The organism is Anaerosporobacter sp. (assembly GCF_031551385.1).
Lineage (GTDB): Bacteria > Bacillota > Clostridia > Lachnospirales > Lachnospiraceae > Anaerosporobacter.
On sequence record NZ_JAVBNS010000062.1, the window covers coordinates 1 to 50,984 of the forward strand.

40 protein-coding genes and 1 pseudogene are annotated in these 50,984 nt (G+C 34.5%); 10 read left to right on the top strand and 31 right to left on the bottom strand.

What is annotated here, in order from left to right:
* Window positions 1–143 precede the first annotated feature (143 nt).
* From RMR19_RS06625 to RMR19_RS06685, 13 genes are all read right to left on the bottom strand, one after another.
* Entirely contained in the window at window positions 144–833 is a 690-nt protein-coding gene (locus RMR19_RS06625) for a response regulator transcription factor (RefSeq protein ID WP_310602712.1), read from the bottom strand.
* A 17-nt stretch (window positions 834–850) separates the two neighbouring features.
* Window positions 851–2,371, bottom strand: coding sequence for a DHH family phosphoesterase (locus RMR19_RS06630; RefSeq protein WP_310602713.1), 1,521 nt, complete (start codon window positions 2,369–2,371; stop codon window positions 851–853).
* 124 nt (window positions 2,372–2,495) lie between these two features.
* A complete protein-coding gene (locus tag RMR19_RS06635) occupies window positions 2,496–4,949 on the bottom strand; it encodes a glycogen/starch/alpha-glucan phosphorylase (RefSeq protein WP_310602714.1) in 2,454 nt (817 codons plus the stop codon).
* A 74-nt stretch (window positions 4,950–5,023) separates the two neighbouring features.
* Window positions 5,024–5,467 carry a MerR family transcriptional regulator gene (locus RMR19_RS06640; protein WP_310602715.1) on the bottom strand — a complete coding sequence of 148 codons (444 nt, stop codon included), beginning with the start codon at window positions 5,465–5,467 and terminating at the stop codon, window positions 5,024–5,026.
* 335 nt (window positions 5,468–5,802) lie between these two features.
* Entirely contained in the window at window positions 5,803–6,999 is a 1,197-nt protein-coding gene (gene hydF, locus RMR19_RS06645; RefSeq protein WP_310602716.1) for a [FeFe] hydrogenase H-cluster maturation GTPase HydF, read from the bottom strand.
* Between the two features lie 14 nt (window positions 7,000–7,013).
* Entirely contained in the window at window positions 7,014–8,432 is a 1,419-nt protein-coding gene (hydG, locus tag RMR19_RS06650) for a [FeFe] hydrogenase H-cluster radical SAM maturase HydG (RefSeq protein ID WP_310602717.1), read from the bottom strand.
* 59 nt (window positions 8,433–8,491) lie between these two features.
* Complete coding sequence (gene hydE / locus RMR19_RS06655; RefSeq protein WP_310602718.1) at window positions 8,492–9,526, bottom strand: [FeFe] hydrogenase H-cluster radical SAM maturase HydE; 1,035 nt, start codon at window positions 9,524–9,526, stop codon at window positions 8,492–8,494.
* 13 nt (window positions 9,527–9,539) lie between these two features.
* Window positions 9,540–9,785, bottom strand: a complete 246-nt coding sequence (locus RMR19_RS06660) for a TM1266 family iron-only hydrogenase system putative regulator (protein ID WP_310602719.1) — start codon at window positions 9,783–9,785, stop codon at window positions 9,540–9,542.
* Between the two features lie 247 nt (window positions 9,786–10,032).
* The gene (locus tag RMR19_RS06665) at window positions 10,033–10,824 is read right to left on the bottom strand and encodes a DUF6612 family protein (protein ID WP_310602720.1); all 792 of its coding nucleotides are present in this window, start codon (window positions 10,822–10,824) and stop codon (window positions 10,033–10,035) included.
* Window positions 10,825–11,058: 234 nt separating this feature from the next.
* Window positions 11,059–13,788 carry a hybrid sensor histidine kinase/response regulator gene (locus RMR19_RS06670; protein ID WP_310602721.1) on the bottom strand — a complete coding sequence of 910 codons (2,730 nt, stop codon included), beginning with the start codon at window positions 13,786–13,788 and terminating at the stop codon, window positions 11,059–11,061.
* Between the two features lie 11 nt (window positions 13,789–13,799).
* Entirely contained in the window at window positions 13,800–17,267 is a 3,468-nt protein-coding gene (locus RMR19_RS06675; RefSeq protein WP_310602722.1) for an ATP-binding protein, read from the bottom strand.
* Between the two features lie 392 nt (window positions 17,268–17,659).
* Window positions 17,660–18,178 carry a hypothetical protein gene (locus RMR19_RS06680; RefSeq protein WP_310602723.1) on the bottom strand — a complete coding sequence of 173 codons (519 nt, stop codon included), beginning with the start codon at window positions 18,176–18,178 and terminating at the stop codon, window positions 17,660–17,662.
* Between the two features lie 257 nt (window positions 18,179–18,435).
* Window positions 18,436–19,194, bottom strand: coding sequence for a hypothetical protein (locus tag RMR19_RS06685; RefSeq protein ID WP_310602724.1), 759 nt, complete (start codon window positions 19,192–19,194; stop codon window positions 18,436–18,438).
* Between the two features lie 270 nt (window positions 19,195–19,464).
* Here RMR19_RS06685 and RMR19_RS06690 point away from each other — a divergent pair, with 270 nt between their 5' ends.
* Together RMR19_RS06690 and RMR19_RS06695 are read left to right on the top strand one after the other, a co-directional pair.
* Window positions 19,465–19,968 carry a hypothetical protein gene (locus tag RMR19_RS06690; protein ID WP_310602725.1) on the top strand — a complete coding sequence of 168 codons (504 nt, stop codon included), beginning with the start codon at window positions 19,465–19,467 and terminating at the stop codon, window positions 19,966–19,968.
* Between the two features lie 49 nt (window positions 19,969–20,017).
* The gene (locus tag RMR19_RS06695) at window positions 20,018–20,227 is read left to right on the top strand and encodes a hypothetical protein (RefSeq protein WP_310602726.1); all 210 of its coding nucleotides are present in this window, start codon (window positions 20,018–20,020) and stop codon (window positions 20,225–20,227) included.
* Window positions 20,228–20,441: 214 nt separating this feature from the next.
* On the opposite strand, the gene RMR19_RS06700 is transcribed toward RMR19_RS06695, so the two are convergent.
* The 9 genes from RMR19_RS06700 to RMR19_RS06740 all read right to left on the bottom strand — a co-directional run bounded on the left by RMR19_RS06700 (window position 20,442) and on the right by RMR19_RS06740 (window position 32,903).
* The gene (locus RMR19_RS06700; RefSeq protein WP_310602727.1) at window positions 20,442–20,960 is read right to left on the bottom strand and encodes a hypothetical protein; all 519 of its coding nucleotides are present in this window, start codon (window positions 20,958–20,960) and stop codon (window positions 20,442–20,444) included.
* A gap of 15 nt (window positions 20,961–20,975) precedes the next feature.
* On the bottom strand, window positions 20,976–21,515 hold the full coding sequence (locus tag RMR19_RS06705; RefSeq protein WP_310602728.1) for a hypothetical protein: 540 nt from the start codon (window positions 21,513–21,515) through the stop codon (window positions 20,976–20,978).
* 191 nt (window positions 21,516–21,706) lie between these two features.
* Window positions 21,707–24,541, bottom strand: a complete 2,835-nt coding sequence (locus tag RMR19_RS06710; RefSeq protein ID WP_310602729.1) for a response regulator — start codon at window positions 24,539–24,541, stop codon at window positions 21,707–21,709.
* A gap of 60 nt (window positions 24,542–24,601) precedes the next feature.
* Entirely contained in the window at window positions 24,602–25,678 is a 1,077-nt protein-coding gene (locus RMR19_RS06715; RefSeq protein WP_310602730.1) for a response regulator, read from the bottom strand.
* 102 nt (window positions 25,679–25,780) lie between these two features.
* Window positions 25,781–26,401: a DNA-binding response regulator gene (locus RMR19_RS06720; protein ID WP_310602731.1), complete on the bottom strand. Its 621-nt coding sequence runs from the start codon at window positions 26,399–26,401 to the stop codon at window positions 25,781–25,783.
* Window positions 26,402–26,428: 27 nt separating this feature from the next.
* The gene (locus RMR19_RS06725; RefSeq protein WP_310602732.1) at window positions 26,429–28,588 is read right to left on the bottom strand and encodes an ATP-binding protein; all 2,160 of its coding nucleotides are present in this window, start codon (window positions 28,586–28,588) and stop codon (window positions 26,429–26,431) included.
* A 150-nt stretch (window positions 28,589–28,738) separates the two neighbouring features.
* Entirely contained in the window at window positions 28,739–31,909 is a 3,171-nt protein-coding gene (ileS, locus tag RMR19_RS06730) for an isoleucine--tRNA ligase (RefSeq protein WP_310602733.1), read from the bottom strand.
* Between the two features lie 155 nt (window positions 31,910–32,064).
* On the bottom strand, window positions 32,065–32,205 hold the full coding sequence (locus tag RMR19_RS06735) for a hypothetical protein (RefSeq protein WP_310602734.1): 141 nt from the start codon (window positions 32,203–32,205) through the stop codon (window positions 32,065–32,067).
* Window positions 32,206–32,246: 41 nt separating this feature from the next.
* Complete coding sequence (locus tag RMR19_RS06740) at window positions 32,247–32,903, bottom strand: hypothetical protein (RefSeq protein WP_310602735.1); 657 nt, start codon at window positions 32,901–32,903, stop codon at window positions 32,247–32,249.
* 192 nt (window positions 32,904–33,095) lie between these two features.
* On the opposite strand from RMR19_RS06740, the gene RMR19_RS06745 reads away from it, so the two are divergent.
* Both RMR19_RS06745 and RMR19_RS06750 read left to right on the top strand, forming a co-directional pair.
* Window positions 33,096–34,091: an SPL family radical SAM protein gene (locus RMR19_RS06745; protein ID WP_310602736.1), complete on the top strand. Its 996-nt coding sequence runs from the start codon at window positions 33,096–33,098 to the stop codon at window positions 34,089–34,091.
* A gap of 149 nt (window positions 34,092–34,240) precedes the next feature.
* Entirely contained in the window at window positions 34,241–34,837 is a 597-nt protein-coding gene (locus RMR19_RS06750) for a hypothetical protein (protein ID WP_310602737.1), read from the top strand.
* A 129-nt stretch (window positions 34,838–34,966) separates the two neighbouring features.
* On the opposite strand, the gene RMR19_RS06755 is transcribed toward RMR19_RS06750, so the two are convergent.
* The 4 genes from RMR19_RS06755 to RMR19_RS06770 all read right to left on the bottom strand — a co-directional run bounded on the left by RMR19_RS06755 (window position 34,967) and on the right by RMR19_RS06770 (window position 37,706).
* The gene (locus RMR19_RS06755; protein WP_310602738.1) at window positions 34,967–36,574 is read right to left on the bottom strand and encodes a DUF4153 domain-containing protein; all 1,608 of its coding nucleotides are present in this window, start codon (window positions 36,572–36,574) and stop codon (window positions 34,967–34,969) included.
* A gap of 1 nt (window position 36,575) precedes the next feature.
* Window positions 36,576–36,800 carry a helix-turn-helix domain-containing protein gene (locus RMR19_RS06760; protein WP_310602739.1) on the bottom strand — a complete coding sequence of 75 codons (225 nt, stop codon included), beginning with the start codon at window positions 36,798–36,800 and terminating at the stop codon, window positions 36,576–36,578.
* 121 nt (window positions 36,801–36,921) lie between these two features.
* Complete coding sequence (locus tag RMR19_RS06765; protein ID WP_310602740.1) at window positions 36,922–37,401, bottom strand: DUF2975 domain-containing protein; 480 nt, start codon at window positions 37,399–37,401, stop codon at window positions 36,922–36,924.
* Window positions 37,402–37,517: 116 nt separating this feature from the next.
* Window positions 37,518–37,706, bottom strand: a complete 189-nt coding sequence (locus tag RMR19_RS06770) for a hypothetical protein (RefSeq protein WP_310602741.1) — start codon at window positions 37,704–37,706, stop codon at window positions 37,518–37,520.
* A gap of 43 nt (window positions 37,707–37,749) precedes the next feature.
* Here RMR19_RS06770 and RMR19_RS06775 point away from each other — a divergent pair, with 43 nt between their 5' ends.
* The 5 genes from RMR19_RS06775 (at window position 37,750) to RMR19_RS06795 (ending at window position 43,276) form a co-directional block, all read left to right on the top strand.
* Window positions 37,750–38,466: a response regulator transcription factor gene (locus tag RMR19_RS06775; RefSeq protein ID WP_310602742.1), complete on the top strand. Its 717-nt coding sequence runs from the start codon at window positions 37,750–37,752 to the stop codon at window positions 38,464–38,466.
* A complete protein-coding gene (locus RMR19_RS06780; RefSeq protein WP_310602743.1) occupies window positions 38,447–39,856 on the top strand; it encodes a HAMP domain-containing sensor histidine kinase in 1,410 nt (469 codons plus the stop codon). The genes RMR19_RS06775 and RMR19_RS06780 overlap by 20 nt, the downstream gene beginning before the upstream one ends.
* Window positions 39,857–40,013: 157 nt before the next feature.
* Entirely contained in the window at window positions 40,014–40,748 is a 735-nt protein-coding gene (locus RMR19_RS06785; RefSeq protein ID WP_310602744.1) for a polyphosphate polymerase domain-containing protein, read from the top strand.
* On the top strand, window positions 40,741–41,427 hold the full coding sequence (locus RMR19_RS06790) for a DUF4956 domain-containing protein (RefSeq protein WP_310602745.1): 687 nt from the start codon (window positions 40,741–40,743) through the stop codon (window positions 41,425–41,427). The genes RMR19_RS06785 and RMR19_RS06790 overlap by 8 nt, the downstream gene beginning before the upstream one ends.
* A complete protein-coding gene (locus tag RMR19_RS06795) occupies window positions 41,405–43,276 on the top strand; it encodes a carbohydrate-binding domain-containing protein (protein ID WP_310602746.1) in 1,872 nt (623 codons plus the stop codon). The genes RMR19_RS06790 and RMR19_RS06795 overlap by 23 nt, the downstream gene beginning before the upstream one ends.
* 235 nt (window positions 43,277–43,511) lie before the next feature.
* Here RMR19_RS06795 and RMR19_RS06800 read toward each other — a convergent pair whose 3' ends face one another.
* From RMR19_RS06800 to RMR19_RS06815, 4 genes are all read right to left on the bottom strand, one after another.
* Window positions 43,512–44,195, bottom strand: a complete 684-nt coding sequence (locus tag RMR19_RS06800) for an RloB family protein (RefSeq protein ID WP_310602747.1) — start codon at window positions 44,193–44,195, stop codon at window positions 43,512–43,514.
* Complete coding sequence (locus RMR19_RS06805) at window positions 44,196–45,389, bottom strand: AAA family ATPase (protein WP_310602748.1); 1,194 nt, start codon at window positions 45,387–45,389, stop codon at window positions 44,196–44,198. It abuts the gene before it with no gap.
* Window positions 45,390–45,624: 235 nt separating this feature from the next.
* Window positions 45,625–47,949, bottom strand: coding sequence for a M56 family metallopeptidase (locus RMR19_RS06810; RefSeq protein WP_310602749.1), 2,325 nt, complete (start codon window positions 47,947–47,949; stop codon window positions 45,625–45,627).
* Between the two features lie 3 nt (window positions 47,950–47,952).
* On the bottom strand, window positions 47,953–48,309 hold the full coding sequence (locus tag RMR19_RS06815; protein ID WP_310602750.1) for a BlaI/MecI/CopY family transcriptional regulator: 357 nt from the start codon (window positions 48,307–48,309) through the stop codon (window positions 47,953–47,955).
* Window positions 48,310–48,617: 308 nt separating this feature from the next.
* Between RMR19_RS06815 and RMR19_RS06820 the strand changes: the two genes are divergently transcribed.
* Window positions 48,618–50,276, top strand: a complete 1,659-nt coding sequence (locus tag RMR19_RS06820) for a cellulase family glycosylhydrolase (protein ID WP_310602751.1) — start codon at window positions 48,618–48,620, stop codon at window positions 50,274–50,276.
* 87 nt (window positions 50,277–50,363) lie between these two features.
* On the opposite strand, the pseudogene RMR19_RS06825 reads toward RMR19_RS06820, so the two are convergent.
* Window positions 50,364–50,984 (bottom strand): annotated as a pseudogene (locus RMR19_RS06825) (hypothetical protein); the annotation flags it as partial.

The window sequence follows — 50,984 nt, forward strand, 5'->3', positions numbered from 1 at the left end:
CTCCTACACTCTCTCTGATTTGTAGTATCTCTCTGTCGATGTTTTGATTATCTACCACCTTTCTTTAGTAACTATTTCTCAAATATAAAGAAAGTATTAAGATAATTTTTAAACATCTTAATGTGTAGGTTGTTTTCCTTGCATTACTCTTCTGTTTGCATTTTAAAGCCAATCCCCCATACTGTTTGAATATATTTCCCCTCAGGATTTCCCTTGGCTAACTTAGAACGAATGTTGCAAATATGTACATTTACGGCATTCTCTTCCCCCATAAACTCCTCTTCCCAAACGGATTCATATATGTTATTCTTCGTAAATACCTTCTTCGGACTACTCATTAACAGATGGAGCAAGTTGTACTCAAACTTTGTCAATGGAACCATCGTCCCGCCTACTGTACACGTAAGTTCTGTATCATTCATCTGTATATCTTTAAATGTTATTACGCTGTCTTCCTTTGCCTGAACGATACCACCTTTACGACGTAAAACCACTTCAATCCTCACAAGTAATTCGTCTGTATCAAATGGTTTTGTTATATAATCATCTGCTCCATCTTTTAATAATGCTAATCTTGTATCTTTATCATCCTTTGCTGATACTGTTATTACTGGTATGTCACTCTTTTTTCGAATTGTTTGTAATACTTCTTCCCCACTTAAACCTGGAAGCATTAAATCAAGAAGTACTAAATCATATGCTTCTTTCTCTAACCAAAACAGTGCTTCTGTTCCAGAATATGCGTTATCTGCCTCATATTGATGAGATGTTAATAGCTCCTTTACCATTCCAGCTATATCACTATCATCTTCTACAATTAATATCTTACTCATGCGCACTCCCCTATATATCACTCTTTCACTTCGTCTTCTGATTCAATCTCTACATAAGACAATTGAAAGATTTCCTTATCTATAATAAATAAATCGGTTATATCTTGTTTACTAGTTACTATATAATCTCCGATGTCCCCATACATATAATTATCTGGTTCCCATCTCGTGAATAGTTTTGTTGTTATCTCGATTGGCTTTGCATAGACATCATACTCTTCCTTCATCGTACATGCTTTCGCAAATCCCTCCAGAGATATCGATGTTCCATCATACAGATTTTTGGCAACCGGCATATACTGTGCAGAGTAATGAATCGTTTCCTCAACAGTTTGATATAACTGCAGAAACTTCTCCTCCTCTATAACATGTACTTCTCCATAAATTCCAAGAATTACATAGATTCTACTGTCCACAATAAAATCAATATCCCCCTCCAACGTGCGAATTACTATTGGAGTACCAATTCGAATATGTTCTGCTAACTTAACATAACCAATCGGAACTCTTATCTTTCGGTATTGTTTCATCTTCGTTATATCAATTGCATATTGACTTGCATCAATCACTTCGAAGCTTTCATAATATTGATTCATACGTTCTATAAAGTAAGCTTCCATATTAATATAATTAAAATGTGCTTCAAACAATTTCCGCTGAATAAATGCGCCAGCCTTCTCATTATGCCCTCCGCCAGAGCCTATAATGTCTGTTAGATAACTTGCTAACTCACAAGCCTTCACTTCCTTGATGCAACTACGTACAGATATCTTAACTCCTTCTTGAACCTCATTAAATACAACACAAGTATCAATACTGTCTACTTGCAACAAGAAATCGCTTATTAATCCCAATATATTCGGGTCACAAGGCTTCACTTTAATAACGGCAAATCGATGTTTTTCATTATGAATATATCGTAGTAAGGCTAATCCTGCTATTTCCAGTTCATCAAGGGATATATTCGAATTTCGTAATGCTGTAATTGTTGCCTGCTCATAATGAAGCATATCTCGCATATCTCTGTCTAATGGATGGAAAATCTCAGCAAGTTGCCCTGTATCTGTATATAATCCATAAAACAATGCTGTAGCAATTTTTACATCTTCATTTACATGGAAACCTTCATATTGTAGCAATTGCCACACTAGTGTAGAGCAACAACCTAGGTAGCTTCGTATATCACAATTCTCATATCGATCAACTTTAATTTCTAATTGATGATGGTCAATAATTGCAACTTCCTTTGCTTCATGCCTTGTAACATTCCCTGTTCCGTACTGGCAATCTACGGTAATTAAAAGGTCAACATTTTCTAACGTTTCCACATATTCAATCGGAATACTTAGTTTCTCAATCATAAGAAGCAGATTACTCTTTTGAATTTTATAACGCCCACTGTAGATAAATCGAACATCCTTACCCCTTGACTTAAAATAACAATACAATGCATACCCTGAAGCCAAACTATCTGCATCTGGATTATCATGGCTTTGGATTACAACCGTATCGTGATTTAATAAATTGTTTAAGCGCATTTGATACCCCCTCCTCCTCTGTGCTACAACTCACAAAAGTAAGCTTTTTCAATCGCCTTAATTGTCCAAAAGACTGTCAAATCGCACATCTCTTCATGCAACTTGACAGTCTTACATTAACTAATTACATATCTACTTTTACTTTTTCTAAATGCCAAATTTCTTTTGCATATTCTTCTATTGTACGATCGGAAGTAAATTTTCCTGTATTCGCTACATTCAACATTGCTGATTTCGCCCATCTAGTTTGATCTCTATACGCTTCCTCAACTCGTTTTTGTGCCGCTTCATAAGAACGGAAATCCTTTAATATAAAGTATTGATCTGCTCGTTCTCCACCATTACTGTTTAATAATGAATTGTAGATTTCACGGAACAATTCTGGATTCTCTGGCGAGAAATATCCATTTACTAACTGTGTTAATACATTGCGAATATCTTGGTCTATATTATAGATTTCTTTTGGATTATATCCGCCCTCTTGTTCATACTTAATTACTTCGTCAGAAGATAGACCAAAGATAAATGCATTCTCTTCTCCTACTTCCTCAACGATTTCTACGTTAGCACCATCCATTGTACCAAGTGTCAATGCACCGTTTAACATGAATTTCATGTTACCAGTTCCAGACGCCTCTTTACTTGCTGTTGAAATCTGTTCTGATACATCTGATGCCGCAAAAATCATCTCTGCATTTGATACACGGTAATTCTCAATAAATACTAACTTAATTTTATTTTGAATGGATTTATCGTTATTCACAACATCTCCAACACTATTAATCAATTTAATAATCGCTTTCGCTCTACGATAACCAGCAGACGCCTTAGCACCAAAGATAAATGTTCTTGGATAGAAATCCATCTCTGGGTTTTTCTTTAATTGGTTATACAGATGCATTACATGCAAGATATTAAGTAATTGGCGTTTATACTCATGTAATCTCTTAACCTGTACATCAAAAATCGATCTTGGATCTACTTCAATACCGTTATGCTCTTTAATATATGCAGCAAGTCGTATTTTGTTTTGATACTTAATCTGCATAAATTCTTTTTGGCATTTTAAATCATCAGCATATACTGTCAGTTCTTTTAGATGTGACAGATCAGTAATCCAATCGTCTCCAATCTTGCTTGTTACCCAATCAGCAAGAAGAGGATTTCCATGTAATAAGAATCTTCTTTGTGTAATACCATTTGTTTTATTGTTGAACTTCTCTGGCATCATCTGATAGAAATCTTTTAATTCTTGTTTTTTCAAAATTTCACTATGAAGTCTTGCTACACCATTAACAGAAAAACTTGCTGCAATCGCAAGGTGTGCCATCTTTACCTGACCATCATAAACAATCGCCATCTTCTCAATCTTCTTATAATCGTTTGGATACTTCGCTTGAATCTCTATAATAAATCGGCGATTAATCTCCTCTACAATTTGATAGATACGAGGTAACAATCTTGAGAATAGCTCAAGTGGCCATTTTTCAAGTGCTTCTGACATGATTGTATGATTTGTATAGGCACAAGTCTTTGTTGTAATGCTCCATGCCTCATCCCATGATAGGAAATAGTCATCCATAAGAATTCTCATGAATTCTGCAACAGTAACTGTTGGATGCGTATCATTTAATTGAAAGCATACTTTTTCATAAATCTTATGAATATCATCATGTGTTTCCATGTATTTGATTACTGCTCTTTGAATACTTGCAGACACAAAGAAATATTGTTGTTTCAATCGTAATTCTTTACCTGCATAGTGATTATCATTTGGATAAAGCACTTCACAGATTGTACGTGCAAGGTTTTGTTGCTCTACTGCCTTTTGGTAATCACCTTTATCAAAAGAGTCTAAGTTAAAGTTATCAATCGCTTCTGCATCCCAGATACGCAATGTATTTACTACATTGTTTCCATAGCCAACAACAGGAATATCGTATGGTACAGCAAGTACCGATTGGTAATTTTCTTGTACGAAACGCTCTCTTCCGCTTTCATCTTTATTAACACGAACATAACCACCGAATTTAACTTCTACTGCATATTCTGCTCGCTTCATTTCAAATGGATTTCCGTCTTTTAACCAGTTATCTGGTACTTCCACTTGGAAACCATCTTCGATTTTTTGTTCAAACATACCATACTTGTAGCGAATTCCACAACCGTATGCTGGATATCCAAGAGTTGATAAAGAATCCAGGAAACATGCTGCTAATCGTCCCAAACCACCATTGCCAAGTGCTGCATCTGGCTCTTGATCTTCAATTACATTCAAATCAATTCCAAGTTCATCTAATGCTTCCTTGATAACTTTATTAGCTCTCATATTAATAATGTTATTTCCCAGTGCTCTACCCATTAAGAATTCCATTGATAGATAATAAACTGTCTTCACATCTTTTTCTTCATATTCCTTATGCGTAGCCATCCATTGATCTATTATTAAATCCTTTACGGAATAGGATACTGCCTGAAATAACTGTTGTTTTGACGATTCGCTTATCGATTTACGAAATAATACCTTCGTATAATCTTCAACACTTTTCTTAAATTCCTCTTTGTTAATATTCTGCATACAATTTCCTCCAAGTCTTTATTTATTAATAGATACGCTTCTACTCTACGAGCAAAATCTTATCCTTTGTTCTATTACATATTATCTAAAAATCTCATCTTTCCTGTATTCTCATTCTTTGGTTTACTACCAATCTCATTGTAAGTAATGGTTGTGTTAAACTCCTTAATAAGAGCTGCTGCGCAAGAGTGACAATATCTTCCTGAACGGATACTAGTTCCACAATGCTCACAGCTCAAATAATACGTTGAACCCTCTGGGATCTCTAGTCTTCCTTCTTTCAGATATATTGTTATTGTTTTTTCATCCACTCCTGTTTGCTCCACTACCTCAATAAGCTGAGATACTCCATTTTCATAAATGTAATCCTTAACTTTTTGAAAGTTCTCAGAATCAATCTCTGTGCATGTTGGGCAATATAGATACCCATACCCATAATACGTAAATGCTCTTTTACATCTCTTGCAAGTTTTTAGTGTTCCTTCTTTCACATTCAAACTATATAGCCTTTCATCCATAAAACCCCTCCTCACAGAACTTATATCATTTCTTATTGTGAATCTTGAATCTATTGTTATCTGACTATATTGCAGTTCTGAATAAAGAACCTGCCACCCATATTAATACTATGTGTAATGCTAATTTATAGACTTGTTAACTTATAACTCTGTCTCATAGTATCTATTATACCGTATATTTGTATGGGTCGCAAGCAATCTTCCTTTAATATGTTGTAAAAAATGGAATACGATACGAAAATTAATGCTTTGTTTTCCCTTTTTCAGAATAATGCACACCTCACCAAAAAGCTGTAGCGAAATAGTATGAAACATTTTGCTACAGCTTTTCTTGCCTATACACTTATACTATCTAAAATCCCACTCAAATATGCCAATACCACACCATAATTAGACATTGGTATTTGTTTATCTTTAGCTTGCCCAATTCTTGCTGTAACATACTTGCGATTAAACATACATGCTCCACATTGTATAATTAAATCATACTGTTCAAGGTTTGTTCCAAAATCCATGCCACTTACCATATCAATCGTTAAGCCTTGCCCTATCTTGTTTCGTAACATTCGTGGTAACTTTTCACGCCCGATATCCTCTTTTAAAGGCGCATGTGTACAACATTCTGCGATTAATACTTTCGATTGTTCTGTTAAGTGGGCAATTGCTTTTGCTCCCTCTTTGTAATAATCGATATCGCCTTTGTACGCCGCATACAACATAGAAAACGAAGTTAACTTGCTTTCCTTTGGCTTCTTCTCATAAACTGTTTTAAACACTTGAGAATCCGTAATAATAAGCTTTGGTGGTTCTTTCATACAAGCCAATGCTTCCTCTAACTTATCTGTTGTTATGCTCATTACTAAACATTTCTTATCCAGTAATTCTCTTAGTACTTGAACTTGTGGTAAAATCAATCGTCCCTTTGGTGCTTGAATATCCTGTGGCATTACAAGAAGAACGCAGTCTCCTCCCCCTACTAATGTTCCTGTTATGCTTTCTAGTTCAAAATCATCTGGAACATTCTTAATTAGCGATTCTATTAAGAGAGGAATTCCTTCTTTTGTTTTTGCACTAACTAAAACAGGTTCTGTTTTCGTATTCTTCCTAACTGCTTCCTGTAACTCTACTATATGAGCATTCTCATCGACTTTGCTTATTACTGTTATAACTGGTGTGTTCTTTAATCGTAGCTTCTCATACCATTGTAATTCCTGTTCAATATCTACTTCTGAAAACAATAATACGGCTATGTCTGTCTTCTCCGCAACTCCTTGCGTCTTCTGTACACGAATCTCTCCCAGTTCTCCAATATCATCAAATCCTGCTGTATCAATAATCATGCAAGGGCCAATTCCGCTTATCTCCATTGGTTTGTAAACAGGGTCTGTCGTTGTTCCTGCCACATCTGATACAATAGATACCATCTGTCCCGTAATTGCATTGATGATAGAAGATTTTCCACTATTTCGTTTCCCGTAAAATGCGATGTGTACACGATTTGCCGTTGGTGTGTTATTCAAATTACTATTCATGGAATGTCCCCCTATTAGAAACGGAAATCTCTCTTTCCTTGCTCGATATCATAGATATATTCTGCTGCAATCTTCTTAACCTTATCAGTCGGTATCTTTTCTAAGTCCGTCGCAATCAGCTCATATCCAATTTCTTTTGTAGATTCGCTTGCATAATCTTCTAGGTATTCCTTTAATGTCATCAATGCATTCGGATGGCAGCAATTTTGAATCTGTCCACTCTTACACAAACTCATAAAACGGTCTCCTGTTCTTCCTTCACGGTAGCAAGCAGTACAGAAACTTGGCAAATATCCAATATCCATTAACCAGTGAACTACTTCATCCAATGTTCGTCTATCACTCACATCAAACTGTGCCGAATTATCTTCTTCTGGTTCTTCTTCATAATAACCTCCAACACTTGTACGAGAACCTCCACTAATTTGTGATACTCCAAGATGTAATACCTTCTCACGTACCTCTTTGCTTTCTCTTGTCGAAATAATCATTCCCGTGTACGGAACAGCCAAACGAATACAGGCAACAATCTTTGCAAACATTTCGTCTGTAATACCGTTATCGAAAACATCTGGATCAATATCATCGGCACGTCTTACTCTTGGTACACTAATTGTATGTGGACCAACGCCATGCGCTGCTTCAAGATGCTCTGCATGCATTAATAATCCCGCAAACTCATATCGGTATAGTTCTAAACCAAACAATACACCAATACCTACATCATCGATTCCTGCTTCCATTGCACGATCCATTGCCTCTGTATGATACGTATAGTTATGCTTTGGTCCTGTTGGATGTAGCTTCTCATAGCTTTCTTTATGATATGTCTCTTGGAATAATATATATGTTCCGATTCCTGCATCTTTAAGTTTCGTATAATTCTCAACTGTTGTTGCTGCAATATTTACATTTACACGGCGAATCTCACCGTTTTTGTGTTTAATACTATATATCGTATTAATGCAATCAAGAATATATTCAATTGGATTGTTCACTGGATCTTCACCAGCTTCAATTGCTAATCGCTTATGTCCCATATCTTGTAGTGCAATTACTTCTTTCGCTACCTCTTCCTGTGTCAATTTCTTTCTTGCAATATGTTTATTCTTCAAATGATATGGACAGTATAGACATCCATTTACACAGTAGTTAGAAAGATACAATGGCGCAAACATAACAATTCGATTTCCATAAAAGTCCTTCTTCACTTGTTCTGCCAACTCATAGATTTCTTGTATCTTCTCCGGAATCTCACAGTCTAATAATACTGCTGCCTCTCGATGTGATAATCCTTTTCGCAACTTTGCTTTCGCAATAATTGCGTCGATCACCTCTGCATTCCCTTTGTTTTCCTCTGCATACTTGAGGGTATCCATAATCTCCTCGTGATTAATAAACTCCTCCGCTTTAAGCGATTTTACATTATACATAGTCTTTGTCCTTTCTTCTGGGTTAGGAATGTGATTATACATAGCTTGCCCATTAGTTTTTATTTATAATCTCCTCTATCTACTACCAGACAATATCCTATACTCTCCATACGTTTTTGAAGACACACTCGACATTCTGCCGCCTCATCTCCTGTACAGATTTTATTGTCATATAACATATATTTTTTTCGAACCTCGACTGGTGATAGATTCGGCATTACTACATTTGCTCCAGCTAATATTCCTTGTTCTCGCCCTTTTGGGTGAATCGTTCCTAGTGCGGTTGTTGCTGGCAATAATACATGTGGATTCATAAGCCTAATAATACTTAGTAAGCGAAGCGTCATCTCTAACGTTCCTTGCTCCTTTTCTGCGAATGGAGTATCCTTATGAGGAATAAATGGTCCTATTCCTACCATATGTGGTGCTAACTCTTTAACAAACTCCAAATCATCTATCAAGTTATCCACCGTCTGCCCCGGCGAACCAACCATGAATCCACAACCTACTTGGTATCCTATGTTCTTTAAGTTGATAAGACACTGTTTTCTGTTTTGTAATGTTAATTCCTTTGGATGAAGAATCCCATAATGTTCTTCATTCGCTGTCTCATGTCGTAGCAAGTAACGGTCTGCTCCTGCATCATATAGTCGCTTATAACTTTCATAACTACGCTCTCCTATTGACAGCGTTACTGCACAATCAGGATATTCTTCTTTCATGGAACGCACAAGATCTTCGATATAGTCATCTGTACTATATCCATCTTCTCCGCCTTGCAATACAAACGTCCGAAAACCTAATTCATATCCCTCTTTACAGCAAAGCAAGATATCTTCTTTCGTTAAGCGATATCTGGAAGCTTGTTTGTTTGACCTACGAATTCCACAATAGTAACAGTCATTCTTGCAATAGTTCGTAAATTCAATTAATCCTCTTGTATACACATCATGACCATACACTTGATGCCTTACTTCTCTTGCCTTTTCAGCCAGATACTCTTGTTCTTCTTTCGTAATGTTCGTTAATAACTTTCGTAAATCATCTCTTGATACGACTTGATTCTCTGCTAAATGATTGATTATAGTTTTCATAGTCACCTCTTAATTAAACATTTGAATATGCTGTCTTTGCACTGACACCTGCTAATCGTCCAATTTTTCCTGCCAATGCACTAATAGTATCTTGTGGTGCATCGATTGCTATACTTATAATATTAATCTTTCTTTCTCGATATGGAATCCCCATTCGTCCAATTATATATGCTCCATATTCATGCAACAATTGATTCAGATCCTCAATGGAATCTGCACTTTCTACAATAATTCCTATTACCGCTACTCTTGTATCCATGTTAAATCCCCCTTTTTATGTGTCTGACTTTAATTATTAAAGAGTTTGCATCCATAGCGGAGCGCTTTTTAAATTCATAGGGCGCATTTTCCTATTAATTTAAAAACACCCTTAGTACACATAAGCGCACTAAGGGTGTCAACATTCACTCTAATTCTTTATTTCCGTCTTTTGATTTGGAACGTATCCTCATCGTCAGCACGATCTTATTGATTCTATTTTATCATTTTACATGCATTTGGTCAAATTAGAATATGTTCATTTCTTCTTCATCAACTTCTGTGTATCCATCTAAATCTGGAAGTTCAATATCTCTAACGGCTTTTCCTGGATTGTTATAAGTCATATCCATCTCCATGCTCATCTTCATTGTTTCTTCATCCGCTTCCATTTCAAATGAAAGTACTAGCTTAACATTTGAGAAGTAACCATCTTTATCAATTGTAGTTTCAACAGTTCCTTCAATTCCTTTGAATTCATCGCCTTCCAAGATGCTTCCTAATTCTCCTAGCATTTCTTTTATATACTCATCCATCTTCTCACCGTCAAGTGCAAAAGAAATAATTGTATTTTTACCATCTTTTTTAGCTTTGATGTCTTTCATATAATCAGAAAAATCACTCATTTGTACTGTAGTACCTTGTGTTTTTCCAAGCATTTCCTTGTAGTCTAATGCCGCTTTCACCTTTTCTCCTGCTGCATCCATATAGTAATATCCATCTGTGTAAAACATCTTCATAGACACATCCATACCAAACATAGACACGCTTGCATCACAATAATATTTCATGTTTTCTGCATTTGCATTTTGGACTTTCATATCCATATTCATGCCCAAATTCATAGATATGCCTTCTTGTTCTACTGCAATCTTCATATCTACTGCTGCATCTAAATCGTTTAACCCTGACATTTTCTCTGCTGCTGCTGTATAGATGCTTTCTGGAGATCCATTGTTTGCTGAACCACCTACTTTAGAGCATCCAACTAAACAAAATACCATTAATAAACTTAATAATAATGCTAATCTTTTTTTCATAACTTCCTCCCTATTTGAATAAAACCTTGTTAGTATACCATACTATTATAACTGCTTTTCTATTGTTAATCAATAATACATATATCCCATATTCTCTTTTTTATTACTTATTTCGTCAACATGTTTACTAATTTCTTTATATCTACTATCTAAATTCACGCAAAATTTAAACTTCTAGATAAAGAAAAACAAAAAAGAATTTGCAATATAAGGCTATAAAATTGTCACTTTGAATTATAATATGTTCCTATTGTCTATTAAATATTTACTTAGTTTTTCCATTAAAAGCTCTGGATAAATAGGTTTTGGTAAATGGTCATTCATACCGCATTTCAAACATTCATCAATGTCTTCCTTAAACACATTCGCTGTCATTGCAACAATCGGCACAGCCTGCGCCTCCTTACAACTAAGCTTTCTAATAGCTTCTGTAGCTTCATATCCATTCATAACAGGCATATGAATATCCATAAGAATCAAATCATATTTACTTGGTTGATTTTTAAATTTGTTATATGCAATTTCGCCATTTTCAGCAAATTCCAAATTCACTTTTGTTTGCTCAAGCAGCACTGCAACAATTTCACTGTTGATTTTAATATCTTCAACAATCAAGATTGTATGCCTTTCAAAGTCTGGAATCTCTACTTTATTACTATATTCCCGCTCGCTCTTTTTCTTTGTATCAAGACATTGATATATGCAGTTTACAATGGCAGATGGGAATAATGGCTTAGGTACAAATCCATTCGCACCTGCTTCAATTGCTTCACGCTCAATATCACTCCACAGATAGGACGAAATCATAATAACAACTAAATCGTTCGTTGCAACCTCTTTAATTCGCCTTGTTAGTTCAACACCATTCATTTCTGGCATTTTCCAATCAATAAAAAAGAAGTTATATGGTCTTCCTTCATTCTTAGCTATCTCAAGCATTTTTAGTGCTTCTATTCCATCTTCAGCAATGTCACATGGCAAATTCAATGACTGCATTAAATCTGCAAAATATTCTCTAGTATCTGCTGAATCATCAACCGCCAAGATACGTAAATTTTCTTTCTTAAGCTTTTTAACTATTTTTTCTTGTTTGGTAGTACCCATTTTTACCTGAATTGTGAATGCCATAGTAGTACCCTTATCTAATTCAGATTCAATTCCGATATCTCCACCCATAAGGTTTACTATCTTCTTGGAAATAGCCAGCCCCAGACCTGTCCCCTCGAATTTTCTTGATTTTCCGCCATCTGCTTGCTCAAATGCAGTGAAAAGCTTCTCCTGTTGCTCTTTTGAAATTCCAATTCCATTATCAGAAACTTTAACTTCAAGAGTAATCAAATCATCCTTTTTTTCAATGTTTTTCACATCAAGCTTAATCGTCCCGTTTTCGGGTGTAAACTTAACAGCGTTTGAAAGCAAATTCATAATTACTTGCGATAGACGCTGTTCATCACTGTAAATAAAGGTCGGAATATTGTTATCAATATTTACTATAAGGTCGTGATGCTTCTCATCAGCCCGAAACGTAATCATGTTTGTGGTATTTACAAGCATATCTTCAAGATTAAATTCCACTGTTGCAATTTCAAATTTATTCGCCTCTATCTTCGACATATCCAAGATATCATTGATAACTCCAAGCAAGTGCCTTGAAGCTGTGTCTATTTTATCAAGACAATATTCCTTACGCTCAAGTTTCTGCGAATTCTTTCCAATAGAGGTCATACCAATTATAGCATTCATTGGTGTACGTATTTCATGGCTCATTCTTGCAAGGAACTCGCTCTTGGCAACATTTGCATTCTCAGCAGCTATTTTATCACTACGTTCCTGTAGGTTCTTTTCATATTGTTCTTCCAGCTTTTGAATCATCAAATTGTAGCTTGTTGCCATATCTCCATATTCATCTTTGCTATTTATATCGCTTAATACATATTTGCCTTCAGCAGCACCAGATGCAAAGGAATTCTTGAGTTTAATAATCGGACTTGTGATTTCCTTTGAAAACTTTATAGCCATAAAAATTGCCAAAATTAAAGTTACAAGCAATAGTGTTATGCCTAATGATAATGTTACATTACGCTCCTTAGCAAATTCACTGTAGTCTTGTCGCAAGAAGAGAACCATTCCGCTATCATCCATTACTGAATAATAATACAAATATCTTTTTCCATTCATTATATCATCAATAAGACCGACTTCATCAACCTCACCTGCTCTGTAACGAGTTAACATATTTTGAATTTGAGGAGCTTTTGTATGGGTATCATAAAAAATTTCTTCTGGATGATACAAAATATAATTATCTGCATCAATAATAAAAGCAAGTCCAGTGTTACCAAATGAAATTCTATGTGAGAATCCTGCAAGAGCATCTATCCCCAGATAAACTACCACGACTCCTTGAAATTCTCCATTATTGTCCCAAATACCTGTACTTAGGGCAATGTTTTTCTTTTCATAAACCCCTGGCATAGTTAAAGAATCGTGAACCTTACTTGTGAAAACATATCCCTTTTGATTAACACTTATAATCTCTTTATAATAGTCAAACTCTGACAATGCCTTACCCTTATTCGCCTCTTCATATCCCATAACTACTGTTCCTTTGGCATCTAGCAGAACCAAATCTACAAAAGTAGCGATAGAATCTATATACGTTTTTATATATTCCATTCCTTCATCATAGATTTGCAAGTATTGCTCTGTATTAGGCTCTGTACTACTTAGAGTATTGAAATATGTAATCAGTTGTCCATTGAAATTCGCCAACACTTCCATTTTATGTATATTCACTATTTCATCGAAAGCAGACGAAGAGGTCGTTGCAAGTTCATTAAGACGTTTAATTTGCAATTCTTCTGTTGTTTTAACGGAATTCAACAGACTGAACGAAGCAAATATTAAAGTAGGCACAACTGCAAAGGTAATGAATAATAACATTAGTTTTTTTCTTATTGGCATAACATATTCTCCTATCCAACATATTTATTGATTTTTAATATAATCATAGATATATCAATTGGTTTACTTAAATGATCATTCATTCCTGATTCCAAACATGTATCAATATCCTCTTTAAAAACATTTGCCGTCATAGCAATAATTGGGATGGACTTTGCTTTCTCGAAGCTTAATTCACGAATATTACGACTTGCATCCAACCCATTCATAATTGGCATTTGTACATCCATAAATATTACGTCATATTTTTCGGGATTACTTTCAAACATCTCAATTGCTATTTTACCATTTTCAGCAACATCAATATTTATTTTAGTATCTTTAAGTAGCGATTTTAATATATCAGCATTTATTTTAATATCTTCAGCTAGAAGAAGATGAATTTTTGAATAATCAGGCATTTTATCAAATTTATGTACGCCTTGTGTTTTAGTGCCATATATGACTTTCATAAGAGAATCATATAACGGCGAAGCGAAAATAGGTTTCTGGAAATAATTATTTACACCATATTCAGAAACCTCCTCTCGAACAAAATCCCATGAATTAAACTCGATGATTGGTATCATGATATTTTTATCAATCAAACCTTCAATCGCCTTATAAGTATCAACGGTTTGTGTATTATGTAATGAAAAGTCAAAGTAAATAACATCATATCGATTGTTTTTTTCATTAACATCATTAAAAGAGCTTACAATCGTACATTCAACTCCAAATTTTTCAGAGATTCTCGAAAATTTTGATATTAAAGAATCATCATCGGATAAGACTACTATCTTTTTATTAACAAGCTGTTTTTGAACAATTTCATATACTTCCTTCTCTGCATCATTCGCACGATCAAGATAGATTGTTACAATAAACTTAGATCCTTTATTAGGTTGTGACGAAATAACGATGGAACCACCCATCATTTCTGTAATTGACTTACATATCGCAAGTCCTAACCCTGTTCCACCATATTGCCTTGAAATACTGCCATCAGCCTGTTCAAAAGAATTAAAAGCCCGCTCTTGTTGCTCTATGGTCATACCTATTCCCGTATCTTCTACTATAATTTGAATTTCTGCTTTATCATTCTCACAATTTATTTCATCAACATAGACAGAAATAGTTCCACAGTCTGGCGTAAATTTTACAGCATTTGATAACAAGTTTGTTAAAATTTGAGAAATTCGAGTATCATCGCCATAATAACGGAGTTTTATATTATCACCACTATTTACTATAAATTTCAGGTTCTTTTCTGTTGCTCTTGAAGACATCATTGAACATGATTTTACAATTGTTCGTTCCAGACTAAAAACTGTCTCACTTAACTGGAATTTTCCAGATTCAATTTTTGAAATATCTAAAATATCATTTATAATGGTAAGTAAATGTTCTGATGAAATCTTTATACTGCCTATATACTCTTGATATTTTTCTATTGTTTGCGCTTTTTCGGAAAGCTTAGTCATACCAATAATTGCATTCATAGGAGTTCGAATTTCATGACTCATATTTGACAAAAACTGACTTTTCGCTACATTAGCCTCCTTTGCCGCAGCTATCGCTTCTTTAAGTGCTTGCTCACTTTTGCGCAAAGAATATGCACCCGCAATAATTGATGCAGCCATAACAGCAGGTTTAAATTCATTCTCAGTCCAATCTGCTTGTTCACGATAATTGGTTATCACCAAGTAACCGATGCTTTCACCATCAATTACAATAGGAATGTAGCATTGACTTTTTGCTCCTAGTGAAATAAAAGGGTATTCCTTAAAAAGCTCTTCTGTTGAGTGATAAAATAGGTATGGTTGCTTATCTATTTCCTTGCATAATGACTGTATACTTTCATAGCTGCAATGAAACCCTATAATATCAGTCCAATCATCTTTCTGACTGCTTACATAGGTACATAAAAGAGAATAATCCTTTTGAACTTCAAAAACAGCAACTCTGTCGGTTTCAAAAAATTCCTGAAGTTCACAGATTGCATTGTTCATTAAAAGATTAAAATCATCATACGGCTGTGTGAATGGCAGCGAAATATTTGAAATAAATTTATGTGCCCTAAGCTGTTTTTCTTTGATTTCTTCAAATGCCTGATGCTCTAGTACATCATCTGTTACATCCCAAGTTACACCTAAAATACGTTCGGGATTACCTTTTGTGCCATAATAAATTTTCGCTGTCCAATTTGAGTAGATAAATGTTCCATCAGTAAATTTTGTATACAGGTTTTTATAATCTGATGAATATGTACCATTAAAGTTATTAAAAAGACACTCAAATATCTCTTTACACATTTTCTTATCTATAATAGATGACATATGTTCATCCCAGTGTTTGATTGTTATCGGCGATGGCGGTAGATGCATCATTTTTTCAAATCGATTATCATAATTTATTATTTGATCCGATATAGAAACTTCCCATGAACCTGCATTAGCAAGGTCTAAAGCAATTTCAAGTCTTTCATTTGCAGCCTCATATTTATGCTGAACCGAAATGTCATGCATAGTGACTCCAATACCAATTACAGCCTTATACTGATCAAAAACCGGGAAAAAATCCGCGAAAACTGGTATCACATCTCTTGCATTTGATATTAACATTAGTTCACATGATTGCGATTCTCCTAAAAAGATTTTAGGTATAATAGTATTATGTAAAAGTTCATATGATTTAGATGCAAAACATTTCGAAGTTACAAGATTTGTTTCTGGCTTATCTAACCAAGCAGTGATATTATTTAATGCTGCATTGCAATATACAACATTTAAATCATTATCGAAACTTGCCAACATATCCTTTGTATTATTAAGGATTTCACGCTGCCAGTCTACTATTCTCTTCATCTCAGTTTCATTTGCTATATCAACACCAAACGATGCATAGGCAATAACTTTTCCCATTTCATCAAATACAGGAAAAGAGTTAAAACGAATTGGTATCTCTTTCTTATCTTTGCTAAGTAGCAACACCTCTCCACCTACAGATTCACCTGAAAATACAGTAGGAAACACCATATCAAAAAATCGTTCAACATCCGCCTGAATATAATGCTTTTCGATTGGCAGTCTGTCTCCAATATTAATATCTTCTCCAATAATTGATTTATATAAGTTATTTGCATAAAGCAGTTTTAAGTTTTCATCAATTGCAAAAAAGTATATATCTGCCGACTTGTTAATTGAATCATTAATAAAAAACATAGATTGTAAAGTTTTTGGGTTTTTATTTATAATTTCTTGTTCTACAGAATCAACAGCAGTACAAAGGCGGACTTTTTTTCCACCTTCCCATTCAACTACCCCCTGTTGAACATCAATATATGTATTAAGTTTTGGGCTATAGATACACATGCCTTCATCGAAACCATCAATTTTGCAAAGAGTGTCCATTGATAAGCAATAGCTACATGGAGCATTATAGTCGCACAACACACGAAAGCATTGCTGTCCAACTATATCCCCCATTTTTTGTTTCAATTTTTTATTGATATAAACAATGTTATATGTTTCTGAATCAATAATATATACATAAGCATTTAACTTATCAAACGCATTATACCAGTTAAGCATCGACTTCGCTCACTCCTTCAATCGAGATTTTTCCGAAAATATATGACTCTGTTTCCTTTTATTTTATGTTTATCCAAACCATACACAATTATTTCAATTGTATCATATATTTCTAAAATCATCTATATAAGTCTTGCATGATTTTATTCCCCAATACGGATTATCGACATGTTCCCCATATTCAATAATTGATTCTTCTATTATTTCATATGTATGCCATTACCTCTCAGAAAGTTCAATAAGTTCATCCAATACATACTCATCATCTCTTACTCCATGCCAAGGTCATTATAGTTTATTTACTCACAAAAAACAGTCCATTCAATTTTATTTTTTATACATTCTCTCCCCTCTTCATCAGTGTATAAGTATGGCTCAGTTAACGTATCCCACTCCTCTTTTGAAACATTTTGCTCATTAAATGAATATTCATCAGCATCATCAAAAAAACCATTTTGATTTGTATCACGTTTAGAAAAATTAACTATTCCTACTTCATTCCCCAAAATATCAAGCTTAAAATAATGATATTCATCTCCAGACGGTCCATATAAAATACTAATAAATGCTTCATTATTTAATGCATAGTATTGTGGATTAGGCGATAAATTTTTTAAAATACGTAATTCGTCATCAACATAGGTTAAAAGATAATAATAACGTACAGATTTAATATGAAGATCGGGTATTTTATCTCCATTCGAATCCAATATTGCATATTTTGTTGAATAACGGCAATCCGGTTCTCCTGTCGGTATTGTTATGAAGTCTATATCAATCCCCCCTGCAGTACCCCCTACCACGATTTCACCCGCCAAGAATTTCTCATATATATTGATTGCCTTTTCAGATTCTGTGGTATCTATCTCTATTTCTTGTGTATTAACTGTTTCATTATTAAATACATTGTCTTGGTTTACCCGTTTATTGTTCGGTTTTGCACATGCTGTTAAACTTAGTACCCCTAATAATATGATAAATAATTTTTTAATGCAAACCCTCTCCCCTACTTAGCTTTTAAACACCGTCATCTAGTCATGAACAAAAATACTCTTCTATTCCAATATAAAGATTACTACTCCATTAATTGCAATTCCATAGACTCACTCTCAGCACCATATCCACTTCGATAGTTCACTAATCCTCTTCCCATCTCCCAAGTAAATGTTTCATAATATCCTGATTCCACTTGGTTGTTGTAAGAATGATAGATTCGCATGTCTCCGTCTATTTCTATATATTGATGGAATCCTAACTCTTCCTCATCTAAAAAGTCTTCTAATCCTTCTTCTTGGCAAACAATTACGCTATCATATGGCAATTCTTCCATCACTTCTAAGCTATGACGATTCTCTTCCGTTGCATCCATCTTATAAATCTTATCTTCTTGCACATAAAAATACCCCAAACGCAAGCGATCATCTGGGACACCTTCAATCGCATCAAATACTAATTCATATAAAATACCATTGTCAAGACTCGCTAATTCAATGATATTCAAGTTTGTATTCTGCTCAGTAATACCATAAAACATAAATGTTCCACTGTAATCTTGCTGTGAAATGCCACTCTCAAAAAAGTAGGAATCGTTTGTAATATCTATGCCAAGATCGTCTACCTCTATTTCTTCATCCTCAAAATCCTCATATGTTTCATTTTCCAATTCCGTGGTACCTATCTCTATTTCTTCTGTATCAACCATTTCCTCATCGAATACATTGTCTTGATTTACTTGCTGGTTTACTTCCTTGTTATTCGGCTTTGTACATGCTGTTAAACTTAGTACTCCCAATGCTAGAATACATACTTTCTTTATTTTTTTAATATGAATCATCTTCTTTTTTCCCCCTGTTTTTAGAACTTGTATCTCAAATTCTCTCAGATACTGTTACTATTCTAACACATTTTATGACATTCCAAAATGATTCCTTATTCCCATATCTATCCACTTAAATTGTAATTCCTTAGCACCTTCTCAATCGATTGGTTTAGTTGATTTTTATTCATACATAAAGTTAATCAAATTCAATTCGAAGTAATCAAAAGTAATACATGGCAATATTTTAGTTGATTTTTACAAGTTTGACCTGTATAATATTGTTATATGTCATTAAGAGGATTTGAGCCCATATACGTAGAGAATGAAGAAGAATTAATCGAACTTGTAAGTCAATTAGAGGAAGAATTTAGTGCTTCCGAAATTAGTTCTGAGATGACAAGTAAAAAAGAAAATAACATTAGAAGGTTAGGATCTACGTTGATTAACAGCAATGTTACACTTACTCATCTAGCAACAATTTTCGAATTAAGTAGCATAGGTGGAAAAATAGTTTCCAAGGTTAATTATACATATTCGTACTGGATTGCTCCAGAGGTGTATAATACTACCATAAACTATCATGATGTTTGTGAAACTGGAATGTATGCTTGTCAAGAAATTACTTATTTTAGCAAGAGCGCTACAACAAATGGTCCCACTATTAGTGTAAATGTACGCGGAATTAGTAAGGTATATATTGGACTAAGCGCTGGTGGAGCAGAGGGGAACTTTGTTTTAAAAACATTTGATTTTGACAAAACATACAAAATAAATACAGGATTAAAATAAATTTTGCAACTAAATAAACATCTAATTTATGACATATATGGAGGCGTTAATGAAATTAATGAATTCAAAGATTTTAAGTATTTTAAAAATATTACAAAAAACTCTTATAGTATCTGTTATAATTTATATTTCTTACATGATATTAACACCAATAAAAATTGATTTACTTGCCTTTTTAGGGATTTATTTATATTCTTTTTTTATAGTGTTAATTTATGAATTATTTATTTTTATTATAAAAAAACGTGTAGATAAGTAATATTACTTTATATGCAAAAAGAGGTTGCCAAATTGAGCAACCTCTTTTTGCAACTAAATAAAATCTTCCTACATCCTCTGATGTATCAATTCCTCAAACGTAATGTTGGAATAATAATAGTAATCAAAGTAAAATGATTCTGATGCTTCAAATTGTGCCGTTAAATATCTCATAGTTGATTGTCACCTTTCTTTTTCACTTTTAATTTCCTTCCCTACCTATTTTCCAAACAAATATGCTCCTCTTCTATACATTCAACCTCTTCCCATTCCCCTAACTCCATAAATCGCTCCGCTATCTCCTGTGTAGGCGGATATACATAACAAATCTTTTCATGAGAAACCGTACCTAGCAGTAACTTATCACCTATAAAAAAGCACATATCCTCTGGCAGATTCTTGAGATTCCCCAATGTTCCGTCTTTCATTCGCTCATTTTGAAACAAGTTATCAAAATGTTTTTTTACGATATGTTTCATATTATTATCTGTCGTAAATAATTGAACTTCCAAAGGAGTTGTTTCAGGAACATAATAACAAAACCAATGTGGAGTAAACCGTGTATCGATATAAGACGGACTTAAATCTTCTAAAAACATCTTATACTCAACATCTTTCTTATGAAATGTACGCTTAGTAAAAGAAAAATGCGTTGATAACTCAAAACAAAGATTCATTAACCGATAGAATTTTTTCCCGCCTATATTACTATTCAAACTTAACATTTTCACCATAAAACCCCCTTATCCCTAATCAATCAAAAACCGTATATTCTCTAATTGTATTTTCCGTCTCATTCTGTTCTCTTTTTTAATTTTCACATCATACTTACACTTTGGATATTGAACTCCAACTTGCTCAATTACGGTTTCTTCTATGCTTATTTCTTTCGCTCCCCTTACTATCATTACAACATCATAAATTAAACCCAATATTTCCTCATGTGTCTTATCTCGCAATGTCCCCTCATAGACAACATTTTGATAGGTTTCACTACTGACAATGTTTCTTTTCACATTGTCATCAAAAAACATGAATTCTTCATTTTGTATAAAAATTGCTATTAGATGGTCGTAGAACATTACAGAGAACTCCCCTTTTTCTCCATCAAGGATTACTGATAATATTCTATCCTGCATAGCTTTACGTTTTTTATCTTTTAACATACCATAAGTAGATATACGAATCCGAATATCCCTATACTGCTGCACTGGTTCCACTAGATATTGCATGATTTCTTCGTTTGTAAACGTCAACATATATTCTTTATCTGGATATAAATCTAACATACATTCCCTTCTTCCTTTGTGTTGCTCTTATACTACTTTCTATTATACAACTGCTAGCGTTTTCCTAAAATACGAAACCTGTACTATTTTCTTAATAAAAAATTTCAAGCCAAACAAAAAACTGAGCAAAGATATCATTCCCACATCTCTGCCCAGCCTCAAATCACTTATCTTATCACATTCCCTAACGACTATCCTTCTCCAAAAAACTCTACAAACATTTTCTCTGCTTCTTCATAATGAAATTGCAGAACATTTTCTACAATCGGGAACAATAAATCTTCCAAATCTTTTCCCTCATAACTACATCCTTGCATCTCATCATATAAAGATTGAACTAAATCTTTGTCATACCCCTCTATAGCTTCTCTTAACAACTTCACGTACTCTTTATACTCCGCTATATCTAATTTTCTTATACCATCATTCTGAGGTTTTTCAACTCTTACATTATCTTTATCACTCTTCTGACTCTTTTCCAATACAGTGCCAATCTCTGATAGCACCTCTTTATAAAGTTCCGTCATATCATTATGATATCTGACAATATAATTCCAATTGTCGTTCTTCCCTTCTTGCTCTAATTTCTTTGCTATATTGGAAAGATTACTAGCACCAATACTTAAAGAAACGCTTTTAAGAGCATGAATCTCTATGGTATAGTTCTTAATATCCTTAATCTGATAACAGTGTTCTAACTGAGTTTGCTTTTCTTTTCCACATTCATAGAATATCTTTAGGATACCTTCATAATCACTCACATCGCCATTCATAAATTTCAATCCAAGCGTTGCATCAATTTCTTTAAATGAACCAAACTCTCCTCTCTCTACTCTTTCTTCAACGACATTCGTAATTACTTTATCTGTAGGTAAGTATCTCTGAATCATCCTTTCAAGTTTCTTACTATCGATTGGCTTTGAGAGATAGTCATTAAATCCTTCTGCTAGATAACTTTCTTTCGCACCTGATATTGCATTTGCCGTTAATGCAATTACAGGTATTCCATTACATCGATGCTCCATTTCTCTCATTCTATGAAATGTTTCGATGCCATCAAGTTCAGGCATCATATGATCCATCAAAATCATATCATACGCCTCTAACTGTATCTTATTCAAACACTCCATTCCACTCTGTGCCGTGTCAACACACAGTAATGTTTCTTTCAATAAATTCTTAATGACTTGTAAATTAACCTCATTGTCATCAACAATTAATATTCTACTAGTCGGTGCTTGAAAACTAACTTGATACTGTTTCTTACCATTATCATATCGCTTCTCAAATTTACCCATAGGTTTTTCATCAACAATACGTTGGTTTACTGAAAAAGAGAATCTACTTCCTTCACCATAAACACTTTCTACTTCTAGTTCTGAACCTATTATTTCGAGCATATGCATCACTATCGTCAAGCCAAGTCCCGTTCCTTCAATATTATGATTTCTTTTCTCTTCAATTCGTTCAAATGCAGTAAACAACCTTTCTTTATCTTCTGGTTTAATACCAATTCCCGTGTCTTCTACACTTATAAAAAGTTTCATTTGCGTATCAGATAATCGATCCCAAGACAAAGAGAATTTTACCTTGCCTTTATTCGTATATTTTACCGCATTAGTAAGTAGATTCATAATAATCTGTTTGATTCTTACCTCATCTCCATACAAAAGATAGGGAATATCTTCTGCTACATTAATTTCAAAGTCTATACCTTTATCTTTTGCTCTGTTCTCAATTGTATTAACAAGTTCATTAATCACGGAACTTAACTGATATTCTGATTCAACAATTTCTAATTTATTCGATTCAATTTTCGATAAATCTAACAAATCATTAATAATCGTAAGCAATGTACTTCCCGATGTTTCAATGTTTTGCGCATATTTTTTTACTTCATCTTCTTGGGATTCTCTTATAATCAATTCATTCATACCAATGATTGAATTCATTGGTGTTCGCATTTCATGACTCATCTTCGCAAGAAAGTTACTTTTCGCTTTATTCGCAGCATCAGCCTCTTCCTTTAACGCCATTGCATTTGTAATATCTGTGAATATATAGATACAGCCTTGAGAAATCTGTTTTGTATCGAGTACTTTTTTCTTTAATTCAAAGAAGTCATTATTAATTTTATAAAAATTCTCTTCCTCAATGTGGCTATTCAAGAATTCTTCAAAATCTCTCTTACTTCTAATAGCACCTTGTATCTCTTTTGCCTTCTTATTAAAATAGGAACGCCTTCCAAAACGGTCAAATACCCAGATTGCTTCTGTTGTCTCATCAAGGATTCGATCTTTTTCCACTCCTAATATATCAAAATACTGATAACGATACACAATATAAAATATTGTTGCGCTCATAAATGTGTAATAACATTCGCTATAGTCAAATTGAAGTAGATATCTAAAAAACAGATTACTACCTATTTCAGGTTTTACTATTTCTATCATCTTCAAGCAAAAATGCACAAGAAAAAAAGCAGATTGAACAACACATATTGATAGAACACTACACCATGTCGTAAAATCAAGCTGTTTTTTGTACTTTTTCTTATATCTTATTGCTAATGAAACCATAATACACAGATAAACACACATAGTTCCTATGTGCACATAATAAAAAAATCCAGGAATCTGCCCCCATTCATTTGGACCAGTTATAATAATCTCACGATAAAAAAGATTATGCCTGTCAAATGTAAACGCCATACCAAATAATAAACAATGATAGAGAAACAATATCTGCGCAAATCGATTTGATATCTTACATCTAAAATAACTTACCGTAAACATAAAGCAAAAATATACTAAAAATATTGCCCCCAAATAGGAAAACTTTAAAATCATAATTTTCGCTTCGACAGATTGTGCCATTAAACGCTCAATCGCGGCAAGTTGGTATATTCCTAAACAAACAGCAATGAATAATAGCCATTGTTGTTGTTTTGATGTTTGCAAATAAAATATACGAATCATAGTGAATATTACTAATATAATTCCTACTAGATGAAAAAACACTCCCATTGTCTCACCCTCTCCTGCTCTCTAAGTTTGCATTCTATCGTATCAATTACAAATGTGTAATTAACAGTCTTGTAACGCAAACTTGTTAACAGTTTCAATGATTTTCCATCTAAGCTCTTCACTTAAAAACACCTGTGTTATAAGTGGATCAAAATGTGTTCCCGCTGACATAAATATTATATTAAACGTATCATCTATTCTTACCGGCTCTTTGTAAATTCGTTTTGACACGAGTGCATCAAACACATCCGCTACCGCCATAATTCTAGCCGCAAGAGGAATCTGTTCTCCACTTAGTCCCTCTGGGTAACCTCCACCATTCCATCTTTCATGGTGGTACCTCGCAGTTTGCACTGCAACTTCTATAAACGCCTCTTCCTCAATGTTTCCCATCGTTTCTTTTATCATCTCTCCGCCAACTATAACATGCGATTTAACAAACTCAAACTCCTGCTCTGTTAATGTCCCCGCCTTTTGCAGTATATAGTCAGGTATATTTATTTTACCCATATCATGCAACGGTGCTGCTTTAATCACATTCTGCATATAGCTATCTGTCAGTATATCCGGATATATCCCCATCCTTCTGCATTCTTCTGCTATGATCTTAACATAGGCTTGTGTTCTCTTTGCATGCCCACCCGTATTATTGTCTCGGCTTTTCAGTATATTAACCAAACTATGTCCAACTTCTCTCCTAATAGCTTTAACCTTTGTATTTTCCCTGCTCACTAATATCTCAAGTTTTTTCTTATATTCATTATCCGCCAACACTTTTTGTACACGACTCTTTAATATCTCTGCTACAAATGGTTTCCCTATAAAATCAGCCGCTCCCATCTTCAAACATTCCACTTCCGTCTTTGCGTCTGTATCTGCTGTTAAAAATATTACTGGTATTTGCATCTTAGCTTTTTGCAATGCCCCCATCACTTCATAGCCAGACATGTTTGGCATATTAATATCAAGTAAAATTAAATCTGGTTTTTGTTTTTTTAAAAAGGTAAGTGCTTGTTCCCCTGAGATTAACATAATTACTCGATAATCATTCTTTAGTATTGTCTCTGCCATATATAAATTTACCCTGTCATCATCAACAATTAAGATTGTTTTTTTCACGCTTATTTCTACCTCCATAACTTTTTTACAAAATATATAAACGTTATTTCCCCCAAAACAATCTTATTATAACAAAATTTATACAGCCCAAATAGACACCGAGAGTTACCTCTTTATTTTTTATATGAAATAATCTCTTACTTGATTACGCCTACCTTCTCCTAGCTTTCCAAGCACATTACTAACAACTTTCTTTACATAATTATAGGAATATGCTAACTTCTCTCCAATTTCCTCATTCGTATATCCAAGTGCCAGTAATTGTGCAACTTCAAATTCTGTTTCAGAAAGTATCTTTTTCATCTCCCAAAGCTTCTTTTCCGAGAAAATTCCTTCTTCCTTTTTCTTCGCTTCTTCAAGTCTTTTTCTCTCTCTTTCAAGATAAATCTCTATTCGTGTCAATAGAATTTCTTTATTAAACGGTTTGTGAATATAATCCCACGCACCTAGTTTTAGCCCCTTTATCTCCGCATCTGCGTCTGTCTTTCCTGTAAGAAATATAATTGGTATCTCTTCACAGCCATTGATTTTTTTAATCTGTTCATATGTTTCAAAGCCATCCTGTTCTGGCATTGCAACATCTAACAGAATAATATCCGGAGGATGTTCCCTATGTAAAAAATCAATTGCTGATTTCCCCGATTTCACTGTACTTACTTCATACTTCTCAGAAAGTACTGCTTCTACTAATCCTAGCAACATCATATCATCATCAATAACTAATACCTTGCTCCTATCCATTTTTCCTCTCTCCTTTTTATTGCCCCTCTACTTCGCTAATAGCAAAGTAAGTCCCTGATAAACTCTTTTGTATTCCAGATAAGCTAATTCTTTCATTGCACTAACCAGACTATAATCTTTCCCCTTTAATGCCTGTTCCATCCGCACAGCATCTTCAGCTAACATGGTAGCCCCAACACTTTTTGCCCTAGATTTCAATGTATGCACTTCATAATATAGTTTATCCCAGTCTTCGTTTTCTAAGTGATCCGTCAGATTTTTTATATTTTCATAATAATACTCTACAAAAAGTTCGGCACATTTACAATATAATCTTCTATCATGTTGATATAATTTCAACCCCATATTCAAATCAACTCCATAGACAATCAATTTCTCTTGCCATTCTTTCACTTTCAGTTGCTCCTCTTCTCTCATTTCACTTCTGGTCTCTGTCACCAATTGTTCCTTTGAAAGATGTTCAAGCAGGATATGTTTCAGCCTAGTCATCTGTATTGGTTTTGCCATATAATCTGAAAAACCAGCAGCAAGCAGTTTCTCCCTTACTCCGGATATCACATCAGCTGTAAATGCTATAACAGGAGTTGTAAAGTCCTTATGCCTATTTTTTATATACTGTAATGTTTCCTCCCCGTTCATATCTGGCATCATATAATCCATAAAAATCATATCATATGTATTATCTATTAGTTTTTCTATACACTCTAATCCACTATGAGCTAGCTCTACTTGGATTTCCATATAGTTTAACAATTCTTTTGTAACCATTAGGTTATCATTATTATCATCAACAACGAGAATTTTTGCGCCTGGTATTGCTATGTTCTCAATTTCTGAGATTTCTACACTTTCTTTATTTTGCAATTCCCTTTGTTCCACATGCTTTTCTCCATCTATTCTAGTTTCAAGGGGTATCTTTATGCAAAATCTACTTCCTTCTCCTAGTTGACTCTTTACCGTTATCTCACCATTCATTAGTTCCGTTAGTTTTTTTACAATAGCCAGTCCAATTCCAGCACCTTTATTCTCCACCGTATTGATCTGTACAAAATTTGAAAATATTTTTTCCATGTCTTTTTCATGAATCCCAACTCCGGTATCACTTACAGAAATAATTAATTCGATTCTTCCTTCCTCATGCTTATGATAGTTAACTTGATATACAACCTTCCCCTCATTTGTATACTTAACTGCATTATTAATAAGATTAATTATAATCTGTCTAATTCGCGTTACATCTCCTACTAACACCTTTGGTATTGTCTCTTCTAACTCAGCTTGGAATATCAGCCCCTTTTTCTTCGCTAGTTCTTTACCAATAATCGTTGTCTCTTGAAACAAATCTTCTATATTATAAGCTACACATACAATATCTAGCTTTTCATTCTCAATCTTTGATATATCTAGAATATCATCAACTAATGTTAATAATACATTTCCTGCTTTCTTACTTTTTTTTGCATAGTCAATTATGTACGCTTCCTTACTTCTTAACAACATCATCTCCGTCATTCCAAGCATAACATAGATAGGAGTTCGAATTTCGTGACTCATGTTCGCTAAAAATGCACTCTTTGCTAAATTCGCCTGTACGGCTTCCTGTCTCGTTTTCTCTAGTAATTTCTGTTGTTCTTTATACGCATATAACTGTAACGAAATACTTAAACCTAGAGCTAAACTGGTTATCAAAACTCCAATTATAATATCAATAACAATCTCTTTCTCATCTCCAATCCAGATGATATACTCCGGATGTAGATAAGCAAATATACACAATCCAATATAAATGCCTAATTCTGCTGAGACACATAGTAGCATAGCAACTCCATCAATCATAAACATTGTAAATACAACCGCAAATATAAAAAAAGACGGCATACTACTATAATACCCTCCCCCCGATATAAAAAACGCCCCAAAGCCAATCATGAACACAATAATACAAACTAATATGTAGCTCATCTTATATTTTTTCGTTTTATATGTAATTGCTAATAAAATAATTGCAAAAATTCCTGCACTCATATTTAATATGATTTGAGTTTCCTGTGCGTCAGCAATTATTGAAAAAATAGTCATCAAAAAGCTCAGCCCTATGCCTACCATAGCCAATATATAGAATATCTTTAATCTAAAATCTGTTTTCCCATTAATTAGGCTTTTTATAATCTTTAGGAATTTCATCATATTTGCTCAGCCCCTCCCACTGGTATACAAATTGCTACACATTTCAAACAAGCATGAAACGTATGACCATTTGAACCTTGTATCATAATACTAAAACAAGACTACTCTTAACCTATATACTTAGGTTAAGAATAGCCTTTGTTTATAAAATTACATTATCTTCTCTACGCCAAGAACTGTATTCTCACCGTTGATATCCCATTCTTTTGTAAATCCATGCATACTGCCGATATGGATTTCTCTTGCAAGAACTTCGTCTTTAATTTGCTCTGCATTCTTCTTAATTACTTCTTTGATAACATCGTTTGCATCTTGGTAAACACAGATATGATCCATAACTTCGAATCCAGCATCTTTACGCATTGTTTGAATCTTACTGATGATTTCACGTACATAGCCTTCTTCGATTAATTCTTCATTTAAGTTTGTATCAAGTACAACTGTAATACCATAGTCGGAATTTGATTCATATCCTTCCATTTGAGCTGCGTCAATTAATAAATCATCTTTTTCAAGAACTTCTTCTACGCCTTCGAATACGATTGTAAGTTTTCCTGTTTCATTAAGAGAATCCATAGCTGTATTGCCATCTAAGTTTGCTAATACATCTTTTAATGCATTTAATTGTTTTCCAAATCTCTTACCTAGAGTACGAAGTTGTGGTTTGAAGCTGTATGATGTGAAGTTTCTTACGTCATCTGTAAATGTAACCTTCTTAACATTTAATTCTTCTTCAATGATTTCTTGGAAGAATTCTGATAAAGAAACATCACCTTTTACATACATGTTGCCGATTGGCTGTCTGTTCTTGATATTTGCAGTATTTCTACAAGCACGACCAAGTACAACGATATCAAGTACGGCTTCCATGTTTTTCTCAAGTTCTTTATCAATATGAGCTTCATTGTAAGCTGGGAAGTCACATAAATGGATACTTTCTGATGCTGTCTTATCAATACTTCTTACTAAGTTTTGATAGATATCTTCTGTCATGAAAGGTACCATTGGTGCTGCTGCCTTACAAAGTGTTACTAATGCAGTGTGTAATGTCATGTAAGCATTAATCTTGTCTTGTTCCATTCCTTTTGCCCAGAAACGTTCACGACAACGTCTTACATACCAGTTACTTAACTCATCTACGAACTCTTGTAATGCTCTTGCTGTTTCTGGAATCTTATATGCAGCAAGGTTTTCGTCTACTGTCTTCACTACTGTATTTAATTTCGATAATAACCATTTATCCATTACAGATAGTTTGTCATAATCTAATGTGTATTTTGTTGCGTCAAAGTTATCGATGTTTGCATAAAGCACGAAAAATGCATACGTATTCCATAGTGTTCCCATGAACTTACGTTGTCCTTCCATAACTGCTTTTCCGTGGAATCTATTTGGTAACCATGGAGCACTGTTAACATAGAAGTACCAACGAATTGCATCTGCGCCATATTGGTCTAATGCATCGAAAGGATCAACTGCATTTCCTTTTGATTTTGACATCTTCTGTCCGTTCTCATCTTGAACGTGTCCAAGAACGATAACATTCTTATAAGGTGCTTTATTGAATAGTAATGTTGATTCTGCAAGTAATGAGTAGAACCAACCTCTTGTTTGGTCAACTGCTTCCGAGATGAAATCCGCTGGGAATTGTTGTTCGAACAATTCTTGGTTTTCAAATGGATAGTGATGTTGTGCAAATGGCATTGCCCCTGAATCAAACCAACAGTCGATAACTTCTGGTACACGTTGCATCTCTTTACCACATTTCTCACATGGGAAAGTAACAGCATCAATGAATGGGCGGTGAAGTTCAATATCTTCAGGGCAATTGCTTGATAATTCTTTTAATTCTGCAATGCTTCCGATTGAATGCATATGTCCACATTCACATTCCCATACATTTAAAGGAGTACCCCAGTAACGGTTACGGCTAACGCCCCAATCCTGTACATTCTCTAACCAATCGCCGAAACGACCTTTACCGATGTTTTCTGGAATCCAGTTAATTGTATTGTTGTTACGGATTAAGTCTTCCTTTACAGCAGTCATCTTAATAAACCAAGATTCTCTTGCATAGTAGATTAATGGTGTATCACATCTCCAGCAGAATGGGTAGCTATGTTCAAATTTAAGTGATTTGAATAGTAATCCCTTTTCTCCTAATAGACGGAATACGATTTCATCTGCCTTCTTACAGAATACGCCTGCCATATCGGTACATTCTGGCTTCATTTCACCTTTTTCATCTACTAATTGAACAAATGGAAGGTCATATTTACGGCCAACTTTGGCATCATCTTCACCGAATGCAGGTGCGATATGAACAACACCAGTACCATCTGATAACGTTACATAGGTGTCACATACAACATAGAATGCTTTCTTATTTGTGTCTGCATAATCAAATAGTGGCTCATATTCTTTGTATTCTAAATCAGTTCCTACAAATGTTTCTACGATTTCATATACGCCATCTACTACAGAAAGTAATGCTTCTGCTAAGAAGTAATACTCTGTTTTTACAGCAGTATCTTCTTCGCCTTCTTTAACAACATCGCCTTTTGCATTCACTTGAACTTTTACTTTCACGTATGTTTCGTTCGGATTCACACATAGAGCAACGTTTGATGGTAATGTCCAAGGTGTTGTTGTCCATGCTAAGATATATTCATCTTCTGTGCCTTTTACTTTGAATTTTGCAATTGCTGATTTTTCTTTAACATCCTTGTATCCTTGCGCTACTTCGTGTGAAGATAATGGTGTTCCACATCTTGGGCAGTAAGGAACGATTTTATGTCCTTTATATAATAATTCTTTATCCCAGATTTGTTTTAACGCCCACCATTCTGACTCAATGAAGTTGTTGTCATATGTTACATATGGATTCTCCATATCTGCCCAGAAACCAACTGTACCAGAGAAATCTTCCCACATACCTTTGTATTTCCATACAGATTCTTTACATTTATCAATGAATGGTTCTAAACCGTACTCTTCAATTTGTTCTTTTCCGTCTAAGCCTAATAATTTTTCAACTTCAAGTTCAACTGGTAATCCGTGTGTATCCCAACCAGCTTTTCTAGGAACTTTATAGCCTTTCATTGTCTTATATCTTGGAATCATATCTTTTATAACTCTTGTAAGAACGTGACCGATATGTGGTTTACCATTTGCTGTTGGTGGACCATCATAAAATGTATAGGTCTCTCCTTCTTTTCTTGAGTCGATACTCTTTTCAAAAATCTCGTTGTCTTTCCAAAACTTTTCTACATTTTTCTCTCTCTCAACAAAGTTGAGATTCGCAGATACTTTATCGTACATGTTTTTCCTCCTTTAATAACTAAAAAAACTCCCATCCTTAAACAGGATGAGAGCGTATGCTTTCATGAAACCACCTATTTAACATACTCCGTCTAAGACTTTTATATGTGCTTCGATAACGGCGAAATCCGGCGACAACCTACTCAAGAATCCTTTCAGTCTGCTACTTCGGAGTGATATTCACAATCCGTTACTCCCATTCGGCTTCCACTATCCCGAACTCGCTTTTGGTTTCTCTTGGTTGCTACTGTCTCCATCAACGTATTTTGGTGCTGTATTCTATTATTTTTTATCATAGTATAGGATTTGGAAAATGTCAAGGGGTTTTCGTATTACTTCATCTACTACGATTTATATAAATCGCCCAATCACCATAATAAGTAACAACACATTTACCATCGTTTGCTATACTTAATGTAATCTTATTCACTGTATTTTTCTCTTTCGGTGACAGACTTTCATTTCCTCTTGCTTTTAATTCTTCACAATATGAATAGAATGCCTTTTGTTCTGCTTTATAAACCGAAGCGATTCTATCTTTGCTTTTCCATACAATAACTACTCCGAAATCATCTGTTTTATCCGATTTGGCTTCTCCAAGTTCTTTCTCCATATTTGCTCGTAACGTATCTGCATCAACTATGCCATATTGTAGCACAACCGCTGATAATGCATCTGTTGGATAACTATACTCTTCTTGTGTATCTTCTTTTCCTTCCGTTATTAACAGATTAACAGTAGCCTTCATTCCATACTTCTCATACGTGTCATTTAACTGTATTATCGTATAAACAGAGTTTTCTTTTGCATTAACAACCTTTGCATTTTGTTTTGTTAATTGCATCGTGTTAACGACCTCTTGAAAACTCATACCCCAAGTAAGCTTGTCAAACATAGGTGCGTAACCATACTGCTTATTTTGTTTTTTACAACCAGTGAAAGACAAAATAAACAATAGCACCACACAGCTAAGAATGAGTGGCTTTTTGCTCATATTTATGTTCGTTCCCCCTCTTTTCCTTTTATTTATTCCATAATTAGGATGCTCTTATTATAGCATTATTAACCTATTCAAATCCAGTATGTTCGATATTCTTTTTCCTATCATTTCTGACAGCATAAGAAATGAAATTATTTTATTTCGCACATACTATTATAAAACATCAAAAATACAAAGGAGACTTCTATGCGTCCAACACAAATCTACTACGAACCTACAACCCTCGAATATCCTTTAGGAAAAGAATTGAAAGCAAAATTCTCTGATATTCCTTGGATTCCTATTATGAATCACAATAACATTGAAGAATTACGCACGAAGGAAAATTCCGAATTTCCAGAGTTAAAGCAGTTATTAATTATTGGTACACGCAAGACACATAAATATGTTGAAAACCATAAGGTTTCGGATTTTCTCGTTCCCTTTACCTCGTCAGGTTGTACTGCTATGTGCCTCTACTGCTATCTTGTTTGCAACTATAATAAATGCTCTTACCTCCGTCTTTTTGTTAATCGCGAGCAAATGATGGAACGTTTAATCCGAAATAGTAATCGAAGCACAAAGGAACTTACCTATGAAATCGGAAGTAATAGTGACTTAATCTTAGAAAATACTATCACTAATAATTTACCTTGGATAATTGAGAATTTTATGAAAAGTCAAAAGGGTAAACTTACTTTTCCGAGTAAATTTAGCATGGTTGAACCTTTATTAACGCTAAATCATCAAGGTAGAGTAATATTTCGTATGTCTGTTAATCCAGAAAGTATCATTCGTGAAATCGAGCTAGGTACTTCCTCCTTAGAGCATCGAGTTGAAGCAATCAATAAAATGGCAGATGCGGATTACAACGTTGGTATCCTAATTGCTCCTGTTATTCTTGTTGATAACTGGAAAGAACTCTATTCTGAATTATTCGATTATTTAGAAGCAAAACTTTCCGAGAAGATGAAAAAACAAATGTTTATTGAGGTTATTTTTATGACGTATAGCTTCGTCCATAGAAAAATTAATGCTGATGCATTTCCGGATTCAAGGGAATTATATGATGCAGAAAAAATGACTGGACGTGGCATGGGAAAATACTGCTACCGTAACAATTTGAGACAAGACGGCGAGATTTTCATCCATGATGAATTAGAACGTCGCTTTGGAATTGGGAAGATTCTATATATTTGCTAATGATTTTCTTTTCTCTGACCGATATCTTTTATGAAAAGATTTACCAACTGTAATTAATTCTATTTTATTGCACTTGGTTTCACGGACGAGTAAAGACAGAATGGATTTTGTCCTTTTCAAATTAAAAATAATTTGAAAGGAGCATGAATATGGTTACAAACCCATTAAATGGTGTGCTTGCTTATTCTTCTAACGCTTTATCTAAGAAGAACACAAGTAGCTCATCAAACTTCGCACTATTTACAGAGAAGGAACAAAAGTCTTTCTTTTCTACTGACGAGGCAGATACCTATTCTTCAACTTCTAGTACGTACAAGAATGTTACCACTGCATCTGATATGTACACGAAACAACTGTACAACAACATCATTAATATAAGTAATCAATCTCCCTATGGAGCTATGGCTGATAATTCTGGCAATATTACTTACAATGGTGTTACTTATCAATATTCTTCTTCAGATAATACTCTATGTCTTGGTGATATGAGATATAAAGAAGATGTCCTAGACATTCCGTTGTCTGGTGGCGATACATTACGTGTGAATCGTAATAATATGGATCAATTAGCTAGATCAATTGGCATGTTTACCCCTGCTGATCAAAAACGCATTATGGAAGCAATTTATACAGATGCCAAGTGCCGTAGCAAAGAAGCTGAAATTGAAGAAAACGAAAATAAGGTTTTAGATTCCTTATTTAAGTCGAATTCTGAAGACGATAAGACCTCCAAAGAATTCGATTAACACTCTATAAACCTTACAAATACCAAATAATAATTAACACAGCATCCCAAATAAAAGGGACTGTCGCAAAATAAGATTTTTTCTACAATAGTATTGTAGTTAAAGCTTATTTCTGCAACAGTCTCTTTCCTATTTCAACTCATTATTTTTATCAACTGCACATTGATATGCAATATATTTACTGATATTAAAACCTCGAATGGAACTCTTATATTCATTTTCAATTGTGTAAAAATACCTTTCATAGCTAGCATCCACATAATTGTACCTATCAGCCTTAGATCTCTTTAGCACACGCTCTTCTGGTAACTCTGCAATCGCTGGTGTTGCATCTTTAGACAAACATGTTAGATACATAAGATCATCTGATGTTATATATTCATTCGCACTAATATTGTACTTCGCAATAATATAATCCATTCGGCAAAAACTTAATAACATATATGCAATTAATGCTGTTTGAAATAACCGTTTTCCAATCTTATATTGTGAATGATAGATATAATACATCATCTGCCCTACAGCAACGATAAGTACAATAAGAAACCATAACACAAGAAAACGTAATCTTGTCAAATCATATGCCTGCACATACAAAATCATTCGATATGCTGACGAGATAATCATCACTACCGTACATACACTTAACACAAATAAGATATGATTTAACTTCTTGTTTTGTGTACATCTTATCTTAATTACTAACACTAACCCAACATTAATGACTGCTACCCACAGCAACTGTATGAATCCTTGTCTAGCGTACTCTGCATACGTAATACCTTCTGGCAATTTAAACCATCCTCCGAATAGATAAAAGATCTGAATCCCACAGAATAGAATATAGGTCGTCGCAATAATACTTGTCATAATAATAATGGAATCTGGCTTCCATAAGTGATATGTTTTCTCTTCTGTCTCCATATGACGAACATAGCAAGAACATACTAAACCATAGAATAAAATCGCTGGTATGAATATAAAACACACTGCCTTTATGATTTCTCCAGTATCATCAATACGAATCGATTGAAATGGTGAACTTAATAGTTTATGAAACACAGGATCTGCCTGTGAAAGCAATGGTAAAACAATTACCAAAAATACTGCTGCCAATGTGATTCCTAACATTATAGTTTTTCTTTTCCCTGAGTCATCTTTCTTAATTCGCATCTTTCCCTTTGCATGTTTAAAAAAGAACTTTGAATATGAAAATGCGCCTGTAACACATCGAAACATTGCCTTTATTAACCTAGGTGTCCCCATATCTTTATCCGCCAGATAAACTCTGCACAACATAATTAAATATAAGATAATGATTCCAAGTGTATTAAACACTATGATGGAATCGTTCGTTGTCAACACAGTTGATATCGCCAGTAAGAACGAGCATATGACCTCTCCTAAATAACGTTTATCAAGCAAAATTCCTTGTTTCTTCATCACACTCCATGTAACTTCGTATAATGCTAATAAAAACAATGGGTATACAAGCCCCTCGATATTTTCATAAAAATCAAAGAAGCAAAAATAGAATAATACCCCTAGTATAATTGCCCCTATCAGATATTCTCTAGCATTTCTTGCTATCGGTTGAAGCTTTTCCTCTAGCTCCCTTTGTTTCTCTCTATGTTGTAATTCTTCCTGTTCCCAAATACTATTCCTATCTATTGGAGTGCCAGCCTTCTCTGGTTGAATTTTATCATCTTGCAATTGATTCTCTGATTGATTTTCCATACTAAACTCCCAACTCCTCTCCATCTGCTACATACTCCAACAAATCTCCTGGTTGACATTGCAACACTTCACAAATCTTATTTAATGTATCCAAACGTATTGCTTTCGCTTTCTGATTTTTTAGAATAGATATATTTGCCATTGTAATTCCTACTCGCTCTGACAACTCCGTTACACTCATTTTCCGTTTCGCAAGCATAACATCAATATTAATAACAATTGCCATGAATTTTCCTCCTGCTTTTCCAACCTGTTGCATTTCACAAGCATTGATCGCCCGATTGATACACGGATTGCTACGCATTTCATGCAAGCATGAAACGTATGACCTTTTGACCCTTGTATCGTTATATTGTCAAGTCATTCTCTTCCTTCATCTTGCTTGCCTTCTGAACGAGATGCCCTAATGCTGCCGCGATAACTGCAATTGCAATTCCTATAATAACGACCATTATGCCTATTATAAAAACACTAAAATGCATAATTTGAACTACACTAAACGCTACCATACCCAAAAAACATAAAAAACTATCTGCCATCGCTAGTTTACTAATCATCGCCAACGCTTTCGCATTCTTCATTGAGAAGGAATTGTCTTTCCTTATCTCATTGCAAATCCCCCAGAAAATCAGTAGCACAATGTAGCAAGGAACTCCCAGTAACCAGATAAACAACAACCACGGCATATACCACCCTGAAAACTCTGGATTCATACATACAATATTCCTACCATACGAAGGTATCAGAAAAAACAATAAAAACGTAAGAATACATGTTACCAAAACTGTTATGCACTTTAGCCACTTTGATAGATTTTGCTGATTCATAACCAACCTCCCGATTCATCTCTTTTTCCTTTATTATACTACTATGCATTTGAATGTCAATATGTTTTTATCGATTTACGATAAATTTTTGATGTTTTGTACAAAGTGAAAAGTTCTTAGGTAGACTGCTGCGCTACCAGTTCCATCCTTCTTTCAATGTTCACTTTTTTACTTTCAATGTTCGCTTTTGAATCTCCAATGTTCACTTTTGAATCTTCAATGTTCGCTTTTTTGAAATTTTCAAACGCTTTGCTTACATTACGTATAATTTGCGTATAAATTACCGCTGCTTTTGGTGGATTCAAATACTAACATATGATAAAATCAAATTATGGAGGCGATAATTTGATGGAAGAAAAAAAACGTATTTATATAGCCGATGATGACAATGATATCCGCGAAGCAATTCGAACCTTTTTAGCAAACGAAGGTTATCTTGTTACAGCATTTCCCACTGGCGACAGCCTTTGGGAACAATTTAAAAAAGAAGATTGTGATTTAGTTATTCTGGATGTGATGATGCCTGGTTCCAATGGCTTTACCATCTGTGCAGAACTTAGAAAAATTAGTACCGTACCAATTATCATGCTAACTGCCAGAGATTCCGATTTGGATTATGCTACTGGTTTAAGCCTTGGGAGCGATGACTATTTTACTAAACCATTTTCTGCTATGTCACTGGTAATGCGGGTCAAAGCAATATTCCGCCGAATTGAGTTCGAAAAGCAAAACAGCAATAACGCTGACGATAGCCGAGAACTTGCTTACGGCGATATCATAATGCGGATTAAAAGTAAAACTGTTACGGCTAATGGTCACGAACTATTGCTGACACCCAACGAATATGACTTACTTAAGTACCTGATTGAGCGAAGTGATCAAGCAGTATCCCGAGATGAACTGTTAGAAAGCATCTGGGGCTATCATACGGAGATTGAGACCAGAGCAACAGATGATACCGTCCGTCGCCTAAGAAAAAAAATGGAACATAGCAATGTAATTATTGAAGCAGTGTGGGGATTTGGATTTAGGTTAAAGGTGCAAAATGAAAAAAAGAACCAATAAAATAATAAGAATAAAGTGGCATATAAAGCCCAGAATTTTTATCATGTTGTTACTGTTAATGGTAATAATTTTCGCTAGTGTTTTTTTAGTTTTCAATCTGTTTATCAATGCTTATATAGATGCTAATGTAGAATCACAGCTAAATGAACTAACGATGCACTACAGAACAACGGATAGGGAGTCAGTTCCCGATGAGTTTTCAACACATGATAAAGACCCCTTTCTTCCAGATGTATCCCAGCAATCCAAAAATAAAATTGGTATACAGGGAGAAGTTCTCGTGTTGGATGAAGAATACAATCTGATTCGCTTTCATAACAACCAAGCTGAGGAGGAACTTGAATACTTTACTGAGCAGCTAAAGAAAATGGAAATTCCTCTTGACGCTGCATCCTATTTTCCGGTAAAAACACAAAATGCGGAATATTATGTAGCAATAACCGCAAGTGCAAAAGAGCCTGATACTTATTTAGTATTTTATGTTGATGTAACCGCTATCAACAGTCTGGTAGATACCTTCAATCTGGTATTGGCGGTGATTGTGGCGGCAGCAATGCTGATTTGTTTTCTAATAGCCAATATAATTGCTAATTCGGTCACTACACCAATCCGAAAACTATCCGCCTTTGCTGCTGAAATCGGAAATGGATACTTTCAAAAAAAAGAGTTTTCTTTTACGGATATGGAATTGGAAGAACTAGCAGAGGCAATGAATCAATCAGCAGAAACGCTGGATAAATATGACAACGAACAACGAACCTTTTTTCAAAACGCATCGCATGAACTGCGCTCACCACTAATGTCTATCCGCTGTTATGCGGAAGGAATCGAATGTGGCGTAATGGATGCGAATCAAGCCAGTAAAACTATCTTACTTCAGACCGACCGATTAAGCGAACTGGTAGAGGACTTGTTGTATATTTCTCGTATTGATAATATTACCAGTCTCCTTGAGAAACAGGAAAATGACCTACGAGAAACCCTTTCCTTATGTGCCAGCAGTATGAAACTTGTAGCTGATAAAAATGAGTTGCAACTGAAGTTTGATTTTGATGATGAGCCAGTTTTATTTACTTATAATGAAAAACATTTGTACCGAGCAATAATAAATCTAATTTCTAACGCCCTGCGTTATGCAAAAAGTTCAATTACCTTATCCTGCCATCGCCTGACGGAAGGTATTGAGATTGTGGTACGTGATGATGGGGCTGGAATTAGTGCCGAAGATATGCCCCACATCTTTGAACGTTTCTATAAAGGACCAAACGGTAAGCATGGAATTGGTCTGTCCATTGTTCAATCGGTAATCGAGCGGCATGGCGGAGAAATAACCGTTTCCTGTGAGAACGGCACTGCATTTATTATTCATTTTACAGAAGAAAAAGAATAACCAAAACCGTTTCCCATTTGCTGATACAGTAAATGGGAAACGGTTTTTTGTTTTTATAGATTGCGTAAATTTTACGTATAATTTACATTCCTTTTTCGGAGAAGTACAAAGAATAACGTGTTATGCTATATACAGATAACAGACAAGGAGGTATATGATGGCAATCGAAGTTTTTAACCGTTATGAAAATAAATATATCCTAAATGAAGAGCTTTTTGCAAAGGTACAACAAGAGATTACAAATTACATGGAACCAGATGCCTATAATAAACTTCATGGTAGCTATACCATTTCCAACATTTATTATGATACAGAGGACAATCGACTAATTCGAAACTCTCTGTCAAAACCTAAGTATAAAGAAAAACTGAGACTACGAGCATACGGAGTACCAGAAAAGGAATCCCAAGTATATCTTGAAATCAAGAAGAAATTTCGAGGTCTGGTGAATAAACGCCGTAGTGCCCTACAACTAAATGAGGCCTACCGTTTTATAGAAACCGGGATTACCCCCACTGCTCGCGAAGGCCAAAACCAGCAAGTTCTACGTGAAATTTCTTATATTTTACAAACCAATGAACTTTTACCTGCCTTATATCTTGCCTATGACCGCTGTGCCTATTTTGGAAAAAGTGATGGGGATTTACGGATATCCTTTGACCAAAACATTCGAACCAGACGCTATGATCTGCAATTGGACAAAGGTGATTACGGCGAAGCACTGTTGCCTGCAGGACAATGGCTAATGGAAGTCAAATCCGCAGAGAGCATCCCCATTTGGCTGTGCCGACTACTGTCGAAACACCGAATTTATCCTATCAGTTTTTCAAAGTACGGAACAGAATATAAACAATTATTACAAAGAGAACGCAAGGAGGAGCAATATGTTTGATTCAATTTTTGAAATTACCGCAACCGAAGGAACTTTGACCTTAACTGGTCTGCTGTTAGCCTTAGGAGTTGCTTTACTATTAGGATTTATGGTCAGTTTAACGTATCGAAAAGCGAATGCTGGCAAAAATCCATCACCTAGTTTTTCCCTGACCTTAATTTTACTTCCGGTAGTGGTAACCGTAATTATCCTTTTGGTAGGTAACAGCGTAGCCAGAGCCTTTTCGCTAGCTGGAGCTTTTTCTATTATCCGCTTTCGCAGTGCTCCAGGGGATTCCAAAGATATCACTTATGTCCTTTTTACAATGGCAGTGGGTTTGTCCTCTGGAATGGGATATATACTGTATGCCGTAATTATTACCGTAATATTATGTTTGGTAATGCTTGGTCTGGAAGCTATTAAGTTCGGACAATCCAAAGGAACTGATAAGCTATTGAAAATCACGGTGCCAGAGGATTTGGACTATCAAGATGCATTTGAAGAGATTATGCAGAAATATACACTTTCAGCAAAACTTCAAAAAGTAAAAACAACGGAATTGGGCAGTCTTTATGAATTAGTATATTCCGTAGTAACGAAAGCGGACATAAAGGAAAAAGATTTTATTGATGAATTACGCTGTCGGAACGGTAACTTAAGTATTACTCTAGTTCTAGATGCGTATAGAGACGAATTTTAAGCAGTTTCAGAAAGGAATGGTACATACTATGACACGTAAAAAAATAATTGGGGTAATTTTATCCCTATGTTTAACCGTCAGCTTGCTAAGTGGCTGTGGGACTGGAGGAAAAAGCAACCAGTCCACAGTGACAACAGATACAAGTAATACAATAGGTACAGGTAGCACAGTGAATACCGATGATACAACAAGTACGGCTGACACAGGAAATACAAATAATACAGGAAGTACAGTTGATACCATAAATACAGTATATACCGTAGATACCGATGCGGCTGATTTGAAGGATACTTGGGACGAAAGTACTGCAACAACAATAACTTTGCAGGAAACTACTATTACAGTAGATGGTACTGGAGCTACTGCCGTAGGATCTGTGTTAACCATTGACAAGGCAGGAACTTATGTAGTTAGTGGAACTCTACAGGATGGTCAGATTGTGATAAGTGCCACAAAGGATGATGAAATACAGTTGGTGTTGAATGGCGTAGATATTACCAACTTATCTGGTGCTCCTATTTATGCCTCTCAATGTGATAAGCTAATTGTAACATTAGCCGCTGGAAGTGTTAACAGCTTAACAGATGGTGGAGAAAACTTTTCCTATGCGTTGGAATCAGATAAAGAACCGAATGCAGCGTTGTTCTGTAAAGATGATTTGACTATTAATGGTACTGGTAGCTTACAGGTAACGGCTGGTTTTCAAAACGGCATCGGAACCAAAGATGACTTGTTAATTGTCAGCGGTAACCTTACTATAACAGCGGCTGACCACGGACTACGAGGTAATGACTCCGTGACGGTATTGGATGGCACCATCGAGATTACTGCTGCTAGCGACGGAATTCAAACCAATAATACAGAAGATGCGGAGAAAGGCTGGATATTAATTACTGGTGGCGATTTTACGATTACATCTGGGCATGATGCAATTCAGGCAGATACCTCACTTTGTATCAGTGGTGGCAACTTTAACCTTATAACTGCTGGTGGAAGTAATGAAACCGTATCAACAAATGCAGAATCAGGTAGCTATAAAGGATTGAAAGCAGACGGTAACATTGAAATTACTGATGGAAATCTGGTAATTGACAGTTTGGATGACAGCCTTCATGCTGGTGGAAATATAACAATCGGTGGTGGAACTTTAGTACTTAGCTCTGCTGATGACGGTATTCATGCCGATCAAGATTTAATTATCAATCATGGTGTTATTAACATTACTCAAAGCTATGAAGGACTGGAAGGAGCAAATATAATTATTGCTGGTGGTGAGATATCCATTGTTTCCTCAGACGATGGCATTAATGCTGCTGGTGGCAGTGATGGAACGACAACAGGTGGTAAGTTCGGCAATGACCGATTTAGTGACAGTGGTGATTATTCTATCCAGATTTCTGGCGGTCAGATAACCGTTGCAGCTGGCGGGGACGGCTTAGATTCTAATGGTACAATAGCAATTAGCGATGGTCAGGTAATTTCACTGATTAACTCCTCACCAGACAATGAAGCACTTGATTGTGACGGCGAAATAAGTATTACTGGCGGTACGATTATCTACGGTGGTACTGGAACTGGTGCTACACCTGGGGAAAATGCCTCCCAGAGCTACCTCTATGTAACTGGTGTTGCCGCTGGCAAAGAAGTAAGTGTTAAAAAAGATGGGCAGACCCTTATCTCCTTTACCCCAGAACAGGAATGTTACTATCTAATCCTAACAGCACCAGATATTGTAAAGGGCGAAAGCTATGAAGTATACAGTGCAGATACTCTTTTACAGACAGTGACAGCTGGAGAAGGTGGCAACACTGGTCACGCTGGTGGTGGCGGTGGAGGTCGACGTAGATAATTATTGTCAGTAATAAAAGCACAGTTCAGGCACATCTATCGGCAGTCAGCTAAGATACCAAGGAATTTGCTATAGTAGCTGAGCAAATAAAACTGTTGGCTAATTCAAGAGCAGTATGTGTGATTTTTGCACATACTGCTCTTTGATCTTGCACTAATATTTCTCATAGCTCTTTTGTTTTTTATTTATCTAACTTTTAAGTAGTACTGTATTACTTTCAATTTAAATATATATATCATTCATCTAAATATTTCTTCAGTTCTTCAATCAACAAATGCATCGTTGTTCCTGGATTAAATTCCGAAGGCTTATTCTTTTTTTCATCAAATTGAGACATTCTTCTTTTTGCATTATTAATTGCGTTTTTCACTCCCTCATTACTATTAACCATCGAATATATATCCTTATAATTTTTTTGGTATGTGCCATTTCCTAATCCATACTCTTTAAACGATTTGTTTAGCTTTTTTACCCACTCTTTTCTATGTAATGCAGAATCACTATACTCAAAATGAAGATATAGCCAATACTCAAAGGACTGATTACTCCATGCAATATGGTATCCCTTAGAACGACCATTTATAATGGCTTGATCAAAATCCGTGAAATCATCCTTATCAAATACTACCCAAATATTTTGATAGATTACTTTTGCCTTATTAACGATTTCCTCTGTCTTTTCAATTAATTTATTCGTTGCACAGCCTTCTCCAGTAACATCAATTAATGGCATCTCATATACATCTACACTACCTCCAAGCTTATCCTCTATAAGCTTGGCAAGCCCTCTTATATATAATGGTTCTGTTTTTTCACCTTCTGTAATGATTAAAAATGAATTTGCTCTTGAAGGTTTATATTCGAATGTTCTTTTTTGTCTCTCTTCTCTACGCTTTTTAAATAAATCATCACTCCCCATTTATTCACCTTCTTCTAAAGAGAATTCTTTCAGCAATGGAATTCCTCCATATACGCCAGCTAAATAATCTTTTTCGAATGACGCATCAGAACGTACTCTATAATCTGATAAAGCATTTAATTTTGAACAGCCCTCTTCGTCTTTTTCTACAAACCAAATTTGATCTCTTCTAAAGAATTTTTTATCTAATAACGTAGTATCATGCGTGGTGTATACTAATTGCGCTTTCGAATCTTTAACATAAAATAAATCAATAATAAATTTTAATAGTAAAGGATGTAATTTTACATTTAACTCATCTACGAACATTAGTGTATTATTTAATACTGCTGCTTTAGCATACATATAAATGATAATACTCTTTACTGTTCCTTCTGATTCAGAGTATAATGGTAATTCATAGTTATTTCCCTCTTTATCTTCATGAAGCGTATAGAAAAAATTCCTTTTTCCATCTGTTTTATATGCAACATCCTTTATTCCTGTATCAATTGCATATAGGAAACTTAATAATTGATTTTTATCTTTATCAATTGTATTAGGTAAAAATTTTTCAATCATATCTCGTTCTTCACAAAGGCTAGAATCCATAATCATGGTTGTTATTATTACCTTATATACAATAGAAAAAATATCTGTTTTCATCTTTAACTTATTAAAGAATGATAGCACTAATGTTTCAGATGGAACTTGATTCTTATATGACTCACACTCTTTTCTAACTGTTGCTCCAAAATTAATTTCTTCATTTGTTCTTTCAAAAATAATAGTATTTCTATTTGTCTTAATATTTTTTCGATAAAGCCATTCACTAACAATGCATGTATTATTATATTCAAATCCATATTTATATTCATACTCATCTACAATCTCAATAACTTGAAATTCTGTATTTTCTATATTTTTTTCAAAAAGAAAAGGTTTATAGAATATATCAATAACTTTATCCTTATCTGCCTCAACATTATTAAATGATTCCATAATAATATAGCGAAATGCATCAAACGCATGATTTAAATTTGATTTTCCGCTTGCATTTGCACCATAAATTGCTGCCACTTTAAGAAATCTTTCTTTCGTATTCATATCGATTAGGTTATACTCGTGTTCCTTATATGCATTAATTGCTGTCATATCTAATATAGCTTCATCTCTAAATGACATAAAATTTTTTACAGAAAATTGAATCAGCATGTCAACACCTCCTATATTTCTATATAGACTATATATAATATATAGTATGCTTTTTTTAATATTATGTCAATTTTTTTACGAATTATTCGTAATTTATTCAACGTAACATAAAACAAAATATTAAATTCCACATTTTCAGCCAATTTTTTAATACGTAAGAAAAATCAAATCAAAAACAATAGTATGAAAAAATATAGCTTCTCCATACTATTGTTTTCTACTTACTTAATATACATCATTCATCATGTTTCTTCGACTGCCACATATCCCCCGTCTTCAATTCCCCCTCCTGCGTACTTAATACCAAATGGCTATTAGACATATAATAAGACAATTCCTCTTCCCATTCCTTAAACTTTTCATCATTGAAGATATATTGCGAACCAAAATCCATACCTTTCGCAACCAAATACTCCATTTCTCCCTTATCATCTAATCGATATACACAAAATCCATAGCCACCATACGTGTCTCTGTCCTCATTATAATAATTTAATATAAAGTCCATACCATCTACAGAACCTACATAAACATTATTCCAGCCAGCACGTGCAGAATGAGCAAATTCAGTGTGTAGTATATTTCCACTTGCATCTTTAAAGAGAACATATCCACTATCCCCATCTCCTATATTACCTGCATATACCTCTATCTTTTCTAATCCTGAACTCTCACTAATATCTGCCTCTTCCGTAGTTACTAATTTATAGTATTCTGCTAGAAAATCTTCCCCCAACTCTTCTTTGTAGTACTCATAATCACTCCCATAGGCGGACATTGGCAAATAAGTATAAAAACCATACTCATCACGAGTTTCTACGTCAATTTCTTCACCTTCTGTATCATTTAATGTATACTCACTCGCATCATCATTATTCGATCTCGTCTTTGGTATCCATATTCCGTCTTTACCAAATGCTTTAATCATAGTAACTTCTGTGTCTACATTTTCCTCTACAAAAGTAATAACAATCTGTGCCACTGTACTGGTTTCATTCATATATGATACAGTCACCTTTACCTTATCTGGGTCATTCGATAGATTTAAAAGATTAATTGCTGCCGTTTCTGGTTGAAACAAATCTTCATAATGTGATGAAGAAGAGGAAAGTGCATTCTGATTCAACACCTCTCCCAACCCATTCGTTTGATAATCCATCATTCGTGTAATTACTCCCTCTGGATTTGCAAGAGTAAGTTCTTTTGGCGTACATATATTATCGAGATATATTAGTTCTGAATTTGTTACAACGAAAGAGCCATCTTCACAATTGAATTGTATCTTTTCTCGCCAAGCAGTGACATGGGGATCTGAAGTCATAGCATAATATATAATTTCTGCATAGTCTTCATCTAAAGTCTCAATATGAAAACCTTGCTCAATCTCCATAGGCCATGGGCTTGAATATCCAAATGAATAATAATCACTTCCTATTGTCAATAAATCCTTCTGCTCAAGCTCTTTTTGTACCTCCTTGGTTGTATGACTTACTATATATTCAGCATTTTTATTAACGAAAGCTTCTCCCCACGCAGAAACAAAAGCAAACACTTCTTCCATATTAGCAGCTATTGCAGAAATTTTATCATCTATTAAATTCACTTCTTCTTGCTTCGATTTCGGATTCGTTAGAAAGCATACTCCTACAATACCACATACAATAATAGCAAGAATAACAATCCAGAACTTCGGTTTTTTATAATTTAAAATAGACTTAATTCTAGCCTTGACCCCTACTTCTCCAAACGCAAGTGGGCAAGCAGCAATACTTCTTCTGGAGATGCTGCACGATAAAAGTGTTTCCGAATATTCTTTCTTATCCATACTATCCATTTTCCCGATTACTCGCTCATCACATGCAAGTTCAATATCGCGACATAGCATAATGTAAGCGAGCCATATTAGTGGATTAAACCAATATACAGACAGAATAAGAAAAGCGATTGGTTTTATGAGATGATCCAGATGTTTTAAATGCATATTCTCATGTGCTACAATATATTTAAGTTCTTGATTTTTAATATGAAAAGGAATATATATTTGTGGTTTGAATACTCCTAAAATAAACGGTGTCTGAACATTATCACATTGCCATATGTTATCCCTCATATATACTGCTGTTTTTACTTTTGCCTTCATTACAATCACACTAATGAGACAATAGAACAACATAACTGCCACTCCACCAAGCCATATGATAGATATTACAAACACAATAATTTGCTTTGTATCATTAGAATTGTTTTTTGATTCTATAAACACAGTATCATTTTCAATGACTTGTTCTGGATTTAGGCTATATCCGTTATCTAAAACATTTGACTGAACTTCTTCTGGCAAAGAAGTCATCTCTACTTTTATTGGCTCTGCACTTGGGATTAGACTCCACACACTTTCAATCGAAAACGGAAGAATCAGGCGAATTCCTACCAACAACCACAGAAAACGGTGAATGGATTTTGGAGCTTTATGTAATAGGATACGCAATATTAAAACTACTACAATCAACCATGTTGTAGAAATACTAAGATTTAATAATCTTATAAATATATCCCCCATCCACTATTCCTCCTCATAAGAATCAAGCATTTTTCGAATTTCCGTAACTTCTTTGGCTGATAACTTCTTACTCTTTGCAAAAGCTGCAATAAATGCAGGTACAGACCCTTCAAATGTTTTCTCCACAAACTCATCAATCTCTTCTGCTTGAATTTCATCCTTTGATACTAACGTAGTAACAATTGTGTTTTCATTTTTAACAATACCACGTTCACTTAGACGCTTAATTACCGTGTACGTTGTTGCCTTTTTCCACCCTAATCTCTCTTGGCATAGCTTTACAAGCTCCGTACTATTTACTGGTTCATGTTCCCATAGTAATAAACAAAAACGGTATTCACTTTCATATACTTTTGGCATGATATTCCCCCTTGGTTTAATTTATTAGACCTATTACAAGTCTAACACGTTAGACCATTCGTTGTCAAATATATTTTACTCTTTATTCTTTGATTATTCTTACAAGATGACTGTTCACACAAGATGTTTATTGCCACCTTGCTTTTTTCTTCGTCTGTCATGGCCTTTTGCCCCTTGTATCATGCCATATACTTAAACTATGACAACTACTATCAACTTTTTTGGCAAAATAACCGATTTATATATATAGACTATTATGCGAAAAAGCAACACTTGATTTTCACATCAAAGAAAGGAGTCGCTTTACTATGAATAAAAAACGCAATACCAAACGTTTCTCACTTTTTGTTCTTTTATTTTTTGCAATTTGGGCAGTATCGCTTCTAATCGATTACCGTTCTTCTACAACTAACAGCAATCAAAATATAGATAATACCCCCACATTAACAGCGAATTTAACTTCCACCTTAACTTCTACTTTGCCAAGTCAAATGGCAACAGGAACTGCAATAACAACAAATTCTACAATTAACTCCAAAGACACCATTAAGAAAAATTCTTATTACGGAAAGTTACAAGTAAAGGGTACACAGTTATGCGATAAAAAAGGAAATCCCGTTCAATTAAAAGGACTAAGTACACATGGACTTGGTTGGTTTCCTGAATATGTAACAAAGAAAACATTTAAAACATTTCGTGATGATTGGAATATGAATGTAATCCGTCTTGCAATGTATACGGAAGAATATAATGGATACTGCTCTAGTAACAGTACGCAAAAGAAGAATCTAAAGAAAATCGTTAATGTAGGTATCAAAGCTGCTATAGAACTTGATATGTATGTTATTGTAGACTGGCATATATTAAGCGACGGCAATCCCTTAACACATGTTGATGAAGCGAAAGCCTTCTTCAAAGAGATTTCTGCAAAATATAAGAATGATCCACATATTATCTATGAAATCTGTAATGAACCAAACGGTGGTACTTCATGGAGTGATATTAAGAAATATGCCAAAAAAGTTATTCCTGTAATTAGAAAAAATGCTCCTGATGCGATTATTATTGTTGGTACACCAACTTGGTCTCAAGATGTTGATGTTGCTTCCAAATCGCCAATCACGGGATATGATAATATTATGTACGCACTTCATTTTTATGCCGGCACACATAAAGATGATTTACGCAACAAAATGACTACCGCAATTAAAAATAAACTTCCAATCTTCGTAAGTGAATATGGAATCAGTGATGCCTCTGGAAATGGTGGTGTTTATACAAAAGAAGCCAACAAATGGATTACCTTTATGGATAAAAATAATGTTAGTTATGTTGCATGGAATCTATCGAACAAAGCCGAGAGTTCTTCTATCTTGACAAGTAGTTGTAAGAAGGTTTCTGGATTTACTTCAAAAGACTTATCAGCAAGTGGAAAATGGCTAAAGTCAACGCTCACCAAAACAACCTCGACAAGTACTACTTCAACAACTACTAGTACAGATACCAAGAAGGATACTTCTTCCACAACGTCTAGTACGGATACCCAAAAAGATACTTCTACGACAACGTCTAGTACAGATACAAAAAAAGATACTACTACAAGTACAACGAGTACCACAACAGAAACGACAACAAAAATCACTGCCGATTACAAAAATGTTATAGAATCCTTTCAAATCAGCGATTCGTTAAAACCTACCATTGTTCTTGATAGTAGCTGGGAAGATTCTGATGCGAACTACTACTTATTCCGAGTTTCGTTAAAAAACACAACCTCCAAAGCTTTAAGTACATGGAGTTTCAAACTTAATGCCAAGAAAAAAGTTGAGTTAGTTGACTGTTGGAATTGTAATGTGAAAGGCTCTAAAAGCAAAGTCTTAACCGTAACTCCAACGGATCAAAACAAAAAGATTAGTTCCAAATCTACATTATCTGATTTGGGTATGATAATAAAGGTTGCTAAATAAATCAAAAAGGCTATATACATTACTGAGGTTTTCGTTTACACACAGTTATGCATATAGCCTTTTTATTAAAGATAATTTTATTTTTTCTTAAGCCAGTTGTTTATCAAATTCAATCATTAATTTTCTACTTATCTCTATTGCAGATGCATTTGGTGCTTTATCAATCAAATCCACCACTGCTTTTACATAATCCGTTTCAAGTTCCAACATATCCGCAATTGTTTCTGGCTCTAATCCCTTAAGTCTTTTCTTTTTTATTATCAATATCAAGTCTGCTTTTCCTTTTATTTCTCCTTTTATCTCCGCTTCCTCAATCTCGGGACGGAAAATTTCCAACACTTCTTTTGACATTGTCATATCTTCTTCCTCCTTTATTTGTCTTAATAATTCATGGTTTGCTTTCAATATTGCATCTAGCACGGCTTCTTTATACTCATTTTTTTCTTTCTCTTTATAATCTTTTACAAGACTATGTAGCATTTCTTTTGAAATCTTATTTGTTAATCCTGCTAACCACTTATGTTTTTCGCCTAACTCTTTTGGAATAATGAATTGAACTGGAATATCACCCTCTTTTTGAAAATAATAAATCCCCTTCACATAAGTTGTTTTCACATATTTTCTTTGGGTCTCTAAATGTTCAAATAGATTCTCCGCTATAGTATTACTGACAAATGATATCGTGATGTCTTCAAACTTACTCTCATC

Coding starts and splice junctions, on each gene's coding strand:
- RMR19_RS06625 (WP_310602712.1), bottom strand. CDS start 833: ATGAGTAAGATATTAATTGTAGAAGATGATAGTGATATAGCTGGAATG.
- RMR19_RS06630 (WP_310602713.1), bottom strand. CDS start 2,371: ATGCGCTTAAACAATTTATTAAATCACGATACGGTTGTAATCCAAAGC.
- RMR19_RS06635 (WP_310602714.1), bottom strand. CDS start 4,949: ATGCAGAATATTAACAAAGAGGAATTTAAGAAAAGTGTTGAAGATTAT.
- RMR19_RS06640 (WP_310602715.1), bottom strand. CDS start 5,467: ATGGATGAAAGGCTATATAGTTTGAATGTGAAAGAAGGAACACTAAAA.
- hydF (WP_310602716.1), bottom strand. CDS start 6,999: ATGAATAGTAATTTGAATAACACACCAACGGCAAATCGTGTACACATC.
- hydG (WP_310602717.1), bottom strand. CDS start 8,432: ATGTATAATGTAAAATCGCTTAAAGCGGAGGAGTTTATTAATCACGAG.
- hydE (WP_310602718.1), bottom strand. CDS start 9,526: ATGAAAACTATAATCAATCATTTAGCAGAGAATCAAGTCGTATCAAGA.
- RMR19_RS06660 (WP_310602719.1), bottom strand. CDS start 9,785: ATGGATACAAGAGTAGCGGTAATAGGAATTATTGTAGAAAGTGCAGAT.
- RMR19_RS06665 (WP_310602720.1), bottom strand. CDS start 10,824: ATGAAAAAAAGATTAGCATTATTATTAAGTTTATTAATGGTATTTTGT.
- RMR19_RS06670 (WP_310602721.1), bottom strand. CDS start 13,788: ATGCCAATAAGAAAAAAACTAATGTTATTATTCATTACCTTTGCAGTT.
- RMR19_RS06685 (WP_310602724.1), bottom strand. CDS start 19,194: ATGATTCATATTAAAAAAATAAAGAAAGTATGTATTCTAGCATTGGGA.
- RMR19_RS06690 (WP_310602725.1), top strand. CDS start 19,465: ATGTCATTAAGAGGATTTGAGCCCATATACGTAGAGAATGAAGAAGAA.
- RMR19_RS06695 (WP_310602726.1), top strand. CDS start 20,018: ATGAAATTAATGAATTCAAAGATTTTAAGTATTTTAAAAATATTACAA.
- RMR19_RS06700 (WP_310602727.1), bottom strand. CDS start 20,960: ATGGTGAAAATGTTAAGTTTGAATAGTAATATAGGCGGGAAAAAATTC.
- RMR19_RS06705 (WP_310602728.1), bottom strand. CDS start 21,515: ATGTTAGATTTATATCCAGATAAAGAATATATGTTGACGTTTACAAAC.
- RMR19_RS06710 (WP_310602729.1), bottom strand. CDS start 24,541: ATGGGAGTGTTTTTTCATCTAGTAGGAATTATATTAGTAATATTCACT.
- RMR19_RS06715 (WP_310602730.1), bottom strand. CDS start 25,678: ATGGAGGTAGAAATAAGCGTGAAAAAAACAATCTTAATTGTTGATGAT.
- RMR19_RS06720 (WP_310602731.1), bottom strand. CDS start 26,401: ATGGATAGGAGCAAGGTATTAGTTATTGATGATGATATGATGTTGCTA.
- RMR19_RS06725 (WP_310602732.1), bottom strand. CDS start 28,588: ATGATGAAATTCCTAAAGATTATAAAAAGCCTAATTAATGGGAAAACA.
- ileS (WP_310602733.1), bottom strand. CDS start 31,909: ATGTACGATAAAGTATCTGCGAATCTCAACTTTGTTGAGAGAGAGAAA.
- RMR19_RS06735 (WP_310602734.1), bottom strand. CDS start 32,205: ATGATAAAAAATAATAGAATACAGCACCAAAATACGTTGATGGAGACA.
- RMR19_RS06740 (WP_310602735.1), bottom strand. CDS start 32,903: ATGAGCAAAAAGCCACTCATTCTTAGCTGTGTGGTGCTATTGTTTATT.
- RMR19_RS06745 (WP_310602736.1), top strand. CDS start 33,096: ATGCGTCCAACACAAATCTACTACGAACCTACAACCCTCGAATATCCT.
- RMR19_RS06750 (WP_310602737.1), top strand. CDS start 34,241: ATGGTTACAAACCCATTAAATGGTGTGCTTGCTTATTCTTCTAACGCT.
- RMR19_RS06755 (WP_310602738.1), bottom strand. CDS start 36,574: ATGGAAAATCAATCAGAGAATCAATTGCAAGATGATAAAATTCAACCA.
- RMR19_RS06760 (WP_310602739.1), bottom strand. CDS start 36,800: ATGGCAATTGTTATTAATATTGATGTTATGCTTGCGAAACGGAAAATG.
- RMR19_RS06765 (WP_310602740.1), bottom strand. CDS start 37,401: ATGAATCAGCAAAATCTATCAAAGTGGCTAAAGTGCATAACAGTTTTG.
- RMR19_RS06775 (WP_310602742.1), top strand. CDS start 37,750: ATGGAAGAAAAAAAACGTATTTATATAGCCGATGATGACAATGATATC.
- RMR19_RS06780 (WP_310602743.1), top strand. CDS start 38,447: ATGAAAAAAAGAACCAATAAAATAATAAGAATAAAGTGGCATATAAAG.
- RMR19_RS06785 (WP_310602744.1), top strand. CDS start 40,014: ATGGCAATCGAAGTTTTTAACCGTTATGAAAATAAATATATCCTAAAT.
- RMR19_RS06790 (WP_310602745.1), top strand. CDS start 40,741: ATGTTTGATTCAATTTTTGAAATTACCGCAACCGAAGGAACTTTGACC.
- RMR19_RS06795 (WP_310602746.1), top strand. CDS start 41,405: ATGCGTATAGAGACGAATTTTAAGCAGTTTCAGAAAGGAATGGTACAT.
- RMR19_RS06800 (WP_310602747.1), bottom strand. CDS start 44,195: ATGGGGAGTGATGATTTATTTAAAAAGCGTAGAGAAGAGAGACAAAAA.
- RMR19_RS06805 (WP_310602748.1), bottom strand. CDS start 45,389: ATGCTGATTCAATTTTCTGTAAAAAATTTTATGTCATTTAGAGATGAA.
- RMR19_RS06810 (WP_310602749.1), bottom strand. CDS start 47,949: ATGGGGGATATATTTATAAGATTATTAAATCTTAGTATTTCTACAACA.
- RMR19_RS06815 (WP_310602750.1), bottom strand. CDS start 48,309: ATGCCAAAAGTATATGAAAGTGAATACCGTTTTTGTTTATTACTATGG.
- RMR19_RS06820 (WP_310602751.1), top strand. CDS start 48,618: ATGAATAAAAAACGCAATACCAAACGTTTCTCACTTTTTGTTCTTTTA.